The following is a 57,245-nucleotide window of genomic DNA, read 5'->3' as shown; positions in this document are numbered from 1 at the left end:
CGGTCGAGTCGCAGGGCCGTGTGCAGGGCGATCTCATCGGCCGCATCGAGGACGTCGATGTCCACCGCGACCCGGTCGTCGCGATCCTCCACCGTCAGGCGGTAGCGGTGGTCCAGACCGAGGAACGGCGACACGTGCATCGCCTTGTCGAACTCGGCGACGAGCAGATCACCGGCGGGCGCCAAGGCGACCGGATAGCGGGTCCGCTCCTTCCACGGCGTGTTGGTCACCTCCAGCACCACGCCGACCGGCGAACGACCGTGCGTCGGAGGCTGACCGTCCCACACGAAGAAGAGCGTGATCGGGTTGAAGAGCCACCCCCACCGCCGCACCTGCGAGAGCATGCGCACGGGACCCTGAGGTCGTTCGCCCAACACCGAGGCGAGCCCGTCGCGGGCCGAATCACCGAGCGAACCGCCGAACTCGGTGCCGTAGTCCTTCCGGCGAAACCGGGCGGGCGCCGGCCAGCGATGGGACCAGGCGGGGTGACGATCGCAGAGGGCCTGGGGGTCGTCGGGGTCGAGCCAGACGAGACTGACCGGGTTCGTGAACCGGTGCTCACGGGTGGCCGACCGGTGATGGGTGACGGTGCCTTCGCACACGGCGGGAGGGCCGGGAATCACCAGGGCACCCCCAGTCGCTCGCAGACCCGCAGCGCCGACGAGATGCCGTCCTCGTGGAACCCGTAGCCCCAGTAGGCGCCGCAGTAGTGGACACCCGATACGCCGTCGATCTCCTCGAATCGGCCCTGCGCTTCGATGGCGGCGCCATCGAACACCGGATGGGCGTAGCGGAACGTCCCGAGCACGGTCGCCGGATCGATGCGGTGTTCGCTGTTGAGGCTCACCAGGTAGCGGCGGGCCCCGGGGAGCCGCTGGAGGTTCGTCATGTCGTAGGTGAGCGTGGCCACACCCCGGGGATCGATCCCCGGCCGGGGGCACTCGTAGTTCCATGCCGCCCACGTGCGACGGACCGGAGAGAGCACACTCGTGTCGGTGTGGAGCGTGGCCGTGTTCGGCTGATAGGCAATCGCGCCGAGCACGTCGCGCTCGGCGTCGCTCGCGTCGTCCAGCAGCCGCAGCGACTGGTCGGGGTGACACGCGAGCACGACTCGATCGAAGTGCACCGATCCTTCCGCGGTTCTCACCTGCACGCCGTCGCCGTCCCGCCGCACGCCCTCGACCGGGGTCGCGAGCCGCACGGTGCCGCGGAAGCGATCGGCGATGGCGTCGACGTACACCCGACTGCCCCCGGGGATCGTGCGCCACTGAGGGCGCCGCCCGAAGCCGAGGAGTCCGTGATTGCGGAGAAACCGGAACAGGCTCACGGCTGGGAAGGCATCGAACTGATCCGGGTCCGCCGACCAGACCGACGCACCGAGCGGCACGAGGTGGCCCTCGACGAACGCCGAGGAATAGCGCCCGGTCGCCAGGAACTCTCCCAGGGTGATCGATTCCGACCCGGGGTCGGTGGAGGCGAGCAGTCGGTTCGCGGCTCGGTAGAACCGCACGATGTCGGCCAGCATCCGCCACATCGCGGGCCGGGCGAGATTGCGCCGATCGGCGAAGATCGTGCTCGGGTTGGACGCCCGATACGTGAAGAGTCCACCCCGATCGTCGACGTCGCGATCGGTGACCGCGAAGCTCATCTCCGCGTCCTGGGTCGGCACGCCGAGCTCGTCGAACAGGCGGCAGAGATTCGGGTAGTTCCGATCGTTGTGCACGATGAACCCGGTGTCGACGGCGATCGGGCCGGCCGCGGGGTCGTCGACCACCACGGTGTTCGCGTGGCCGCCGAGTCGATCGTCGGCCTCGAAGATCGTGACGTCGTGCGCGGGACCGAGCACGTGGGCGCAGCTGAGCCCGGCAACTCCCGATCCGACCACGGCGATGCGCACATCCGTTCTTCGGAGCCGGCCCCCGGTCTGGATGCAATCAGATGTGATTCAGGCCCGCAGCGACGTCTTCTTGATCTTCCCCATCGGGGTGCGATCGAACGTCGTGACGAAGTGGATCGCCTCCGGCACCTTGTAGCGGGCAAGGTGCTCGGCGCACAGCGAGATCAGCGCGATCTCGGACACCTCGCTTCCCTCCATTCGCTCGACGAACCCGATCACCCGTTCGCCGAGGCGCTCGTCGGGCACGCCGATGACGGCGCATGCCGCGACGCCCGGGCTCTCGTGGAGCACTCGTTCGACCTCAGCCGGATAGACGTTGGCACCGCCCCGGATGATCAGGTCGACCCTGCGGTCGTGGATACGGAGATTCCCGTCGTCGTCGAGTGAACCGACGTCGCCGGTGTGCAGGAGTCCGTCGCGCAGCGCCGCGGCGGAGGCATCCGGTCGATTCCAGTAACCGAGCATCGGTCGGTAGACGTCGGCGAATTCGCCGTCCACCGAAGGGCCGACACACACTTCGCCCGGCTCGCCGGTCGGCACGGATTCGCCGTCGTCATCAAGAATGTGGATGGAGCACTGCGGAAGCGGCTTGCCACACGCGCCAGGCACCGCCGGCTCGCCGACATCCTCGACGGTCACCGCCGTCGGCGCCTCGGTCAGGCCGTAACCAGTACCCACTCTCGTCCCGAACCGCTCCTCGTAGAGGCGTCGGAACGCGTCGGGCATGTCCGCGCCGCCGACACCGATGGTCTCGATCGACGCGAGCATTTCGTCGGTGACCGCCGGGTCGGTGAGGAGATCGTGGACCATGGCGGGAACGGCCGAGAAGGTCGTCACTCGCTCGGCGGCAATCCACTCGCCCATCCCCAACCCGTCGACCCGATCCATGGCCACGAGCGTCAGACCGCATTGATACGCAACGCACGGTCCGAGCACGAGCAGATTGAGGATGGTGAGCGGCAGCGGTACCCCCATGACCCCACCAGCGGAATACGACCCTCGCACGGCACTGACCCGACCGGGCAGGAGCATGTTGTGCTGCGAATGCACGGCCCCTTTCGGGAAGCCGGTGGTCCCCGACGTGTAGGCGATCGCTGCCGGTGCCAGCGGATCGACGGGGGCACCCTCGCCCCGCAGAGATGCAGCGGCCACGGCTTGGCGCCAGTCGTCGACCGTCCAGAGCACGCGCAGGTCGTCGAGCTCCGGCCTGAATGAGTGGAGTGAGCCCACCGAGTCGTCGTCGGCGACAAGGGCCACGACCCCGGCGTCGCGCAGCATGTAGACCTTCTCGCGTGGCGCCAGCGTGCGGTTGACTCCCAGCCAGATCGCACCGATGCGCATCGACGCGAGGAAGCCGATCACGAGGTCGACGTCGTTGGGCAACGACATCGCCACCCGGTCACCGGCGCTGATGCCGAGCCCGGCCAGCGCGCCGACCGCCCTTTCCACCTCGGCATGAAGCCCGGCCATGTCGAAGCGACCACCTCGTCCGATGAGCGCCATGCGGTCGGGACCGTCGGCGACCCCCGCATCGAGCAACGCGGCGATCGTCCGAGGTCCGCCGATGTCTCGCGGCGGCGATGCCGGAGCGATCAGTCCGTGGGTACCGAGGTCGATCACTGCTACGCCTTGGCCAGCGTCGCCAGTGTCTCCCCCATGATCAACCTCTGGGGGTCGGCGTCGAGTCCGTCCAACGCGTCACGAAAGGCCAGAGGTTCGGCCAACCCCTCGGCGTGGGGGTAGTCGGAACCGAAGAGAACCTGCGACGCACCGATCACTTCGCACAGAGCGGGAATGTCCTCCTCGTGATACGGCGAGACGAACACCTTCTCCTTCACGATGTCGCTGGGCCGACCGGCGACGTAGCCACCGGGCCACGGACCGTTGCGCCCCATGCCCTTCATCTTGTCCATCGCGGCGAGCAGATAGGGAACCCACAAGGAACCGTTTTCGACGGACATCACGCGAATGTTCGGGAACCGGCCGAAGAAGTTCATGAACGTCAGTCCCGAGATCGTCTGCATGATGGGCAGGTCGCCGTAGAAACTCGTCCATTGGAAGGCCGATTGGCGATGCGACGAGGGATTGCTCTCCTCACCCCATGCCGTGGAGAACATCTCGTTGTACCCCGACTCCGAGATGTGGAAGGTCACGGTCATCCCGGCTTCGTCGACGCGACTCCAGAACGAGTCGAAGTGAGGATCGCCGGGGTTTCGCCCGCCCTGCGGACCGGGGCGGAGATGGATGAACCGGGCCCCTCGCTCCATCACGAACTCGAGCTCGGCGACGGCTGCGTCGACATCGATCAGCGACATCAGGGGCACACCGAAGATACGGCCATCGGTGCCGAAGCCCCAGTCCTCCTCGAGCCAGCGGTTGAATGCATGGACGTTCGCGTAGGTTCGCGCCGGGTTGTCCGCCATGAAGTGTTCCACGCACACTGCGACGGTCGGGAACAGGACAACGGCGTCGAGCCCCTGCGCATCCATCACGTCGAGCCGGGCGCCACGATCGCGGTATGCGGGCTGCACCGGTTCGATCGTCTCGTTCTCAGCGATCGCCGATCCCGCCTTCATGGCGCGCAGCATCTCGCGCAGCGATCCCGGTTTCGCGTGGGCGTCGGAGAACGGGTCCTGCAGGAACGTGAACGGACGATCGCCGATCAGTACCTCGGTCCGGCCGTTGCGGTCGACGACGCGAACTGCGTCGTCCAGCCGTGTTGCCGGCATGAACCGGGTGAAGCAGTCGGAGGGCTCGTAGTAGTGGTTGTCCGCATCGAAGATCATGGTCGCGTGCTTCCTCGCGCCCGGCGATTCGCCAAATGTGACGCTGATGTTAGATTCTCTCTACAGCCCGGTATCGGTCAAGGGGGACCAGTGGACAAGAACGACATGATCCTGGTGAGCGTCGACGATCATCTGTGCGAACCACCGCACATGTTCGACGAGCATCTTCCTGCGAAGTGGAAGGACGAGGCGCCGAAGCTCGTCCGTACCGAAGATGGCAACGACGTCTGGACGTTCAACGGCGCCGTCATCCCCAATGTGGGGCTCAACGCGGTGGCCGGCCGCCCCAAGGAGGAGTACGGCGTGGAGCCGACTTCGTTCGAGGAGATGCGGCCCGGCTGCTACGACATCCACGAGCGCATCAAGGACATGAACGCCGGCGGAGTGCTGGGTTCGATGTGCTTCCCGTCCTTCCCCGGCTTCGCCGGCCGCCTGTTCGCCGCCCACCCCGACAAGGAGTTCGCGGCCGATCTGATCAGGGCGTACAACGACTGGCACATCGACGAGTGGTGCGGCTCCTACCCGGGTCGCTTCATCCCCGCCGCGCTGCCGATGCTGTGGTCGCCCGAGGAGACCGCCGCCGAAATCACACGCGTCGCGGCCAAGGGTTGCCACTCCATGATCTTCACCGAGAACCCCGTGCCCCTCGGCGAACCGAGCTGGCACGACGAGCACTGGAACCCGATGCTCGAGGCCTGCGTCGAACACGACACCGTGCTCTCGATCCATCTCGGATCGTCGGGCCAACTCGTGGTGACGGCCCCCAATGCACCGATGGACGTGATGATCCAGATGCAGCCGATGAACATCTCGACGGCCGCCGCCGACCTGCTCTGGTCGACGGTTCCTCGCCGCTACCCCGAGATCAAGATCGCGCTCTCCGAAGGTGGCGCCGGCTGGGTCCCCTACTTCATGGACCGGGCCGACAAGACCTACAACATGCACCACCTGTGGACAGGCCAGGACTTCGGCGATCTCCTCCCGAGTGAGGTGTTCCGCCGCAACTTCCTCACCTGCTTCATCTCCGACCCGGTCGGGGTCGCGCTGCGAAACGAGATCGGGATCAACAACATCACGTGGGAGATGGACTACCCGCACTCCGACTCCAACTGGCCCAATGCTCCCGAGGAGCTCCAGGACGTGTTCGCCGGCGTGTCAGACGACGACATCAACCGGATCACACATCTCAACGCGATGGATTGGTACTCCTACGATCCGTTTTCCGTGCTCGATCGGGCCGACTGCACCGTCGGTGCACTTCGTGAGGCCGCCGGCGACCACGACGTGTCGATCAAGTCGATGGACACCGGTCGACACGAGGGAGCCGAGAAGATCTCCCTCGTCGATTTCGCGGCCAGCGCCAAGTCGAAAGCCTGACCGCCATCTACGACCTCGGGGGCCGCACCGCGCTGGTCACCGGTGCGGCTGGTGGCGGCATCGGCAAGGCGACGGCTCGACGCCTGCTCACCGAGGGCGCCAACGTCGTCGTGACCGATGTCCACCCTCGCCGCACCGACGAGACCGTCGCCGAGTTGGCCGAGGAATTCGGCGACGACCGGGTGATGGGTTCGCTCATGGACGCCGGCGATCGCGTCCAGATCGACGCCACCCTGGCTGCCGCTCGCGACCGCTTCGGCATCGTCGACGTACTCGTGAACAACGCGGCGGTCAACGCGCTCAATCCCGTCGGCGACATGACACCGGAGGAGTGGGACTGGGCGATCGGGGTCAACCTCTCGGGACCCTGGTACCTGAGTCGAGCTGCGCTTCCGGCGATGGCCGCGCAGGGGTGGGGGTCGATCGTCAACATCACCTCGGTCGCCGGCTGGATCCACGGCACCAACGAAGGCCCCTATGCCAGCGCCAAGGCCGCCCTGCACCAACTCACCCGCACGATCGCCACCGAATACGGGCCGCACGGCATTCGCTGCAACAGCGTCGCCCCCGGCATCATCCACACCTGGTTCATCGATGCCAAGGCTCCCCAACTTCTCGACGAGGCCGACAACACTCCGGTGCGACGGTTGGGTACGCCGGACGACATCGCCAATGTCGTTGCCTGGCTCGTGTCGGATCAGTCGAGCTTCGTGACCGGCGAGACCATCAACGCCAGCGGCGGCTGGTACATGCGTCCGTGAGCCCGCCCCATTTCAGCGGAGGCCGCCGTCCATCCGGAGGATCGCGCCGGTGGTGAACGACGACGCATCGCTCGCGAAATACAGGGCGGCGCCGACGATCTCGCCGGGCTCGCCGGCCCGGCCGAGCGAGATGCCGGCGCCGATGTGGGCGAGTGCGTCGTCGCTCCATGCCGCGGAGATGTCGGTGAGGAACGGGCCCGGTTGGATGCAGTTGACGCGCACCTCGGGGCCGTAGGCCCTCGAGAAGCTCTCCGTGAGATTGTGGAGCCCGGCCTTGGCCAGCCCGTAGACCACCTCGCCGGGCGTCGGTTTCACCGCCGCCGTCGAACTGACCGAGATGATCGACCCGCCGCCGCTGGCCCGCATGTGTTCGGCGAGCAGCACCGTGAGGCGGAACGTGCCCTTGAGGTTGACGTCCATCACCTTGTCGTAGAGGGCTTCGTCGATGGCGTCGATCGACGGATACAGCGGCGACATCCCGGCGTTGTTCACGAGCACGTCGATGCGCCCGAACTCTGCGATCGACCGCTCGGCCAGCGCCTCGGCCTGATCCCAGTAGCCGATGTGACACTGGACCGGGAGCGCCCGCACAGCGAAGTGCTCCTCGACCTCGGCGGCCAGCGCCTGACAGTTCTCGAGCTTGCGACTGGCGATGACGACGTTCGCACCCTGGGCTGCGAACGCGAGCACCATCTCGCGGCCGAGCCCCCGACTGCCGCCGGTGACGACGGCCGTTCGCCCGGAGAGATCGAAGAGATCGGTAGGTGACGACATGGCCGGAGCGTACGTCATCTAGACAGATCGCTCTTGGCGAGAAATACTGACACCACTGTTAGATAATCCCGCCCGACGCGGCGAGAGACGAGGGATCGCATGGCCCGCACGATCGACTTCCCGGTGTTCGACGCCGACAACCACCTCTACGAGACGGAGGACGCCTTCACGCGCCATCTGCCGGCCAAATACAAGGGGGCGATCAAGTACGTCCAGGTCAACGGCCGCACCAAGATCGCGGTGAACGACAAGATCTCGGACTACATCCCCAACCCCACCTTCGGCGTGGTCGCCCGTCCGGGTGCGCAGGAGGACTACTTCCGCAACGGCAACCCCGACGGCAAGAGTCTGCGGGAGATCTTCGGCGATCCGATGCCGTGCCCGGAGTGGGCCCGCAACGCCGCCGCCCGACTCCCCCACCTCGACGAGCTCGGTATCGACGGCACCCTGATGTTCCCCACGCTCGCGAGCCTGCTCGAAGAGCGCATGCGCGACGACCCCGACCTGTGCCACGCCGCCGTGCACTCGTTGAACCAGTGGCTGCTCGACGAGTGGAGCTTCAACCACGAGGACCGCATCTTCGCCACGCCGGTCATCGCCCTGCCGATCGTCGAGAAGGCGATCGAGGAACTCGAGTGGGCCCTCGACAACGGCGCCCGTTGCATCCTCATCCGTCCGGCGCCGGCGTGGGGACTGCGGGGACCACGCTCGCCCGGCCTCGAGGAGTTCGATCCCTTCTGGGCGCGCGTGCAGGAAGCCGGCGTGTTCGTCGGGATGCACTCGTCGGACTCCGGCTATGCCGACCTCTCGAGCATCTGGGAGGGCAAGGGCGAGATGCTCCCCTTCAAGCCCAACCCGTTCCGCAGCCTCATCATGGGCAACCGGCCGATCACCGACATGATGAACGCGATGATCTGCCACGGTGCCTTCACGCGGTTCCCCGACATGCGGTTCGGCACCATCGAGAACGGAGGCACCTGGGTCAAGCCGCTCGTCGAAGGGCTCAACGGCATCTACAAGAAGATGCCCCAGGAGTTCGCCGAGCATCCGCTCACGTCGTTCACCCGCAACGTCTACGTCAATCCGTTCTGGGAGGACGGCCTCGAGGACCTGATCGAGATCATGTCGCCCGACCGTCTGCTCTTCGGCAGCGACTATCCGCACCCGGAGGGCATGGCGAACCCCGTCGACTTCGTCGACGATCTACCGAGCAGCCTCAGCGACGCCGACGTGGCCAAGATCATGGGCGGCAACCTCAAGGAACTGCTGCACGTCTGATGCAGGTCCACCTCGATCGCGTTCGCTGCCAGGGGCACGGGCGCTGCTATGTCCTCGCGCCGGCGGTCTTCGAGTCCGACGACGACGGCTACGGCATTGTCGTCTCGACCCTGGCCGTGAACTCGGAGATCCTGCCCGATCTCCACGACGCGGCCCGCAAGGGTGCCGCCAACTGTCCCGAAGACGCCATCACCCTCACCGAAGGCTGACCCCATGACCGAAGAGACCACACCACCCGAAACCGCGACGGGACTCGACCTCGCCGGCCCACCCCAGGAGATGTACAAGTTCCTGCGTGACCACATGCCGGTGATGGCGGTCGAACACGAGATGCTCACGGGCACGAGTGTCGCGTTGCACGACGACGTGATGACCGTGCTCCAGAACCCCGACATTTTCTCCAGCGACGGTGCGGCCGAGATCGGCCAGGTCCGGCCTCTCATCCCGCTGGAGATCGATCCGCCCGACCACTCGAAGTACCGCAAGCTGCTCGACCCGCTGTTCGCGCCCCGCCGCGTGGCCGAGCTGGAAGCCGGCACCCGGGCGCTCGTCAACGATCTCATCGACGGGGTCATCGACGACGGCGCGTGCAACTTCCACGACCGCATCGCCGAGCCGCTGCCCAGCCAGGTGTTCCTCACGATGTTCGGCCTGCCCATCGACCGCACCCCCGAGTTCATCGAACTGAAGGACGGCATCATCCGTCCCCCGGTGCGGTCGAAGGACGCCAAGGCATACCGCGACGCGACCGGGCAGAAGATCTATGCCGTGCTCGAAGCGGCCATCGCCGAGAAGAAGGCGGCTCCACAGGACGACTTCATCTCGCAGTTCCTCGATGCCGAGGTCGATGGCCATCGCCTCACCGAGGAGGACGTGCTCGACATCGGCTACCTGTTCTTCCTCGCGGGACTCGACACCGTCACCGCCTCGCTCGACTGCATGATCACCCACCTCGCCCAGCACCCCGACGATCAGCAGCGCCTCGTCGATCGCCCGGCCGACGTTCCCGCGGCGGTCGAGGAACTGCTGCGCTGGGAGTCGCCGGTGGCCGGCGTCGTACGGGTGGCCACACGCGACACCGAGCTCTCGGGCTGTCCGATCAAGGCCGGCGACGCCGTCTCGGTCAACCTCGGATCGGCCAACACCGACGAGCGCTTCTGGGCCGATGCCGACAAGGTCGATTTCGACCGCGAGGTCAACAAGCACATCGCGTTCGGCGGCGGTGTCCATCGCTGCCTCGGCTCGCATCTCGCCCGCATGGAACTGCGGGTCGCGCTCGAGGAATGGCACAAACGGGTGCCGTCGTACAGGCTCGAACCGGGCCTGGTGCCCGAATACACGATGGGGTTGCGCAGCGTCGACAACCTCCGACTCGTCTGGGGAGACTGAATGGACTCGAAACTGCTCATCGGTGGCCGGCTCGTGGATGCGGAGGGCGGCGCGACGTTCGACAACATCAACCCGGCGACCGAGGAGGTGATCGGCCAGATCGCCGACGGCAGCCGAGCCGACATGGAGGCCGCCGTGGCTGCGGCCCGTGAAGCGTTCGACACGACCGACTGGTCCACCGATCACGCGTTCCGCAAGAAGTGTCTCGGCCAACTCCAGGCCGCCATCGAGAGCGAGCAGGAGGAGTTCCGTCAGGATCTCATCGCCGAGGTCGGCTGCCCGCTGCTGCTCACCTACGGTCCCCAGCTCGACGCACCGCTGCGCGAGGCCCTGGCGTGGCCGGCGGAGATGATCGACGAGTTCGAGTGGAAGCGGTCGATCGGCCCGAAGGACGCGATGGGCGTCGGCTACGAGACCGCCCGCGAGGTCTGGAAGGAAGCCATCGGTGTGGTCGGCGTGATCGTGCCCTGGAATTTCCCCATCGAGATCACCCTCAACAAGCTGGGCCCGGTCCTGGCCATGGGCAACACCTGCGTCCTCAAGCCCGCGCCCGACACCTCGGCCACCGCGCTGCGACTGGGCCGCCTCATCGCCGAGAAGACCGACATTCCGGCCGGTGTGGTCAACATCGTGTCGAGCCAGGACCACCTGACGGGCGAGGTCCTCACCACGTCGCCCGACGTCGACCTGGTCGCGTTCACCGGGTCCAGCGCCACGGGCCGTCGGATCATGGAGGCGGCCTCGGCCACCCTCAAGCCGGTGTTCCTCGAACTCGGCGGCAAGTCGGCCAACATCTATCTCGACGACGTCGACCTGGAAGCGACCCTCGCCTCGGCCGTCACGTCGTGCATGCACGGTGGCCAGGGCTGTGCCATCCCGACTCGACTGCTCGTGCCCCGCAACCGATACGACGAGGCGGTGGCCGTGGCCAAGGCCTCGTTCGAGGGCTGGAACTACGGCGACCCGACCGACGCCAACAATCTCCAGGGTCCCCAGGTCTCGAAGAAGCAGCAGGAGCGGGTGCTGGACTACATCGAGAAGGGGAAGGCCGAGGGCGCTCGTGTCGTGACCGGTGGTGGCATCCCGGCTCACCTCGAGAAGGGCTTCTACGTCGAGCCCACACTGTTCGCCGATGTCGACAACTCGATGACCATCGCCCAGGAGGAGATCTTCGGCCCCGTCATCTGCATGATCCCCTACGACGACGACGAGGACGCGGTCCGCATCGCCAACGACTCCACCTTCGGCCTCTCGGGCAACATCTTCTCGGGCGACCTCGAGCGGGCCAAGGCGATGGCCGCCCGGATCCGGGTCGGCACGCTCGGCATCAACGGCGGTGTCTGGTACGGCGCCGACGCGCCGTTCGGCGGCTACAAGGGCTCCGGCATCGGTCGCCAGTGCGGCATCGAAGGGCTGGAGATCTTCACCGAGACGAAGACAGTCGGCTGGCCCGCATGAGCGGACCGCTGGACGGGGTCCGCGTCGTCGAACTGGCGAGCTGGATGTTCATCCCGTCGGCCGGTTCGGTCCTGGCCGACTGGGGCGCCGACGTCATCAAGGTCGAACCGCCCGACGGCGGCGACCCGCAGCGGGGCCTGATCACCTCCGGGCTGCTGCCCGGGGGCGCCGGCGGGGTCAACTTCATGGTCGAGCAACCCAATCGCTCGAAGCGCAGCATGGCCATCGACCTGCGCCACGACGACGGCCACGAGGCGTTCATGCGGCTCGTCGAAACGGCCGACGTGTTTCTCACCAACTACCTCCCACCGATCCGGCGCAAGCTACGCGTCGACACCGACGACATCCGTGCCCGCAACCCGAGCATCGTGATCGCCCGCGGATCCGGCCAGGGTTCGCAGGGCCCCCACGCCGAGAAAGGCGGCTACGACGGCGCCTCGTTCTGGGCCCGGGGCGGCCTCGGCGCCGTGTTCCCACCCGACGAGAACGGCTGGCCGGCGGCCCAGTCGTCGCCGGCCTTCGGCGACGTGATGGGCGGACTCAGTGTGGCCGGCGCCATCGCGGCGGCCCTCGTCAAGCGGGAACGCACCGGCGAGGGAAGCGTCGTCGACGTGTCGTTGCTGGCCACCGCGATGTGGCAGATCTCGCCGCTCGTCGTCGCGTCGAAGCTGTTCGGCATGAGCTCGCTCCCCCGGGGCGACCGCCGCCTCTCACCCAACCCCGGCGTCGGCGTCTACAAGACCAAGGACGATCGCTTCATCAGCCTGATCCTGCTCCAGAGCGACAAGCACTGGGACGACTTCGCCGCCCGGCTCGACCGGCCGATCCTGGTCGACGACGATCGCTTCGCCCACTCGTCGGCGCGCGCCGAGAACGGTCCGGCCTGCATCGACATCCTCGACGACGCGTTCGCCGAGCGAACTCTCGACGAGTGGAAGGCGAGGCTCGAGACGTTCGAGGGCGTGTGGACGCCGTTCCAGACGCTCGACGAGCTCTACGCCGACCCACAGGTGGTCGCCAACGGCTACCTGCCCACGATGATCCACGGGTCGGGCGACGAGGTCCAGCTGGTCGCGAGTCCGGCCCAGTTCGACGAGACTCCGACCGTCGTGGAACGCGCACCCGAGCTCGGCGAGCACACCGAACTCATCCTCGCCGAGCTGGGTGTCGGATGGGACGAGATCACCGCGATGAAGGAGTCGGGCGCGATCCTCTGACCTGCCGTGGTCCTCGAGACGTAGTCTTGGGTTCGATGGAGGACATCAGCACGTCGCGGCGAGCGCCCTTCGGCTCGAACCCGACGGTCGGCGACACCGGCCGAGCAACCCAACAGCGCATCCTCGCGGCGGCCGGCCAGGCCTTCGCCGAACACGGCTACGCGCGCACCAGTGTCGAGGCGATCACCGACATCGCCGGCTGCTCGCGACCGACCTTCTACCAGTACTTCTCGGGCAAGGAGGACCTGCACCGCCGACTCGCCACCCGCTTCGGCGCCGACCTCGCCGATCTGCTCAACCACATCACCGCGATCACTGCCGACCGAGCCGGACGCGACGAGCTGCGGCGTTGGCTCGATGGGCTGGCCGACGTCCACGATCGGTATCGCGCCGTCGCCGACAACTTCGCCGCGTCCGTCCGCACCGACGACCTCATGGTGACGGGCTCACGGACGCTCAGCGAGGCGTTCCGACGCCGCCTCTTGGCGGTGATCGAGGATGTGCCGACCCGCTCGGAGCCGATCGAGTTGTGCACGACTGCGGTCAACTCGATCGCGTACGGATCGGCGGTGTTCCGCACCCGCCTCGGCGGACCCAGCAAGGCGCGACTCACCGACGCCGCAGCCGATGCCACGCACCGGATGATCTATGGCGCAATCGATGACGTGAACGTCGGCCCGCGGGTTCCGGGCCGGTCTCGCCGCCATCCGGCACCGCGCCCGACGGTGATCGACGACGGCGCCGACCGTCCGACGCGCGGCCAGGCCACCCGTGCTCGATTGGTCGATGCGGCCGCAACCGCGTTCGGCACGCTCGGCTACGAAGCCGTGCGAGTCGACGACATCGCCACCGAGGCCGATGTGTCGCACGGGACCTTCTACCGCTACTTCACCGACAAGGACGACGTGTTCACCGAACACGTCGATGCCACGACCGACGAGGTGGTCGCCCTTCTCGATACGTGGCCGGTCGCCGCCGGTGACGAGGTCCGCTGGGCCACGGCGTACTACGAGCTGTTCGCCCGCCGGGGCGGCATCATCGCCTGCCTGCCCGAAGCACAGACAGCCGGGCTCGAGTGTGCCGCGCGATCTCGTCACGAAACGGCGCAGGCCCTGCGCCGCGCCCTCGACACCCGCGAATTCGGCGACACCGAGGCCGACGTCGTGATCTGCTTCGCGTTGCTCGAGAATCTGCCGTCGGTGGTGTTTCGCGCCCTCGGGTTGTCGGTCGACGACGCGATCACCGCCACTGCGCTCGTCATCCGTCGCGGGATATTCGGGGCCGACTAGGACTCGGTCGACCTCGCGACAGTCGTCGCCAGAGCCCCCAGCCGCCGCCGCAGCTTCGCCATCGACGGTTCGTCGTACTTCAGGCCGTGGGGCCCGAGCAGCAGGAGATCGGCCAGCAGCCCGGGATCGCCGTCGACGTCGCGGAGCCTGGCGATGAGGGCGGCGCGAATCCGGTGGTTCACCACCTCGACGACCGGCTTCGCGTGACCCGCCTTGGCCTCGATGAGGTCGCTGCCGTGCTGCGTTGCCCGGAGGGTCTCGGCCATGTCACCGAACCAGCGCTGCAGGAAGCCGTCGAGCTGCGATTCGAGACCGACCTCGTCCTCCAGGCAGGCGATCGCCCGATCCGCGGCGTCGTCGAGGATGCGCCCGAGCATGGCCCGGAAGATCTCCTCCTTGTTCGCGTAGTGCTGGTAGAGGGCGGGGCGCGACATCCCCGCCGCTTCGGAGATGTCGACCATCGAGGTCCGGGAGAAGCCGTAGGCCGAGAACTTCTCGAGCGCGGCGTCGAGGATCTTCGTCTGCTTGTCGCCGTCGGCTGGGGCCATGCGCCCATGATGGCGGATCGACAAGTGTTCGACAAGCTGACATGTTGTGCGTATGTTGTCAGAACGTCATCCATACAGGAGCCAAACATGACCCGTCTCGGCTATCAGATCCCCAACTTCACCTATCCGGGCGTCGCCGCCAACGACATCTTCGACACTGTCGTCGCGCAGGCGAAGGCCGCCGAGGCAAGTGGCTTCGACCGCGTGTTCCTGATGGATCACTTCTACCAGCTGCCCGGAATCGGTGATCCCGACGACTACATGCTCGAGTGCTACACGACCCTCGCGGCGCTGGCCCAACACACGGACACCGTGCGCCTCAGTGCGCTCGTCACCGGCAACACCTACCGCAATCCCGCCGTGCTGGCGAAGACGATCACTGCGCTCGACCACGTGTCGCACGGGCGGGCGACGCTGGGGATCGGCAGCGGCTGGTTCGAGCTCGAGCACGATGCCTATGGCATCCCGTTCAACAGCTTCACGGAACGCTTCGAGAAGTTGGAGGAGGCGCTCAACATCATTCTCCCGATGCTCCGTGGCGAACGGCCGACCCTGCACGGCGAGCACTACAAGGTCACCGACGCGATCAACTCGCCCGCCCCGGTGTCGAGGATCCCCGTCATGATCGGCGGCAACGGCGAGAAGAAGACGCTGCGGATGGTGGCGCAGTACGCCGACGAGTCCAACCTGACCTGCGAGATCGCAGAGGTCCCCCGGAAGCTCGATGCACTCGCCGCTCACTGCGAGTCGCTCGGGCGCGACCGAAGCGAGATCAAGGTGACCAAGCTCGTGATGATGGTCATCGGTCGGACCATGGAGGAGGCACGGGCCAGCGTCGACACCTTCATCGAAACCCACGGGTGGCCGGCCGAGGTCGCCGAGCTGATGGCCCCACGGATGACCCTCGGCGGCCCCGACGAGATCGGTGAGGCCATCCAGCAGATGGTCGACGTGGGAATCGACGGTGTCACCCTCAACCTGGCCGCGAATGCCCACGACCCCGAGCTGGTCGCCCTCGCCGGCGAGACGGTGGGACCGATCATTCCGACCTGATCCCGCCCGTCGGATCAGCCCCCCTCGCGTGCCGTCTGGAGTGAAGTCCGTCACCGCGCTAACGTCCGGATCTAACACCAGCGTCAGGTGCGTCACCGCATCCGGCTCGATCACTTCCTTGGGGGAAAGATGCATCGACGACTGCACGGAATCAGCGCGGCACTCCTGTCGCTCTCGCTCCTGGCGGCCGCCTGCGGCAACAGCGGCGACGACGACTCGGCGTCGACCGATGACTCGACCACGACGACGGCAGCCGAGTCCGACGACACGACCCCGCCCGACGACAGTGCCCCCGACGACAGCGCGCCCGACGACAGTGCTCCCGACGACAGTGCTCCTGAGGATGCCGCCGACCGCGACACCTTCGTCGCCCTCGAGGGCGTGCCCGGCGTGAGCGATGACGAGATCGCCGTCGCCGTGCTCGGATTGCGCGAGAACAACCCTCTCGGTACCTGCATCCTCGACTGCTATCTCACCGGTATCCAGGCTTACTTCGACTACCAGAACTCGCTCGGCGGAGTGTTCGGCCGCCAGCTCGTCGTCGCCGACGTGCTCGACGACGAGCTCGCACAGAACCAGGCGAAAGCCGTCGAGATCATCGCCAACGACGACACGCTCGTGACCTTCGGCGCCACCCTCAACCCGACGGGCTACGGCGATCTCGCCGATGCCGGAGTTCCGTTGTTCAACTGGGGGATCCAGTCACCGGTCAACAACGGCCGGGAGACCTTGTACCCGCATTTCGGTGTGCTCTGCGGCGACTGCACCGGCCGTGCGGTGCCTTACCAGATGCAGTTGGCCGGTGCGTCCACCGCGGTGTCGCTCGGCTACGGGATCTCCCCCGAGTCCCAGACGTGCGCGCTCAACAACGCCAACGCGATCGAGCAGTACAGCGACGATCTCGGCATCTCTTTGGCCAAGACCTACGACGGTCTCGAGTTCGGACTCCCCAACGGCATCGCCCCCCAGGTCTCGGAGTGGATCGAGCTCGGCGTCGACTTCGTAGCGTCGTGTCTCGATCTCAACGGAATGAAGACCATCGCCCAAGAGCTCGAGCGGCAGAACGTGCGTGACCAGATTACGTTGCAACACCCGAACACCTACAACGCGGAGTTCGTCGCCGAGGCGGGCGATCTCTTCGACGGCGATTTCGTGTCGCCGCAGTTCGTGCCGTTCGAGTTCACCGACCTTCCGCCGATCCAGCTCTACAACGAATGGGTCGACCAGCAGGGTGGCCCGACCGCCGAGCAGACGATGATCGGTTGGATGAACGCAACGCTGTTCGTCGACGGGCTGATCGCCGCCGGACCCGAGTTCGACCGTGAATCGATTGTGTCGGCGATCAACACGGAGTTCACCGCCTACACCTATGGCGGGCTGCTCGCACCGATCGACTGGTCCCGCCAGCACGAGACGCCGACCCCGGATGACCGGGTGACGCACGGCGCTGCGCAGGAGTGCTTCAGCATCGTGCAGATGGAGGGCGGGGCCTTCCAGACGATCACCGACCAGCCGTGGCTGTGCTGGCCCCAGGAAGACCGATCGTGGCAGGAACCCGTGCAAACGACGTTCGACTGACTGACACGACCCGACTCACGAGACGCGCGCTGTGATCCTTGCTTCGTTCGGTGAAGACCTGCTGCGCGCCCTGCTCCAGGGCACGCCGCCGGGTACCGTCTACGCGCTGATCGGCCTGGGCTTCGTCCTGACCTACAAGACGTCGGGGGTGTTCAACCTGGCCTTCGGTGCGCAGGCCTACATCTCGGCGGCGATGTTCTTCAAGGCCCGTCAGGACTGGGAGTGGGGCATCGTGCCCGCGCTGATTCTCTCGGTCTTCGTGCTCGCCCCGGCCATCGGACTCGTCCTCGAACGCCTGATTTTTCGAAACCTGCGCACCGCATCGGCCGTGTCGAAACTCGTGGTCGCCATCGGCCTGAGCGTGGCACTACCGGCGCTGTTCGAGCTCGTCGCCAGCTACAAACCCGTCGCCGGACGTACACCCACCGGCATCGTTCCCGACGGCGCTTCGGTGTTCTACGACCCGTTCGGTGTCTATCCCTTCAGCCGGGACGAACTCGCCCAGATCATCATCGCCGTCGTCGGCATGATCCTGCTCGGCGCGGTGTTCAGGTTCACCTCCGCCGGACTCTCGATGCGCGCGGTCGTCGAGAGTCCGCGTATGACCGAGCTGGCCGGAATACCGGCCGATCGGGTCTCGGCCCTCGCGTGGGCGATCTCGAGCATGTTCGCGGGAATGGCCGGGGTGCTCATCGCTCCTCGGCTCAACACCCTCATCAGCGCCGATTTCTTCACGCTCGTGGTCGTCGCCATGGCTGCCGCCGCGCTCGGTCGACTCGTGAGCCTGCCCCGTGCCCTGATCGGCGGGATGGCCCTCGGCTGGTTCATCGCGGTGTTCAACACCTTCCTGCCCCGGTGGGCCGACGACTACACGTGGCTCGAGCCGTTCAAGGACAACCTCACGCCATCGCTGCCATTCGTCGTCCTGTTCGCGGTTCTCGTCTTCTGGCCGGCGATCCGTCGTTCGATCGACGCCGCGGATCCACTCGCCGGCGTCGATCCGCCACCACCGGCGCTCGCCGCCTCGACACGCCACCCGCTTCTCACCCTCCAGACCCGACTGTTCTCGATCGTGTTCCTCTCGTTCGTCGGCTGGCTCGCCTTCACCCAGGCCGATCAGCGATGGGTGTTCCTCATCACCCAGGCCGTGATCCTGGCCACGATCTATCTCTCGATCACGGTCATCACGGGCCTCGCCGGCCAGATCTCGCTGTGTCAAGGCGCCTTCGGAGCGATCGGCGGGTTCACCGTGTTCCAGATGGCCGATCGCTACGAGATGTCGGTGCTCCTCGCCGCGATCATCGGTGCGGCGATCGCCGCGCTCGTCGGCGCATTGCTCTCGCTGCCGGTGCTGCGACTCGGTGGCGTCTGGCTGGCGATCGCCACGCTCGCCTTCGCATTCTTCTTCGACGCGGTGATGGTGAAATTCTCGTGGGTCGGTGGCGGTTCCACCGCGCTGCTGTCCGGGGCCCAGGTTCCCCGCCCGGTCCTCGGGCCGTGGGACTTCGGCGCCTCCGACCGAGCATTTCTCGCGCTCGCCATCGCCGTTTTCGTGATCACCTCCCTCGCCGTGATCCAGCTGCGCGAGGGAACGATCGGCCGCACGTTGCGGGCACTGCGAGGCAGCGAAGTCGCCGCCGAGTCCATCGGCATCTCCCCGGCCCGAGCGCGGATCATCGCGTTCGCGGTCTCGGCCTTCATCGCCGGTCTCGGCGGCGCAATGCTGTCGATGCACCAGCAGAACGTGAACTACGCGCAGAACTTCTCGCCCGTCGCCGCCCTCTTCTGGCTGGTGCTCGTGGTCTCGCTCAGCGCCCGGACCGTCGAAGGTTCTGCCCAAGCAGGGGCTGCATTCGCCTTGTTCGGACCGCTGATTCTCGAGGGTTCGCTGTTCGCGTGGATCCTGCGTGCCGAGGAACGGTTGCCCGGCTTCTTCCCCATCTCGGCCAAGTGGCGTTTCGTCCTCTTCGGCTTGACCGCAATCCAGTTCGCCCGCCACCCCGAGGGAATGCTCGAATTCGGTAAACGGCGAGCCACCCGAAAACGCAACGAGCGGTACCACGCCCGTGATGCAGAACGAGCGGCGGAGAACGCAAACCTGGCCGAGGCATCTTCATGACCGCCATCCTCGAAGCCCGCGGAATCTCGAAAACGTTTTCGGGCGTTCGGGCCCTCGACCGCGTCAGCATCGACGTGATGGAGGGTGAGCGAATCGGTCTCATCGGACCGAACGGCGCGGGCAAGACCACGTTCTTCAACTGCCTCCTGGGGATCCTGACACCCGACGAGGGCACAGTCCGCTTCCTCGGCCGCGACATCGGAAAGCTTCCGGTCAACCGGCGGGCACGCGCCGGAATCGGCCGCACGTTCCAGCGCATCGAACTCTTCACCGACTCGACGGTGCGCGAACACCTCCTCATCGCCGAACGGATCCACAACGGCTCCGGTGCGTTCTGGAAGGACCTGCTCGGCATGGGTCGACCGACGACGGCCGAGATCGATCGCTGCGATCAGGTGCTCGCGCTGCTCGGACTCGACGGACTCGGCGACGAACCGATCGAAGCGATGAGTCTCGGGCAGGGCCGACTCGTCGAGGTCGGCCGAGCGCTCATGACCGAGCCCAGACTCCTCCTCCTCGACGAGCCGTCGTCGGGCCTCGATCGTGAGGAGACGGCCGCATTGGCCGCCACGCTCCGCTCGGTCCAGGCCGAGAAGGGGTTCTCGATCCTCCTGGTGGAGCACGACGTCGAACTCGTTTCCGGCTTCACCGATCGGGCCTATGTCCTCGACTTCGGCAGCCTGATCGCGGAAGGTCCGACCACGGAGACCCTGCAACACCGCGCCGTCCGCGAGGCCTACCTCGGCACGCTGGAGGTCGAGGGATGACGACCTCGCCGATTCTCGAACTGCGCGACGTCGAGGCGGCCTACGGACCGTTCCGCGCACTCTTCGGCATCTCGCTGGCAATCGAACGGGGCAGCGCGGTGGGTATTCTCGGCCCCAACGGCGTCGGCAAGACCACCCTGGCCCGAGTCGCCTCCGGGTTGGTGAGCGCGTCGTCGGGCTCGGTGTTCGTCGACGGTGTCGACATGACCGACGCCAAGACCTACGAGTTCGCCCGCGCCGGCATCGCGCACGCGCCCGAGGGTCGCTCCGTCTTCGCGTCCTTCACGGTGCAGGAGAATCTCGAGCTCTCGTTTCGGCGAGCGCTCGGTCGGGCCCGGGTCGGCGAGGCACTCGCCCGGGCCTACGAGCTGTTCCCCAGGCTCGGGGAGCGCCACAAGCAGGTGGCCGGCACCCTGTCCGGCGGTGAGCAGCGCATGTTGTCGCTCGCTCGAGTGCTGGTCGAACAACCCCGTCTGCTGATCGCCGACGAACTCTCGCTCGGCCTCGCCCCCATCATCATCGACGAGGTCTACGAGACACTCGCCGGCATCCGGGGTTCTGGCACCGCCCTGTTGATCATCGAGCAGCACGTCCAGCACGCCCTCGCGCTCTGCGACCACATCGCGCTGCTCCAGCATGGCCGCATCGGCTGGGAAGGTCCCGCCGCGGGCGCCGCCGAGATCGTGGTCAGCCACCTCTTCGAAACCGGGAGTACGGACCACTAGGGAGACACTCCGTGACCAAGCCACCAGCGAACACCGTCGAGTTCGACCCGTTCAGTCGTGAGTACTTCGACGATCCCACCGCGATGTACGCCTCGTTGCGTGCCGACGCTCCCTGCTTCCACAGCGAGCGATACGACTTCTACGCCTTCAGCCGCTTCGACGACTGTGTCGCCGTGCATCGCGACACCGCGAACTTCACCTCGACCCACGGGCTGACCTACGAGCAACTCACCAACCCCGATCATGACGACAGTTTCAACTCGTTGATCATGATGGACCCTCCGCAGCACACGAGGTATCGCAAGCTGGTGTCCCGCTCGTTCACGCCTCGGGCGATGGAACGCTACGACCGACTCGTCCGCCAGCAGATCCGCAAGTATCTCGAGCCACTCGTGGACGCCGATGAGTTCGATCTCGTGAAGGACTTCTCGGGTCCGTTTCCCGTCGAGGTGATCTGCGCGATTCTCGGGGTACCCGAAGCCGACTGGCAGATGATCCGCCACCAGACCGACGCGATGTTGCACCGCGAGGAGGGCGAGGCGTTGGGCAGTGCAGCCCAGGCCGAAGCGGCGATCAACCAGGCGGTGTACTTCATCGAGTTCGTCTCCGACAAGCGATCCCATCTCGGCGATGACCTCACGTCCACGCTCATCGAGGCCGAGGTCGAGACCGAGACGGGCGAGGTGGCGGCGCTGACCGACGAGGACATCGCCGGGTTCATCTCGCTCCTCGGTGCCGCCGGCAGTGAAACAGTCACCAAGGCGGTCGCGAACGCGGGGGTGCTGTTCCATCGCAACCCCCGCGAGTGGGACAAGCTGAAGGCGGATCCGTCGAAGACGGCCGGCGCGGTCGAAGAGGTGCTGCGTTACTGGGCACCCTCGCAATACCAGGGCCGCCTCAGCGTCAACGAGACCGAGTGGCACGGGGTCACCGTCGAAGCCGGCAAACCCGTCTTCATCGTCACCGGCGCGGCCAACCACGACGAGCGCGAGTTCGGCCCCGACGCCACGGTGTTCGACATCGACCGCGAGCAACGGCTCGCCATCAGCCTCGGCCACGGCATCCACACCTGCCTCGGTGCCGCGCTCGCCCGCATGGAGTGTGTGGTCGCAATCGACGAGATCCGCCGGCGCTGGCCGAACTACTCGATCGATGAGGCGCGCTGCGAGCGCGTCCAGATGAGCAACGTCGCCGGTTACCGCTCCGTCCCCTTCTCGACTTCCTGACTGCGAGCTCGCCCCGCGTCACCGGCGTTTCGTCAGTTGTTCTGCTTCTTCATCTCGCTGAGATTCATGAGGACGGGATACCCGTTGACGCTCAAGGCGTTGCCGTGGCCGACGGTGTGCATGTCGAAGCCGGACTGCAGCGCGGTGTAGAAGCCCTGGATGTCCTGGGTCTGGTTGACGATGCGCTTGGCCTGGGTGAGGGCGAACGGATGCATCTCGGCGATCTCGCGAGCGAGCTCCATCGTCTGGTCCATGAGCTCGTCGAGGGGCACGACCCTGTTCACCATCCCCAGCTTCTCGGCCTCCTCCGCCCCGAACCGGCGAGCCGTGAAGAGCATCTCCTTGGCCTTGCGGGGGCCCACCTCCCAGGTGTGGCCGTGGTACTCGACGCCACCGATGCCCATCCGCAGCACCGGGTCGGAGAAGTGGGCATTGTCGGCGGCGATGATCAGGTCCATCGGCCAACAGAGCATCAGGCCACCGGCGATACAGGCGCCCTGCACCGCGGCGATGGTCGGCTTCGGAATGTCGCGCCACTTGCGGCTGTAGCCGAGATAGTGCACCCGCTCCCACTCGTAGATGGCCTGGAGGCCGCGCTCCTCCCAGTCGAGCTGGCTGGACTGCTTGGCCTTCTCGGGATCGGCGTTCTCGCCGATCGCGTCGTCGCTGCCACTCATGTCGTGGCCCGATGAGAAGTGCTTGCCGTCGGCGCGCAGCACGATGACGCGCACGTCGGGGTCGTCCGCGGCTGCGGTGAAACAGGCGTCCATCTCGTCGAGGGTCTGTTGGTTCACGGCGTTGGCCTTGTCGGCGCGGTCGATCGTGACGATCGCAACCGGGCCGTCGACCGCGTAGCTGGTGTGGCCGAGGTCGCTCATGTCGACGGGATTGGGCATTGGGTCCTCCTCAGGACGCTGCGGCCAGATGCGGCGGTTGCCAGCCGCCACGTATCAAGCCATAGATGTTGGTGAAATTCGTGATGATCTCCTCGGGCAACGGCACCACGCCGCCGAGTTGTTCCGCGCCGGCGACGATTCTGGCCGTGTGTTCGACCACCGCCGCGGTGTGGAGTGCATCCTCCGGCGACTTCCCCACGCACAGAAGTCCGTGGTTGGCCATCAGCACCGCACCACGATCACCGAGATGGCAGACGACCTCGTCAGCCAGCTCCTCGGATCCGGTGGTGCGGTAGGCGGCCACCGGCACGTCGCCCCCGACGTAGACGATCACTTCTTCGATGCAGGCCGGGATGGCCTTGCGGGCGATGGCGAACATCGAGGCGTGCGCAGGGTGACAGTGCACGACGCCACCGATCTCGGGGAACGTCTGGTAGCAGCGCAGGTGCATCGCCTTCTCGCTCGACGGCCGTGCGGAGCCCTCCACGATCTCGCCGTCGAGGTCGACGATCGCCAGCCCCGACACCACGATGTCGTCGTAGGGCACCGACGACGGTGTCATCGCCACCGAGCCGTCGACGAGTCGGCCCGAGACGTTGCCTGCCGTACCCACCACGAGGCCGGTGTGGAACATCTTGAGCGCCGTGTCGACCACGGCCTGCCGGACATTGGTCATCCGAGTACCTCCGGATTCGTACAGTGGGTCGGTCGTTCGCCGGCGAGGATCGCCTTCACGTCGGCCACGATCATCTCGCTCTGGCGGGACTCGACGTCGAAGGTCGCTCCGCCGATGTGCGGGGTGAGCACCACATTGGAGCGGCCGAGCAACGGGTGCCCCTGCGGCAGCGTCTCGCCGTCGACATGGTCGAGGGCCGCACCGCCGAGGTGCCCCGAGTCCAGCGCGCCGAGCAGCGCGTCCGTGTCGTGCAGAGCGGCCCGCGCCGAGTTGAGGTAGACCGCGCCGGGCTTCATGCGGGCGAACCGTTCGGCGTTCATCATCGCCGTGGTGTCAGGCGTGACCGCGGCGTGCATCGACACGACGTCGGCCTCCGCGAGCAGGTCATCGAGATCGTGGGTTGCGTCGTCGGCGAAGGGGTCACTCGTGATGACGCGCATGCCGAGACCCTCGAGGCGCCACCTGGTCGCCCGGCCCACGGCACCGAGCCCGACGAGTCCGGCGGTGCGGCCGGCGATCTGCCAGGCCCGATAGCGCTGGTAGGGAAGTGTCTCGCCGTAGACGGTGCCGTGGGTCATGTCGTGGTGCCCGGGCACCACGTGGCGGGTGAGGGCCATGAGCATGGCCACCGTCATCTCGGCGACGGCATCGGCGTTGCGGCCGGGCGTGTGGAGCACGGGGATCCCCGCCGCCGTCGCGCCCGCCAGATCGACATTGTTCGGGTCGCCCCGAGTGGACCCGATCAACATCAGCGGGAGGTCGAAGACCGGGCCGCTGCAGAAGTCGGCCTCGCAGATCAGGATCGTCGCCCCCGACTCGGCGAGCCGCGCCGCGAGGTCGTCGGGACCGTGGAGCTTGATCGGCCGATGCTCGATCCACGGGTCGAACTCGACATCGGCGATCTCGCACAGCTCGTCGAACGCCGGCCCGCGCAGCGGGGCCGTGACGAGAGCAATGGGCCGGGACATGACGCAGACGTTAGTTTTGTCCCGGGGAAAGAGGGAATCCATGGGTGAACTCACGGTCGGCATCGATATCGGCACGACGTCGGTGAAGGCGGTCGCCGCTGCCGCCGACGGAACCATCGTCGCCCGCACGCGGATCCCCCACGACCTCCACGCGCCGGATGCCGACACCTTCGAACACGACGCGTCCACCGCGTGGATCGACGGCGTCCTCGCCGCGTGGGATGCGGTGGGCGAGAACCGCGACGTCGCCGCCGTCACGGTGTCGGCCATGGTGCCGTCGCTGTGCGGCGTGGACGACCGGGGTCACCCCGTCACTCCCGGCCTGCTCTACGGCGACCATCGTGGCCGAAGTGAGCAACCCGACACCGGGGGCGGCGGCGTGGAGGGCGAGGTCGTCGGCTTCTGCCGGGCACTCTCCGCGGCCCCGGGGGTCGCCGCGCTGTGGCCCGCCCAGGCCGTGGCCAACCATGCCCTTTGCGGCGTCGGCGCGATCGACACCTCGACCGCCATGACGATGGCACCGCTCTTCACCGGCTCGGGGTGGGACCCCGAGCTGATCGCCGAACTCGGTCTCACCGACGAGCGACTCCCGGCGTTCATCCCGGGCACCACTGCGATCGGCGACCGGAACGGCGTGGCCGTCTCCGGCGGGACGATCGACGCGCTGGCCGAGCAGACCGTGGCCGACGCCACCGAATCCGGCGATGTGATGGTGATCTGCGGCACGACGTTGATCCCGTGGGCGCTCACCACCGAATGGATCGAGGTCGACGGCCTGTGGACGATCCCCTACTCGGTGCCGGGACTCATCGCGATCGGCGGTGCCAGCAACGCCGGCGGCCTCTTCATCGATCATGTCCGCCGGCTCACCGGCGACCCCTCCCCCGCCGATGTCCTCGCCGTCGCACCCGACCGGCGGCCGGTGTGGGTCCCCTACATCCGCGGCGAACGTACGCCCTTCCACGACCCCGGTCGTCGCGCCCAGCTCCTCGATCTACGGGTGGGCCACGATGCGGCGGCCACCCTGGCCGCGGCCTACGACGCCGCGGCGTTCGTCGTCCGCCATCACCTCGACCTGGCCGCGGCCGAGCTCACTGCCTCGGCGGCGACACCGACACGGATCGTGGCCGCCGGCGGCGGCACTCGCTCTTCCGCCTGGATGCAGGCACTCGCCGACGGCACCGGACTCCCCGTCGACGTGACCGCACAGCCCGAGGGCGCCGCACTCGGCGCCGCCTTCACCAGTCGCCTCACCGCCGGTCTCCAGGCGGACCCGATGCCGAGCCGATCATGGCGGCGCACGAGTCACCGTGTAGAACCACGGGCAGATCATGTCGACGCGGCAACGACCCGCTACATCCGATTCCGAGAGGCTGTCGATCAGTGAAGTACTCCGTCACCTACCCGCTGGTCACCCACCCGTACAACCCCGAGTTCCTCCGCAAGGACGGCCTCGTGCGTTTCGCCACCGCCGCGGAGAACGCCGGGTTCTCGGGTGTCGGGTTCACCGACCATCCCGCGCCGACCACCCGCTGGCTCGAGGGCGGCGGCCATGACGCGCTCGACCCCTTCGCGGCGCTGGCATTCGTCGCCGCGGTCACCGAGCGGATCCGCCTGATCCCGAACATCGTCGTGCTCCCCTACCGAAACCCGTTCATCGTCGCGAAGGCGGTTGCGACCATCGACGCGCTCTCCGACGGCCGGTTCACGTTGGCCGTCGGCACCGGCTACCTCAAGGGCGAGTACAAGGCCGTCGGCGTGGATTTCGACCAGCGCAATGTCATCTTCGACGAGGCGATCGACGTGCTCCGCGGCGTGTGGACCGAGGACGACTTCGCCTACGAGGGCAGCGACTTCACCGCCTTCGGGCAGACGGTCAACCCCCAACCGGGCCATGTACCGATCTGGATCGGCGGCAACAGCAAGCTGTCCCGTCGCCGGGTCGCCACCTCGGCCGACGGCTGGGTGCCGTTCCCCGCGCCCCGCACGCTCGCGGCCACGGCGAAGACGCCGGCGCTCGAGACCGTCGACGACCTCGCCGGCATGCTCGACTACCTCTGGCGCCATGTCGACGAAGCCGGTCGAGACCGGGCCGCGATCGACATCAGCTTCGGGACCGACGCGGGCGGCGCGCCCGGCGACGATGACTTCAACGCCGATCAGCACCTCTCGGCACTCGACGAACTCGCCGCCCTCGGCATGAACTGGTGCGGCGTGAACGTGCCCGGCGACTCGATCGACCACGCGGTCGAGGCGCTGGAGCGCTACGGACGCGACGTGATCGCCGTCAGCTGAACTGATCGGCGCTGATGCCACAGCCGTCGAGGGCAGAGCCCAACGCGGCGAGGTCGTCACTCGACGTTGCGTCGGCGCCCTGCTGAACGAGCGCGCCGAAGGCCAGGAGCATGTCGATGTCGAGAGCGGTGAGCATGCACTCGGCTTGTTCCGTGGTCAGACGACCGTCGGCCGTCATCCCGGCGATGAACGCGTCGCGCCCGAACTCGGATTCGAGGACTGTCTCTAGACCTTCCGGGGTACCGAGGAACTCGCCCAGGGCGTCCTCGAGCGCGTCGTCGGCGGCGCCGGCGCCGGTCTCGTCGACGCCGTCGAAGACGCCGCCCCCGATACCGCAGACATCGGCGTCGTAGGCCTCGAGTCGCATCTGTGCCTCGTCGAGCGCGGCGTTCTCCGAGATCGCCTCCAACTCGTCGCTGACCGCGAAGAAGTCCCAGTCGGCCGCGGCGAGGGTGGGAATGAACTGCTCGTCGAAGGCGGTGAGGATCGCCTGGAGGTCGTCGCGGATCTCGGACGGCGCCACGTCCACGGCCTCGGCCAGACGGTCGCGGTTGTCGACGAAGTAGGCCTCCATGCCGGCTGCGTCGACGTCGAAGGGGTTGAACTCGGCGTCGATGGCGTTCTGGGCCGTGCTCAGCTCGCAGTAGGTCGAGTCGGCGTCGCCCGACATCTCGCCGCTGTCGTCGCCCGTGTCGTCGTCGCCGGCGGTGTCATCGGTGGTGTCCGCGTCATCGGCATCGGTTTCCGTGCCCTCGTCGGCGGGGACCGTGGTGTCGGGGTCGGCCGAATCACCGTCGTCACCACATGCGGCGGCGACCAGTGAGACAGCGAGGAGGATGGCGAGAAGCGGGAAGATCCGCAGTCGGCGGGAGGTGTGGAGTTCACTCATGACCGACAACGGTACACCTGGTCATGCCCACGACGTGGTCACTCAGGAGGCCAGGCCACACACGTCGGTGTCGAACGTCTCGATCACCGCGATCGCCTCGTTCATCGGGTCGGAGACCGCCGGATCCGCGGCCCATGCCTCGACCGATGCGAGCCCGGTTCCGAGGTCCCACGCGGCGCGTTCGAGCAGGCGGGCGACCTCGTCGAAACGGTCGGCCACGAGGACGACCGAGTCGACGATCTCCTCGGGGGCCGATGCCTCGAGACGATCCAGATCGGCGACCAGCGTCTCGTAGTGCGTCCGGGCCTCGTCGGGCGACGCCCCGGTCGACACCTCACTGCGTCCGGCGACCTCGGTGGCGACCGCGCAATAGGCCTCGAACCGCGCCGGCACGGCATCGGCGGCACCGATACCGCACTCGGTTGCCGCGTGTTCCTCGAGCCGGGCGTCGGCATCGAGATACTCCGGGTCCTCGTAGATGAGGGCGAGCTCGACGCCCACGTCGGCGAGATTCCAGTCGACCGCCTCGAGCGCTGCCACGGTGGCGGCGAGCGCGCGGCGCTGCACGGCGAGGTCGTCCACGATCGTCTCGGGTGCGACCACGTCGGCCCGATCGGCGAGTGCGGTCATGGACCGGTAGAACTCTGCGGTCTCCTGCGGGCTCGCGGTGGCGACGTCGAATGCACCGGCCCGGGAGTTCTCCGCCACGGCCACCTCGCAGTAGTCCAGATCGGCGATGATCGACGCCGCCGCCGAGGACATGGTCGGGTCCGCAACGGACGGTGCGTCGGCGGGCTGATCGTCGGATCCGCCGCAGGCCGACGCCAGCAGCACGACCACGAGTAGACCGGCCAGTCGGGGAAGCATGCGCGGCACCCTACCGATGCCCAAGGTGTCGACGGGATCAGGGATCGCGGGGCAGACCGAGGAGCCGTTCGCCGATCACGTTGCGCTGCACCTCGCTGGTGCCCCCGGCGATGGTCAGACTTCGGTTCCACAGGAACGAGGCCACCCATCCCGACGCGTCACCCGACGCGGCGGCCGCATCGGCCCCGAACAACTCGACGCCGGCTTCCTGCACGTCCTGGTCGTGGATCACCCCGATCAGCTTGACCACACTGGCTTCGGGGCCGGCGTCGGCCCCGACGAGCGCACGGATCGTCATCCGGCTCCGCAGTGCGCCGAGCGCCGACTCTCTCGCCAGCAGCCGCCCGACCATTGCCTCCTCGTGTGGCGACGAGTGGTCGCCCAACAGACCGGCCAGCGCCAGCACGCCGGCGCCGATCGACGCGCCGGACCCCATCGAGACCCGTTCGTTGGCCAGGGTCGTCCGACCGGCCCGCCAGCCGTCGTCCACCGCGCCGATCACACAGTCGTCGGGTACGAACACATCGTCGAAGAACACTTCGTTGAACCACGCGTCGCCGTTGATCTCCCGCAGCGGGCGCACCTCGATGCCCTCGCTCGTCATGTCCACGAAGAAGCAGGTGATGCCGTCGTGGCGCGGCCGGTCGGGCGACGTCCGGGCGAGACAGATGCCCCAGTCGGCCGAGTGGGCCATCGAGGTCCACACCTTCTGACCGGTCAGTCGCCAACCGTCGCCGTCGCGCACGGCCGTCATCCGCAACGAGGCCAGGTCCGACCCCGCCTCGGGCTCGGAGAAGAGCTGACACCACATGATCTCCTGGCGCAACGACGGCCCGACCCAACGTTCCTGCTGCGCGTCGGTCCCGTGGGCCAGCAGCGTGGGGAGTACCCAGGCGGCCACCTGGAGATGGGGACGGCGAACCCCGGCGGCGCGAAACTCCTGGTCGATCACCACCTGTTCGACGGCGGTCGCGCCGCGGCCCCACGGCACCGGCCAATGCGGCGCCAGGTAGCCCGCGTCGGCGATCCGGCGGTTCCACGTGTCCTTGGGCGACGCAATCAGTGCGTCGAGCCATGCCCGTACCCCGGGACGGATCGACTCGGCCTCGTCGGGCAGTTCCATCGGCAACGACCGCTCGACGCCGAGCGCGACCAGTTGTCGCACCTGGACGGCTCGCGACGTCGCCTTCGGAAGGAGCGCTCGGGTCGCCAGGGCCCGACGGAGGAAGAGGTGGGCGTCGTGCTCCCACGTGAACCCGATGCCACCCAGTACCTGCACGCAGTCCTTGGCGACGCCCACGACGGCATCGGGCACGATGCTCCCCGCACAGGCGATGGCGAGCCGCTGCTCGTCGGCGGGGCCGCCGCGCACGGCATCCCAGGCCGCCGCCCGGGCCAACTCGAGCGCGGCGAGCATGTCGGCGCACCGATGCTTGACGCCCTGGAACTGGCCGATCGCACGGCCGAACTGCACCCGATCGCGGGCGTACTCGGCCGCGGTGTCGACGCACCATGCGGCCAGCCCGACCGCCTCGCTGCACGCCAGCGCCGTCGCCAGGTCGACGGCCCGTCCGGGCGGCAGCGTGAACCGGTCGCCCGCGTCCGCGGCGACCGTCACGTCGGCGACGCCCCGCACGACGTCGACACCCCGGGTCGGACCGCACTCGCACGAATCGGCGGCGACCGCTCGCCATCCCTCGCCCGTCGGCACGATCACCACGGCCGCGCCCTCGGCGCCGAGCACGTTGCGGAACACGCGACCGTCATCGGTCCCCGCGAACGCCACGGCCGCGGTGGCGCCCGCCGCGATACGGGGGATCCATTCCGCCGCCACGTCGGCACCGCCGGTGGGCGACTCGGCCTCGTTCAGGACCGCCACTGCGATCGCCGTGGCCAACAGCGGACCCGGCATTCCCGCCCGCCCGGTCTCCTCGAGCACCACGGCCAGGTCGGCGAGGGTGAACCCCTGACCACCGTGCTCCTCGGCGGCGTGCAGCACCGGCCAGCCCATTGCGACCATCTCGGCCCAGAAGTCGGGGACCGGCGCGCCCCCCTCCTCCAGCCCGACGCGACGACCGACGTCGCCGACGTTCGCAGCCGCCCAGCGGCGGGCGGTGTCGGCCAGCGCCGCATGATCCGCAGTGATCCCGATCGACATCAGCCATGCTCCTCGGAGGCAACGTCCTTCGCCCATGCGTAGTCGCCCTTGCCGGTGACCTTGCGGCGGACCTGCTCGACCACCACCAACGCACGCGGCACCTTGTAGCCGGCGATGATGCTGCGGCAGTGATCCGCCAGATCCTCCACCGATGGAGCCCGGGCGCTGTCGACCAGGCTGACCACCGCGGCGACCCGGGAACCGAAACGTTCGTCGGGCACGCCCACCACGAGGGCGTCGAACACCGCCGGATGCCCCTTCACGGCGGCCTCGACCTCCTCGGGGAACACCTTCTCGCCGCCGGTGTTGATCACCATCGAGCCGCGCCCGAAGACCGAGATGGCGCCGTCGGCCTCGATCGTCGCGAGGTCGCCGGGCACCGAGTAGCGGACCCCGTCGATCGTCGGGAAGGTGGCCGCCGTCTTCTCGTCGTCGTTCCAGTAGCCGAGCGGGATCCAACCGCGCCGAGCCAGCCGCCCCCGCTCCCCCGAACCGGGTTCGAGAGGACGACCGTCATCACCGATCACGGTGGTGTGCTCGTCGGCCAGCAGCCGCAGCGGGCCGCGCCCGTCGGGCGCGCGCACGATCCGCCCCTGCCCGCCGGTCTCCGACGCACCGAACCGGTCGATCACCTTCGTCGCCGGCATGTACTCCTCGAGCTCGGCCTTCACCGCCGGCGACAGGATGGCACCCGACGACGACACCAGGCGCAGGTCCGCCAGATCGTAGAGCTGGTGATTGAGCCGCAGCTCGGCGGCCAAGGGGCGAGCGACCGCATCGCCGATGATCATCAGGAACTCGGCCCGCTCGTCGGCGGCCAGCCGCAGCGCCGATGCCGCATCGAGTGAGGCATCGACGGTCAGCAGGCAGGTGCCGCCGGTGAGCAACGCGGTGAGCGCGATCCACTGGGCACCACCGTGGATGAGTGGGCACAAGGGCAGTCGTCGGGTGATGCCGGTGCCCTGGGTGACGAAGGCGCCGATGTCGTCGGGCGACGCCAGCTTCGCCAGTCCCTGCCTCGGCGCACCGGTGCCGCCGAGCGCACCGAAGAACACATCCTCGTGGCGCCACACGACACCCTTCGGCATGCCGGTGGTGCCGCCCGTGTAGAGCAGGTAGCGATCATCTGAGGACCGGGCTCCGACGTCGACGGGCGTGAAGGGCGCCCCTTCCAGCGCGGCCTCGTAGTCGTCGCCGATCGTGATCAACGGCCGGTTCCCGGCCGCGGCGACAGCCTCGTCGCGGACACCGGACTGGGTGAACACGGCAGTGACCTCGGCATCGTCGAAGACATACGCGAGCTCGTCGGCCGTGTACCGGAAGTTCGCGTTGATCGGTACCGCCCGGAGCTTGAAGATCCCGAGCGTGATCTCCATGAACTCCATGCAGTTCGTGGCGTGCACGGCGACGTGATCGCCGGTGCCGATCCCCATGCCGTGCAGCACGTGGGCGACCTGGTTGGCCCGGCGATCGAGTTCTGCGTAGCTGCAACGCCGCACCGGTTCGTCGACCCCGCCGGTGACCACGGCGTCCTGGTCGGGCAGCGCCTCGGCCGCCCCCTCGAAGAGGTCGGCGAGGTTGAAGCTCCGGGTCATCGCCATCGGCTCACGGTAGGAGCTTCGGCACGGTCGCGTCAGTTCGCCAGCGCCGGTTGGAGTTCGTCGACCAGCAAGGCCATCTGTCGTTCGACGAGTTCCTCGGGCATGCCCCCGATGGACCCCCACAGGTAGAGGTGCTCGACCGGAAGCCCGTCGCACATCGCGGTGACGCGCGCGGCGGCCTCGTCGACGGTGAGGATCTGCAACGCGCCGATCACGCCCGAACCGCGTCCTTCGCGCACCTCGTCGACGGTGAGCATCCGTGGGGTGTGACCGGATCCCTTCGCCGCGTTCTGCCGGTAGCTGTTCAGCTGATGCGTGCGGTGCGGGAGGATCTGCTCGAACATCTGCTCGGGGTCGTCGGCCAGCACGAAGTCGACGACACCACCCATGCGAGCGGTCGAGGGGGGATGACCGGCCTCGGCCAGCGCGTCGCGATAGATCGGCCAACTGTCGGCGTTCCACGTCAACAGTCCGACACCCAGACGACCGGCCCGCCGTGCGCCCACCGGACCGAGATAGCCGGCCCAGACCGGCAGTGGATCCTGCACCGGTCCGGGCGTGCAGCCGCCCTCGGCGAACAGCCGGGGGATCTCGGCCAGCGCATGGTCGGTGGCGTGATAGCGCTCGGCCAGATCGGCGCCGAACGCCTCGAACTCGGGCGCGACATAGCCGGCGCCGAGGCCGAGCTCGAGCCGACCACCGCTCACGATGTCGACGATCGCCGCCTGCTCGGCGACGGCCACCGGATGGTGCAACGGTGCGATCACCACGCCGGTGCCCAACCGGCACTGCTGCGTACGGGCGGCGATGGCGGCCAGCGTCGTGAGCGGCTGCGGCAGATAGCCGTCCTCCACGAAGTGGTGCTCGGTGACCCAGAGCGACCCGATGCCCTTGCGGTCGGCCTCCTCCATGAGTTCGAGGTGCCACGCGTAGTAGGCCGCCGGGCCACGCCGCCACTGTTCGGGATTGCGGAAGTCGAAGTAGAGACCGAGTGTGGGGCTCATGAATCGCCATCGAGGAGGGTCGGATCGGCCCGAAGCTCTGCCCGCACGGCCGCCTCCCAGAAGCCGATGAAGCGGTCGCCGTCGCTCTGCCGGAACATGTCGGCGGCCTCGGTGCCGAGGTGCGATCGCAGATCGCCGCCCGCGGCGATCGCCTGCGCGTGCCAGGCCCGCTGAGCCCGCTGCTCGAGCGCCACGCAGCGCTGATGCGCGGCCCGCACCGACACCGCGGTGACGAAGACGCCGTGACCGGCGAGAAGGGCCATGTCGGCGTCGCCCATCAGCCTCACCGCCGCAGCGGCTGCGTCGGGATCATTGGCGGCACCCTCGTATTCGTCGACCACGACCAACTCGCCGCCACCGAGCGCGGACGACTGGTCGAGCACGGGTGGCACGGTCGCGACATCGGCCCAGACCGTCGCGTGGAGCGGATGGCTGTGGACCGCCACCTGCACGTCGGGACGAGCGCGGTGCAGCGCGAGGTGCAGGGGGATACCGAGCGGCACCGGCCAGTCGTGGCCGTCGGTCGATCCCTCGACGACGTTGCCCTCGAGGTCGATCGCGATGATGTGCTCGGGGAGCAGTTCCTCCCAGTGGAGCAACCACGGGTTGCACCAGAGCGTGCCGTCGCCGCGGTTGATCGTGATGTGACCGGCCAAGTGGTCGTTGTACCCCTCACGCCACAGCGCACGGGCCAGGAGCACCAGCTCGGCCCGCGGCGAGAGCTCGGGCATCAGGTTCGACGGGGTCGGTTTCACGGGCATGCTCCGGTCATGGCGTCGTCGCCGGCTGGCGGTCACGAGGCGTGAACGAGATCGGGAGCGACCGCCAGCCGGTGACGTTGCTCGAATGGAACCGCACCTTCGCGTCGTGGTCGACCTCGTAGTCGGGCAACCGGCGCAGGATCTCCTCGACGGCGACCTTGCCCTCCATGCGGGCGAGCGCGGCGCCGAGGCAGAAGTGGGCGCCGTACCCGAACCCGAGATGACGCTCGGGGCGGCGGAAGATGTCGAACTCCTCGGCGGTGGGACCGAACTCCCGCTCGTCGTGATTCGCCGCCCCGATCACCAGCAGCACCGAGTCGCCCGCCTTCATGGTCTTGCCGTACATCTCGTGGTCGCGGGTGAGCGTGCGGTGCATGTACTGCGTCGAGTTGTGGAACCGCAGCACCTCTTCGATCGCACCGGGCACGAGATCGAGATCCGCGGCGACGGCGGCCTTCTGGTCGGGGTGACGGTCCAGGAGTTCGAGGACGTTGGCCACCATCTTCGTGGTGGTCTCGTGGCCGGCGATCACGAAGAGCACACAGAATCCGAGCAGCTCCTCGTCGGTCAGCCGGCGACCGTCGACCTCGAAGCCGACCAGATCGCTGATGAGACCCGACCCCTCCCCCGCCTTCCGTTTCGGCAGGTCGGCCATGAAGTAGTCGACGAGGCCGAACATGCCCTCGGCCGCCTCCGGCGGGATCTCCATCACGCCGTCGTTGCGGATCATGATCTTGTCGCTGCTGACCCGGAGGTGGCCTCGGTCGGCCGGCGGCACCCCGAGCACGGCCGAGATCACGTCCATCGGATACGGGCTGGTGAGATCGCCGACGACCTCGGCGCGCCCCTGCGCGATGACCTGGTCGAGATAGCCGGTGAAGATCGCACGGATCTCGTCCTCCATCCGGGCCACCGTGCGAATGGTGAACACCCGGCTGACCAGCTTGCGCAGCACCGTGTGCTCCGGCGGGTCGAACTCGATCATCTGATCGAAACCCATCGACTGGCCGACCGGGCGACGGTTCTCGAGGGCGATGCCCCCGGCCGACGACAACAGCTCCGTGTCGCGGAACCCCTCCTGGACATCCTCGAAGCGGGTGAGCGCCCAGAACGCCAGCTCGTCGTTCCGGTACAGCGGCGCCTCGTCGCGCATGCGCTTGTAGGTCGCATACGGATCGTCGTGGTGCGAGAAGCCGAACGGGTTGAAGACGAGGTCGCTCACGCCCCGACCGTAGCGAATGAGACCGATCCACCCCGATTCCCCGACGAGACCCGACAACCGGGGCGGGTCACTGGCCGCCGGTGGACGCGATCCCTGTACACCCCGCGAGCGGTCACGTAGATTCGGCCGGGAACCCCCCATCCAGGAGACCCGTCCATGTCCGAAGTCGTGAAGGCCGCCATCCTCCAAACCGCCTGGACGGGCGACAAGGAGTCGATGATCGAGCTCCACGAGAAGTACCTGGCGGAGGCGGCCGAAGCCGGCACGCAGGTGATGTGCTTCCAGGAGCTCTTCTACGGCCCCTACTTCTGCCAGGTGCAGGACACGAAGTTCTACAGCTACGCCGAGGCGATCCCCGACGGTCCCACCACGAAGCGATTCCAGGAGCTGGCCGCGAAGTACGGCATCGTGCTCGTGCTCCCCATGTACGAGGAGGAACAGCCCGGCATCCTCTACAACACCGCCGCCGTGATCGACGCCGACGGCACCTATCTCGGCAAGTACCGCAAGGTCCACATCCCGCAGGTCAACGGCTTCTGGGAGAAGTTCTACTTCCGCCCCGGGAACCTCGGCTACCCCGTGTTCGACACCGCGGTCGGCAAGGTCGCCGTCAACATCTGTTACGACCGCCACTTCCCCGAAGGCTGGCGGGCACTCGGCCTCAACGGCGCCCAGATGGTGTTCAACCCGTCGGCGACGAGCCGTGGCCTGTCGGCCTATCTCTGGCAGCTCGAACAGACCTCCTCGGCCGCCGCCAACATGTACTTCGTCGGTGCCATCAACCGGGTCGGCGTGGAAGACCTTGGCGACAACGACTTCTACGGCACCTCGTACTTCGCCAATCCACGTGGACAGTTCGTGGGCGACCTGGCGTCGGACACCGACGAGGAACTCGTGATCCGCGATCTCGATCTCGGCCTCGTCAACGAGGTGCGAGACCAGTGGGCCTTCTACCGCGACCGCCGTCCGGACATGTACGGCAAGCTCACCGAGGCCTGACCAGTGACCACGAGCGCCGAGCTCCACGAGCGCTACAAGGCGGTGCTCCCCTCCTACGTGAAGCCGCTCTACGCCGAACCGATCTCGATCGACCGGGGCGAGGGCGGCTACGTCTGGGACCTCGAGGGCAACCGCTATCTCGACTTCTTCGGTGGCGTGCTCACCACGATGATCGGCCACAGCAACCCCGCCGTGGTCGCCGCGGTGCAGGCACAGGCCGCAAAGGTGATGCACACCTCCACGCTCTACCTGAGCGAACCGATGATCGCGCTGGCCGAGGAGATCGCCGCGATCTCGGGCATCCCCGACGCCCGGGTGTTCTTCACGACGTCGGGCAGCGAGGCCAACGACACCGCCATCCTGTTGGCCACCAGTCTGCGCAAGTCGAACCAGGTGCTGGCGATGCGCAACAGCTACCACGGCCGATCGTTCACCGCTCAGGCCATCACGTCGCACCGGTCGTGGTCGTCCACGAGCCTGTCGGGCCTGTCGGTCAACTTCGTGCAGGGCGGCTACCGCCTGCGCAGTCCCTTCCGCCATCTCGACGACGACGAGTTCACCGCCGCGTGCGTCGACGATCTCCAGCAGGTGATCGACATGATGACGGCGGGCGACGTCGCCTGCCTGATCGCCGAACCCATCCAGGGCGTGGGCGGTTTCGCCACCCCACCCGACGGATTCTTCGGTTCGCTCGGCAAGGTGCTCGCCAACCACGGCATCCTCTTCGTGGCCGACGAGGTGCAGACCGGGTGGGGTCGCACCGGCGAAAACTTCTGGGGCTATCAAGCCCACGACATCATCCCCGACATGCTCACCTTCGCCAAGGGCGTGGGCAACGGCATCACCCTCGCCGGCATCGTCGCGCGGGCCGAGATCATGGACACGATCAGTGCCCTGTCGTTCAGCACCTTCGGCGGCAATCCGTTGTCGGCCGCCGCCGGGCTCGCCACGCTGCGCTACGTCCGCGACAACGACCTCCAGGGCAACGCGTTGCGCATGGGCGAGCGGCTCACCGCCGCACTCGCGCCGGTCGTCGAACGCACCCCGTGGATCGCCGAGTTGCGGGGCAAGGGACTGATGCAGGCCATCGAGATGGTGCATCCCGATTCCATCGAGCCCGACAGCGGCCGCGCCGGCGACGTGCTCGAGGGATGCAAGCGACGCGGCCTGCTCGTCGGCAAGGGCGGGCTCTACAACAACGCGATCCGTATCACCCCGATGCTCGATGTGAGCGAAGATGAAATCGACGAGGGTGTCGCCGCTCTCGTGGCAGCGATCGAGGAGACAGCATGAAGAAGCTCATCAAGAACGGCACCGTCATCAGCTCGACCGGGGCCGACCCGGCCGATGTGCTGGTCGTCGACGAGACGATCGTCGCGGTGCTCCAACCGGGGTCCGAGCTCGCGAACTCGGCCGAGGCCGGGGCCGACCAGGTCATCGACGCGACCGGTCTCTACGTCATTCCCGGCGGCGTCGACGGTCACACCCACATGGAACTGCCGTTCGGCGGCACCGTGGCGTCCGACGACTTCGAGAACGGCACCCGCGCCGCGGCCTGGGGTGGCACCACGACCATCGTCGACTTCGCCGTGCAGAGCTTCGGGCAGAGCGTGCGCGAGACCAACGAGCAGTGGATGGCGAAGGCCGCCGGCAAGTGCGCGATCGACTACGGCTTCCACCAGATCATCGGCGACGTCAACGAACAATCGCTGAAGGACATGGACGCCCTCGTCGACGAGGGCGTCTCCAGCTTCAAGTTGTTCATGGCCTACCCCGGCGTGTTCCTCTCCGACGACGGACAGATCCTGCGGGCCATGCAACAGGCGGCCGGCAACGGCTCGCTCATCATGATGCACGCCGAGAACGGGCTCGCCATCGACGTGCTCGCCGAACAGGCCGTCGAGCGGGGCGAGACCGATCCCGTCAACCACGGCTACGTCCGCCGACCCGAGTTCGAGAGCGAGGCCACCCATCGAGCCATCCAGCTCGCCAAGGTCGGCGCCGCGCCGCTCTACATCGTGCACCTGTCGGCCAGCGAGGCGCTCGAACAGGTGGCGCTGGCCCGCAACAACGGCGCCAACGTGTTCGCCGAGACCTGCCCGCAGTACCTCTACCTCAACGTCGAGGACCACATGGACCAGGGCTTCGACGGTGCCGCCTACGTGTGCTCCACGCCTTTGCGTACCAAGCACGCCCACCACCACGAAGATCTCTGGAAAGGTCTGCGCACCAACGACCTCAGCGTGGTCGCCACCGACCACTGCCCGTTCTGCATGAAGGACCAGAAGGAACTGGGCCGCGACGATTTCCGGGCGATCCCCAACGGCATCGGCGGCGTCGAGCACCGCATGGACCTCATCTACCAGGGCGTGGTCAACGGCGAGATCAGCCTCGCCCGCTGGGTCGAGCTGTGCTCCACCACCCCGGCCCGCATGTTCGGCCTCTACCCCCGCAAGGGCACCATCCAGCCCGGCGCCGACGCCGACATCGTCCTCTACGACCCCAACCACACGTGGACCATCAGCGTCGACAACCACCACATGAACATGGACCACTCGGCCTGGGAGGGCTTCGAGATCAACGGCCACGTCCACACCGTGATGTCGCGCGGCCGCGTCATCATCGAGAACGACACCTACACCGGCAGCACGGGCCACGGGAAGTATCTCCCCCGCGGTCTGTCCGACTATCTGATCTGAGCAGGCATGCAGACCATCACCCACCTGATCGACGGCGTGTCCGTCGCCTCCACCTCGGGCCGCACCTCGCCGGTGTTCAACCCCGCCACCGGGGTACAGACCGCCGAACTCGCACTCGCGTCGGTGGACGAGGTCGACACCGCGGTGGCCAGCGCGCGCCGGGCCTACGACGAGTGGCGTCACGTGAGCATCGCGGCCCGCACCAAGCTGATGTTCGCGTTCCGCAATCTGGTGGCCGACAACGCCGACGAGATCGCGGCCCGGCTCACCGCCGAGCACGGGAAGGTCACGAGCGATGCGCGCGGCGAGGTGGCCCGCGGGCTCGAGAACATCGAGTTCGCCTGTGGTCTCGCCGACCACCTCAAGGGCCCGCACAGCGAGCACGCCTCGACCAACGTCGACGTCCACTCGGTGCGTCGTCCGCTGGGGGTCGTCGCCGGCATCACCCCGTTCAACTTCCCGGCGATGGTGCCGCTGTGGATGTTCCCGAACGCCATCGCCTGCGGCAACACCTTCGTGCTCAAGACCTCGGAGAAGGACCCGTCGGCCCCGCTGTTCATCGCCGAGCTGTTCCAGGAAGCCGGGTTTCCGCCCGGCGTGCTCAACGTGGTGCAGGGCGACAAGGTCGCCGTCGATCGGTTGCTCGAACACCCTGACGTGAAAGCCGTGAGCTTCGTCGGCTCCACCCCGATCGCGAAGTACGTCTACGAGACCGGCGCGGCCAACGGCAAGCGAGTGCAGGCCCTCGGCGGCGCGAAGAACCACATGGTCGTGCTGCCCGACGCCGACATCGGCCTCGCCGCCGACTCGGCTGTCTCCGCGGCCTACGGGTCGGCCGGTGAACGGTGCATGGCCATCTCGGTGGCGGTCGCCGTGGGCGACGTCGCCGACGCCCTCGTCGACGCCGTCAAGATCCGCATGGAGAAGCTGAAGATCGGCGACGGTACCGATCCCGACTCCGAGATGGGACCGCTCATCACCCGAGCGCACCGTGACAAGGTGGCCGACTACATCACGGCCGGCGAGACGGCCGGCGCGGCGGTGGTGGTCGACGGCCGCACGGCCGACTTCGACGGCGACGGCTACTTCCTCGGCGTCACGCTGCTCGACGAGGTCACCACCGACATGACCGTCTACACCGACGAGATCTTCGGCCCGGTCCTGTGCGTCGTCCGCGTCGACACCTACGCCGAAGCGGTCGACCTGATCGCCTCCAACCCGTGGGGCAACGGCGCCGCCATCTTCACCCGAGACGGTGGGGCCGCCCGCCAGTTCGCCGAGGACGCCGACGCGGGCATGGTGGGCATCAACGTCCCGATCCCCGTACCGGTCGGCTACCACTCGTTCGGCGGCTGGAAGGACTCGGCCTTCGGCGACACGACCATCTACGGCCCCGAGGGCATCCACTTCTACACCCGCCCCAAGGTGATCACCACGCGCTGGCCCGACCCGGCCGGGAGCACGGTCAACCTCGGCTTCCCCACCAACCAGTAGCTCGAAACGGAGAGAGAGCAACCATGGACTTCGGCGTCGTACTCCAAACCGATCCTCCGGCCTGGCGGGTGGTCGACCTCGCGCAGAAGGCCGAGACTCTCGGGTTCAGCCACGGGTGGACGTTCGACAGCCACGTGCTGTGGCAGGAGCCCTACGTCATCTATTCGCAGATGTTGTCGGCGACCAACCGGATGATCGTCGGTCCGATGGTGACCAATCCCGGCACCCGCAACTGGACCGTGACCGCGTCGCTCTACGCCACGCTCAACGACATGTTCGGCAATCGCACGATCTGCGGCATCGGGCGCGGCGACTCGGCCATGCGGGTACTCGGCCACACCCCGACCAAGCTGACGACACTCAGCGAGTCGATGCACGTCATCAAGGAACTCGCCGAGGGCCGCGAGGTCACCTACAACGGAACGCAGCAGCACTTCCCGTGGGCCAAGGAGTCGAAACTCGACATCCTGATGGCCGGCTACGGGCCGAAGGCGCTCGACCTGACCGGCCGGGAGGCCGACGGATTCATCCTCCAGCTGGCCGACCTCTCACTGGCCGAGTGGACCATCGGTGCCGTGCGCGCCGCAGCGGCCGACGCCGGCCGCGATCCCGACGACCTCTACATCTGCGTGGCGGCGCCGGCCTATGTCGGCCTCGACATCGCCCACCAGCGCGACCAGTGCCGCTGGTTCGGCGGGATGGTCGGCAACCACGTCGCCGACCTGGTCGAGCGCTACGGCGACAGCGGCGCCGTGCCCCAGGAGCTCACCGACTACATCAAGGGCCGGGAGGGCTACGACTACAGCGGCCACGGCAAGGCCGGCCATGACCACACCGACTTCGTGCCCGACGACATCATCGACCGCTTCTGCATCCTCGGCGACGAAGACGCCCACATCGAGCGGCTGAAGGCGCTCGAGGCGCTCGGTGTCGACCAGTTCGCGATCTATCTCATGCACGACCAGAAGGACGAGACGCTCAACGCCTACGGCCAGCGCATCATCCCCGCACTGACGTAGACGGACTCCACTCGGCTTCTAGTCCACCCGCTGGCGACGCCACGGCATGGCCACCCACTCGAGCGCGGCCACGGCCACGAACATGGCGATGCCCACCGCGCTCGCCCCGAGCACGGCGGCCCAGGCCGTGTCGTAGCGGGAGAGTCCGGCGCTCTGGGTGATCAGCTGACCGAGCGAACCCTGGGTACCACCGAAGTACTCGGCCACGATCGCGGAGATGATGGCCAGCGAGCTGGCGAGGCGCAGGGCCGACATGAGGAACGGCAGCGCGTTGGGGATCCGCACCCGCCGGATGACCGACCACTGCGAGGCCGCCTGGCTACGCATGAGCTCGACATGGACCGGCTCGACCTGGGTGAGTCCCTTGGTGACGTTGAAGAACACCGGGAAGAACACGACCACGATCACGACGAGCCGCCGCGAGAAGGGGTCGGTGGAGCCGAACCAGATGTTGAACACCGGCGCCAGGGACACGATCGGTACGGCCACCATGCCCGAGGCGATGGGGGTGACGATGTCGCTGAACCAGCCCCACCGTGACGCGATCAGGGACGCGAGTATCGCGAGTATCGAACCGACGATCAGGCCGTAGACGGCATTGCCGCCCGTCACCTCGACCCCGTCCCAGATGCGACCCCAGTTGTCGCCCACCGAGGTGTAGATCGACGAGGGGCTGGGCAGGAGGAATTGCTTGATGTCGAAGGCCCGTACGAGCCATTCCCACCCGCCGAGGAACACCGCGCCGAACAGCAACGGTACGACGATGGTCGCGGCCCGGTCGGAGAGCCGGCCGGTCACAGCGACATCTCCGATCGTCGGCCGGAGCCGGGCATGAGCCGTTCCAGACTGCCGACGGCCGAGGTGAAGACGAGCCCGAGCAGGCCGGCACCGATGATCGCGCAGTACATCTTGGGCGGGTCGGTCTGGGCCTGCTGGGCGTAGCCGAGGATCAGCCGACCCACGCCCCCGCTCAGCCCGATCGAGATCTCGCCGACGATCGAGCCGATGATCGATGCCGCCGCCGCGAGCTTGAGGGCGGGAATCAGGAACGGCACCGCGCCGGGGAGGCGCACCTTCATCAGCGTCTGCCGTCGCGTGGCGGCGTAGGAGTCCATGAGTTCGATGGAGTGACTGGGCGGGGACTGGAGGCCGCGGAGCCCGTTGACCGCCACCGGGAAGAACGTGAGATACGTGGCGATGAGCGAGACCGACATCCACGGCTGCCAGTCGACCACCTCGACCCGATTGCCCCATGTCACGATGACAGGGGCCAGAGCCAGCAACGGAATGGTCTGCGAGACGATGATCCACGGGAGGATCCCCTTCTCGAGCAGCTTCGACCGCAGCATGACGATCGCCAACGCCATGCCGATGAGGGCACCCATCACGAAGCCGGCCAGCGAGATCCGCAGGGTGTACCAGGATCCCTGCAACACCGCTTCCAACACCGTCGTGCCGCTGCGCCGCTGCTGGGGTTCGAAGAACCGCGCCACGATGTCGGACAGCGCCGGCATCGTGATCGCGTTGGTCTTGACCGGGAGGTCACCACCGATGAGTGGCCACTGGTCGTCGGTCGCGAGACCCATGCGGCGGTAGCCCTCGTAGAGCCCACAGAGCCCCACGATGGCCACCACCGCCGGAACGACCCGGAGGGCCCCGTCGATGATCCGTCGCTTCACGACGGCATGTCCGTCTCGGACATCGACGAGGCCCCCTCGGTATTCATTCGTTGTTGGTACTGACCGCGATCACTCGCCGCCGGGGGTGGGCTCGACGTCGATCGGCGCGTAGCTCTCGCCGGTGATGTCGAGTCCCTTTTCCTCGAGCTGCGCGAGGGCTTCCTCGATCAGGTCGGAGCGGGTGGCCTCCTCGGCCGGCTCCTCGGCGAGGATCTCGAACTCGACGGCGACGTCGACGGTCTGCTGGTACAGGTCGGGATCGAGGACACCGACACCGTCGGGCGACGGCCAGATCAGGTTGTTGACCTCGTTGATCATCCAGCGCTGGTGGCCTTCGCCGAGGATCGGCGCGTTGTCGAGCACGATCTCGACGCCTTCCTCGAGGTTGTCGCGGCAGTAGATCCAGCCCTCCATCGAGGCGGCGAGGAAGTCAACCGTCTGGGCGCGGAACTCCTCTTCCTCGAGTCGGTTGGTGTCGGCCCACAGCGCGTCCTGGAGCATCGCCACACCGAGATCGTTGTAGTCGATCACGTGCAGTTCCTCGGGCTGGATCAGCTCACCGGTTTCGGGGTTGATCGTCTCGAGCATCTGGGCGTACTCGTTGTAGATGGTCGCCATGGCGGCATCGATGTCACGGTTGGTGATCGCCACCATGTCGAACTGCTGCTGGACGAGCTCGACGTCGGTGTCGGGATCGAGCCCGGCCTGACGGATGGCCGCCAACAGCTCGAACTCGTTGCCGAAGCCCCAGTTGCCGATCTTCTTGCCTTCCCAGTCCTCGGGGCTGTCGAGCCCGGAGTCGGCCCACGACACCTGACGGGTGCCGGAACGTTGGAAGACCTGGGCGATCTGAGTCAGATCGGCGCCGGCCTCACGGGAGGCGAGGCCACGAACCGTGAACGACACCGCGTAGTCGGCGTCGCCGTTGGCCACGACCGTCTGCGGGACGATGTCGACGCCGCCCTCGATGATGGTCAGGTCGAGGCCGCGCTCGGCGTAGTAGCCCTGTTCGATGCCCGCGTAGTAGCCGCAGAACTGTCCCTGCGTGAACCACTGGAGCTGCAGTGAGATGGGGGTGAGGTCGCCCGATGCGTCATCGCCGGACGTGTCGTCGTCGCCCGTGGCGTCGTCGCCCGTGGCGTCGTCACCGGCATCATCGCCGGCCGCGTCGTCACCGGTGCCGGCGTCGTCCGAGTCATCGCCGCAGGCTGCGGCGAACAGCGCGAAGCCGACCAGCAATGCCACCAGCAGGCGCCATCGCGAAATCCGTGTGTTACTCATTTTTCCCCTCCAGGGTTTGGGTTCTTCTCACGTCGAATCCTCGACGAGACCGGTGTAGAGCTGCGGCCTCCGGTCCCGAAGGAACGGAAGGCGTCGGCGGCGCTCGACGACGTTGGCGAGATCGACCTCGGCGAACACTAGCTCAGGGCCGTCGGACTCGGCCTGAGACACAATGTTGCCGTCAGGCGCGTAGACGGCACTGGCGCCGTAGTAGGCCTTGTCGCCCTCCACGCCCGCCCGGTTGGCGCAGACGACGAACATGCTGTTGAACACAGCGTGGGCGCGAAGCTCGAGCTGGAACACCTCCCGGGTCGGCGCGCTCGCGCAGGCCACCGGCACACACATGATCGAGGCGCCACCCAGCGCGACGAGTCGTCCGAGCTCCGGGAAGTGCCGCTCGTAGCAGACGATGAGCCCGGCCCGGGTGGGGCCGAGGTCGACCACCGGGGGTGGCTCCTCGCCGGGTTGGAAGTAGTACTTCTCGGGGAACCCGTTGGAGAAGGGCAGGTGCGACTTCCGGTAGTGCACCGCCGCGGTACCGCCGACGAAGATGCTCGCCGTGTTGTGGTACACGCCAGGCGTGGCGCTCGCCTCGAAGACCGAGGACACGATCGAGATGCCGTGGGCCGCCGACCGTTCGGCGACCATCCGGTTCGACGGCCCATCGAGGGCTTCGGCCCAGTCGAAGTAGGTCGGGTCGACCTCGGCGGCGACGAACGGTGCGGAGAAGATCTCGGGCAGCACGACGAGCTGAGCTCCCGCCGCCGCGGCTTCGTCGATGAGCGCCGCCGTTTCGCGCAGATTCCCGTCGCGGTCGTCGGTGGGTCGGAGTTGGATCGCGGCGACGGTGTAGGGGGTCTCGGCGGCAACCATGTCGCTCACACCTTTCCGGCCGCGTCGGCCAGCGAGAGGAGCGTCTGCTCCTTGTCACCGTGGGTGGAGATCAGCGGCACTTCGACCCCCGCGTCGTGGAACTCACAGAGCTTGTCGTAGGCCTGCCCGGTCGTGCCACACGCGGTGACGTCGTGCACCAGCGACGTGGGGACGAGCGTCATCGCCCGCCGCACGTCGTCGGGAGTTGCCGGCCAGCCGGCGATCTCCTTGATGCGCTCGACGAGTTCGGGCTCGACCCCGCAGTGCTCGGCGATGTGGGGCTGCTGCATCAGATACTGGGTGAGGAACGCGCGGCAGGCGTCGACCGCGTCGTCGGGGCGATGGTCGTCGACGCTGCACGCGATGATCTGGGTGATGTGGATCTCGTCGCGGCCGTCGATGCGCTTGGCGATGCCCTCGTCGATCGCCGCCCGCGCCCCGTCGAGATAGCTGACCGGGAGGAGGAAGTCGAGGTTCACGCCGTCGCTGATCTCGCCGGCGAGCCGGAGCATCTGCGGCCCGACCGCGCCGAGATAGATCGGCACGTCGATGGCCTTGTTCTCGTGGTACATGCTGTCGAAGCGCACGCCGTCCATGTGCACGAAGTCGCCCGAGAACTCCACGAGCTCGTTGCGGAAGAACGTCTGGAGCACGCCCACGTACTCGCGCATGGCGGTGAGGGGCCGCTCGACCGGCGTGCCCACCTTCGAGGCGATCGGCTCCCACCAGGCCCCGATGCCGAGGATGGCCCGTCCCGGTGCGAGCTCGTCGAGCGTCTTGAACGTCACCGCCATCAACGCGGCGTTGCGACTCTTGTTGTTCACGACGCCGGTGGCGATGCGGATTCGCTTCGTCCGAGCGGCGATCACCGCCGCAGGGACGATCCCGTCCCGGGCGAGGCGGCCCTCGGCCACCCAGGCCGAGTGGAACCCGTGGCGATCGGCGAAATCCGCCTGCCACCACGTCTGTTCGAGGGTGAGCCGCTCGCCGAGGTGCACACCGAGAGGGATCGTCGTCACGAACCGGGGCTCCGTTTCGGCAGGGGGCGGCGCCGGGCCAGATAGCGGCCCCTGCCGCGATCGGCGGCGATCTCGCCGTGCTCGACGATCAGCTCGCCGCGCGAGATCACGTGGGTGGGACCGCCCACGAGTTCAGTGCCTTCGTAGAGGTTGTAGTCGGTGCGCATGTGGTGATCGGCCGCCCGCACCGTGCGCCGCTGCTCAGGGTCCCAGACGATCACGTCGGCGTCGGCGCCGGGCACCACGGCCCCCTTCTGCGGGTGCAGCCCGAAGAGTTTGGCCGGTCGGGTCGCGACCAGATCGACGAAGCGACACACGTCGAAGCGGCCTTGGCGCACCCCGGCCTGCCAGATGAGCGAGAGGCGGTCCTCGATGCCGGGGACGCCGTTGGGCACGTCGGGGAAGTAACCCAGGCCTCTCCCCTTCTGGGGCGGCAGGTCGTCGGGTTGACCCATGCAGAACGCCGCGTGATCGGTGCCGATGGTCGACAGCGTGTCGCTCACCAGTGCCTCCCAGAGGCTCTCCTGATTCGCGCGTTCACGGATGGGCGGCGAGCAGAGGTACTTGGCCGCCTCGTGCCCGAGTCCTTCGTAGTCCTCGTAGGCGGCGAGGAGATACTGCGGGCAGGTCTCGCCGTGGACGGGCAGCGCCCGCGCCCGGGCCGCCTGGATCTCGGCCGCCGCGAATCGACTCGACACGTGGACGACGAAGAGCGCGCTGCCCACGGACTCGGCGATCGCGATCGCGCGATGCACCGCTTCCTGTTCGGAGGTGTGGGTGTGGGCGGCCAGGTGGTGATGCTCCTCGACCATGCCGGCGGCCACGAGTCGATCGGTCGCGTCCTGCACGAGGTGACCGTTCTCCGCGTGGACCATCGGCATGACGCCCTCTTCGGATGCCGCGCGGAACCCGGCGATGAGCGTGGCGTCGTCGACCATCATCCCCTGGTAGGCCATGAAGAACTTCCAGCTCGTCGCGCCCTCCTCGGCCAGGCGCCGGAGGTCGTCGATCGCGCCCACCTCGAGCGCATTGCTCGGCACCATCGGGTGCAGGCCGAAATCGACGACGACCTTCTCCTCGGCCACCGCCCGGCGGGCCTGGAACGCCTCGTAGATGGTGTCCTCGGGACGCGACTTCACGAAGTCGACGATGGTGGTCGTGCCGCCGGCCGCCGCGGCGAGCGTGCCGGTGTGGAAGTCGTCGGAACTCTGGGTGGTGAAGTGCAGGGCCGGGTTCTCGAGATGTGTGTGGGTGTCGATCCCGCCGGGCAGCACGTAACAGCCGTGGGCGTCGATCTCCCGATCGCCCGTGCCCGTGCCCGGATCGACCAGGCTCATGATCTTCTCGCCGTCGATCACCACGTCGGCCGCGAACTCACCGCTGGTCCAGACGACCTGGCCGCCCCGGATGACGATCGATGCCATCAGGCGATCTCGTCGTCGACCAGGTCGAGGAGCTCGTCGAGGATCCCGAGCCCGAGCTCGAGGTCCTCGTGGCTGGTGACGAGCGGCGGGGCGAGCCGGATGATGTTGTTGTAGCAGGCCAGGAAGAGCCCTCGTTCCTGCGCGCCGCGCATGATCGACGCCATCGGCGCGGCTGCGGCCCCCTTCGCGCCGAACGGCACGAGCGGCTCCCTGGTGTCGCGATCACGCACCAGCTCCACGCCGTGGAAGAGCCCCATGCCGCGCACGTCGCCGACGCATCGGTGGCGCGTGGTGATCTCGGCGAGGCGGGCCGACACGAGTTCGCCGGCCGCGACGGTGCGGGCCAGGATGTCCTCTTCCTGGAACACCTTGATCGACTCGACACCGACCGCGCAGGCGAGGGGATGCCCGGCGTAGGTCTGCCCGATCGAGAACCGGTTGTCCTCCAGCCACTCCCTGATCTGGGCGCTGACGATCATCCCGCCGAGGGGCACGTAGCCGGAGTTGACACCCTTGGCGAACACCAGGATGTCGGGCACGACGTCGTAGTTGTCGCACGCGAACCAGGTACCGGTGCGCCCGAACCCGACCATCACCTCGTCGAGGATCAGCATGATGCCGTGTTTCGTGCAGACCTCACGTACGGCGGCGAGATAGCCGTCGGGCGGATAGATGATGCCGTTGGTGCCGGTGACGGTCTCGAGCACCACAGCGGCGACGGTCTCGGGATTCTCGTAGCCGAGGATCTCCTCGAGATGCGGCGCGCCGGTGCAGACCGGACACGGGTCGGGATGACCGGCCGGGCATCGGTAGGTGTAGGGGTCGAGAATGCGGACCACGCCCGGCACGCCCGGCTCGGCGTCCCAACGTCGAGGATCGCCGCCAACCGTGATCGTGCCCATCGTGCCGCCGTGGTAGGACCGGTTGCGGGCGACGACCTTGCTGCGCCCCGTCACGTGGCGAGCCAGCTTGATCGCACTCTCGACCGCGGCCGCCCCGCCGGTCGTGAAGTACGTGGCGGTCAGATCGCCGGGGCTGATCTCGGCCAGCTGGGCGGCCAGTTCGCTCCGGGCGTCGTTGGCCATGTTGGGGGCGACGTAGCAGACCTTCTCGGCCTGGCGCCGGATCGACTCGACCAACCGCGGGTGCTGATGGCCGAGGTTCATGTTGACGAGCTGTGATTGGAAGTCGAGGAACCGCGTCCCGTCGTGGGTCCAGAACCAGGCGCCCACGCCCCCAGCGATCAGGAGCGGATCGACCGCCGATTGTGTCGACCACGACGTGAGCACATGGTCTCGATCACGTTGCAGCGCTCGAGCCGCATCGTCCCGGCTGGTGTCCACGTCGGTCATCGTCGTCCTCGTCGCTGCGACTCGGGTAGGGTGGTCCAGTGTGTGAACCGATGGTCCAGGGAAAGTTAGCACAACCATGAGCGACGCCGTGCTGGCGCGACGGGCCGCGTCGCTGTTGCGCCTGGTCGCGTCCAGCGCCGAGCCGATCGGCCTCAGCGATCTGGCTCGGACATCGGCGATCCCGAAGGCCACGTGCGTGCGCATCCTGCGGGCACTCGTCGACGAGCAACTGATCGAGATCGAGCCCGACACCCGGCGCTACCGGGTGTCGTTCTCGTTGATCGCGCTGATGGCCGACCGCGTGCACGCCGACGGATCATTCGATCTCCTGGCCGCCGAGGTCGGCCGGTTGAGCGAGGTCACCAGCGAAACGGCGGGTGTCGACATTCTCGTCGGCAGCGAGGTGGCCGTGGTGCTCCAGGTCGAGGGACCGCTGCTGATCAGCCAGACCCGCACCCAGGTGCCCCGGCGACTCCCACTGCTCACCACCTCGACCGGCAAGGCCTTCCTCGCATGGCACACCGATCCCGCGTTCGTCGACGCCCAACTCGACACCGTCGACCAGACCGATCGCATCCGCCTGCTCGACGACTTCGCCCGCAGTCGGGATCGTGGCTATTCGCTCGCGTGGGAGGAACTCCACCCCGGTGCCGCCGCGATCGCCGCCCCCGTCCAGATCGACGGCCATGTCGTGTGCACGGTCTGGATCGGCGGGCCGAGTTTCCGCCTCACCCCCGAACAGATCCCGATTCTGGGGGTACACGTGGTCGACGCCGCCGACCGACTCTCCACCCTGCTGCGCACTGGTCGCGCCTCGCTGGCCGATCTTGCGATGACCCCAACTGCCTGATGAAGAAGAATGCCTGATGAGCCCGAGAGGAACACCATGACCACGACCCGCATCGCGTGCATCCAGACCGAGCCGGTGCTCGGCGAGGTCGCGTCGAACCTCGCCGACCAGGCAACGGCCTGCGCCGAGGCGATCGCCAATGGCGCCGACCTGCTCATCCTTCCCGAGTGCTCGACGACCGGCTGGGCGTTCCGCAGTCCCGAACAGGCCCGCTCGGTGGCCGAACCCGTACCCGACGGCACCGCGTGCGCCCAGTGGATGGCGCTGGCCCGGGAGCACGACGTGCACGTCGTCGCCGGATTGGTGGAACTCGCCGGGGAACGCGACGGCGGCGCCCTCTACAACACCGCCGTGCTCATCGGACCCGACGGCCTCATCGGTTCCTACCGCAAGGCCCACACGTGGGCGCTCGAGAAGACGTTCTACGAACCCGGCGATCTCGGCGTGCCCGTGTTCGAGACACCGCTCGGCCGGATCGGCATTCACATCTGCTACGACTGCTGGTTCCCCGAGTCGTTCCGGCTCATGGCCGCCCAGGGCGCCGACCTCATCTGTGCGCCGTCGAACTGGGTGCCGGTGCCGACCCAGCGTGACGACCTCCCGGCGATGGCCAACCTGCTCTGCATGACCGCCGCCCACTCCAACGTGGTCTACGTCGCCGCGGCCGGTCGGGTCGGTGCCGACGACGACCAGCCCTTCATCGGCCAGAGCATCATCGTGGACCACACCGGTTGGCCGCTCGCCGGGCCGGCCAGCGCCGAGCAGCCCGAGATCATCTACGCCGACGTCGACCTCATCGGTTCGCGCGCCGACCGGCGGGGCAACCCGTTCAATCAGCCGCTGCGGGATCGCCGCACCGACGTCTACGCCGAGATGCTCGGTTCCGACCAAGCTCCAGGCGACTACTGAACGCCGGGCGACTACTGATCAGTTGGCGACCTGCTCCACCGAGCGGAGTGCCTCTCGCACCTCACGGGTCTTCTCGAAGAAGGTCGGATCGTTGCGGGTCTCGTCGTTGCGCTCGCCGAGGTCGACGTCGATCATCGTGTGGATGCGGCCCGGTCGCGGCGACATGACGACGACCCTCGACGACAGGAACGCTGCCTCGGGCACCGAGTGGGTGACGAACACGATCGTGGTGTCGAGCTCGCGATAGATCCGCAACAGCTCGGCCTGCATGTGCTCACGGGTCATCTCGTCGAGCGCGCCGAACGGCTCGTCCATGAGGAGCAACTTCGGTGCGAACGTGAGGCAGCGGGCGATGGCGACGCGCTGCTGCATGCCACCCGACAGCTGCGCCGGGTAGTGGGTGCCGAACTCGCTCAGCTTGACGAGCTCCAGCATCTGCTCGCTGCGCTCGCGACGCTTCGACTTCGACCACCCCTTGAGCTCGAGCGGCAACTCGATGTTGGCGCGCACGGTGCGCCAGTCGAAGAGGCCCGCCTTCTGGAACGCCATCGCGTGGTCCTGGTCGAGTCGGGCCTGCGACGCGGCCTTGCCGAAGACCCGGGCGGTGCCGTGGGTGGGGGCCAGCAGATCGGCGATCACGCGCAGCAGGGTGGACTTGCCGCAACCCGACGGGCCGATCAGCGAGATGAACTCGCCCTGCTGGACCGTGAGGTCGATGCCCCGCAACGCCTCGACCGCGTTGGCCGAGCCCTCGTTGAAGATCTTGTCGACCCCTCGGAGTTCGACCGCAGGTGCGCCGGGGTCGACCCCGGCGCCATCGTCCTCGCTCATGCGGACTCCCCTTCGGTGAAGGGTTCGGGCACGATGCCGAGATCGTCGAGCACCTCGCGGGCGAGTCGGAACGCTTCGACCCCGGCGGGCACGCCGGCGTAGACCGAGACCTGCAGGAGCGTGTCGCGCAACTCGTCGAGTGTGCAGCCGTTGCCGATGGCCGCCCGGAAATGGGTCTTGAACTCGTGCGAGCGGTTCAGCGCCGAGAGGATGCACAGATTGTTGAGGCTGCGCTGCTTGTCGGTGAGCGTCGACCGTCCCCACACGCCGCCCCAGCAGTACTCGGTGACCGTCTCCTGGAACTCCTGGTTGAACGAGTCGAGACCGGCGAAGGCCCGGTCGACGTACTCGTCGCCGAGGACCCGGCGCCGGGCGGCCATCCCCTCATCGAACTTCGGATTGCTCACGTGTGGGTTCTCCCGTCGGCAGCGGCGCCGTCACCCTACCTCGCAACATTTTCGTGCCTCATCGCTTCGCCGACTCGTCAGAGATCAGTCACGCGGTGGACTCGTCGAGTCCGTGTCGAGCACCGCGGGGAGGTCGCTGGCGCGGATCCGGTCGGCGAACGAGTAGTCGAGCGGGGCGATGCCGTCGAACGGCGCGTCGAGCGAGATCTGCGCATCGCTCGGATAGGGCGCCGCGTCGCGCACGGCCAGGGTGACATCGGCGGTGTCCCCCGACAGCAGATAGACGTCGGCCTCGAGGCCGGGGAAGAACCGACTCGCACAGGAGAACACGCCGTGCACGCCCTCGACGGCGACGGCCGCCTCGGCCACCGATCGAGCATCGCCGCCGCGCCGCAGCACGACCCGGATGCCCGTGTGGCCGAGATGGGGCACGTCGCGATCGTCGAGACGCAGCGCGGGGTCGCCGACGACCCAGGAGAGGTCCATGGCATCGCCGGTGCGGACCGTTCGCCGACCGGCGCCCTCCATACGACCGCCGGCCTCGAGGACGTCGCGGAACACGGTCATCGCCTCGATCGCCTCACCGGGATCGACCGCGGTCAGATAGATCGTGACGTTGACACCCTTGCCGGCATCGAAGCCCGGATGGGTGTCGACGACCGGCAGTCGGATCTCGTGCAGTTCGGGTGGCGCGACATAGCGACAGCCCGCTGCGATCTCGGGCATCGCGATGTTGGGCGGGAGATGCTCGAGGTCGTACCAACGATGCCAACTCTCGATGTTGTCGTGGTCGGTGTCGAGCGCCGTGAAGATGATGCCCTTGGCTTCCATGGGCACGACTTTCTCACGATTGGGGCGATCCCTCCCGCATTCCCCCTACGGGCGCGCGGTGCGCGACACTGACGGCATGCAGGGACTCATTCTCGAAGGAACCACCGAAGACAGCGTTCGTCTCTCCGACGACGTCTCGCTCGCCAACCCCGACCTCGCCCCGCGCCAGGTCCGGGTCGAGATCAAGGCCGCCGGCGTGTGCGGTTCCGATCTCAGTTGCGTGCACGGCAAGTACTACATGCCGACCCCGCTGGTCCCCGGTCACGAGGCGGCCGGCGTGGTGGTCGAGGTGGGCAACGCCGTCACCTATTGCCAGGTCGGCGACCACGTCATCCTGTCGACGTTCTCGAACTGCGGTCATTGCCCCGACTGCGAGGGCGGCAACCCCGGCAACTGCAGCAACTCACCGCTCGGCGGTCTCTCGCAGCCCTACGCAGAGGGTGATCAGGCGCTCTACAACTTCGCCGGTATCGGCGCCTTCGTGCAGCAGACCATCGTCAGCGAGAACCAGTGCATCCCGATCCCGAAGGAGATGCCGCTCACCGCGGCGGCCCTCATCGGTTGCGGTGTCATCACCGGCACCGGTGCGGTGTTCAACCGGGCCCACGTGCAGATCGGCGACACCTGTGTGGTGATCGGTGCCGGCGGTGTGGGTCTCAACGTCATCCAGGCCGCCAAGCTCTGCGGCGCCTCGCAGATCATCGCCGTCGATCGGGTGCCCGAGAAGCAGGCCTACGCGACCGACTTCGGCGCCACCGACTTCATCCTCGCCGAGGAGGGCGTCGACGTGATCGAAGAGGTGAAGAAGATGACCGGCGGCGGTGTGAACCATGCGTTCGAGGTCGTCGGCTCCACGCAGCTCCTGGCGGACTGTCTCCAGATGACGCGCCCGGGCGGCAACATCTGTGCCGTGGGTGTCCCCGACCTCACTGCCACCGTCACCTACGGCTTCCAGACGCTCCACCAGAACAAGAACCTGATGGGCATCCGGGCCGGCGGCGCCCGCCCTCGCAAGGACTTCCCGATGCTCGCCGATCTCTACCTCAAGGGGAAGCTGAAGCTCGACGAGCTCATCAGCCACACTGCGGGCCTCGACGGACTCCAGGGCGCCTTCGATTCCATCAAGGAAGGCAAGGAAGCCCGCACGATCCTCCTGCCCAACGGCTGACCGCCCGGCCATGGCCCGCCGACCCGATTGGATCGACCCGCGCTCGGTCGGCGACGAACCCGACTATCGGTTCACGCTGGCCAACGAGCGCACGTTCCTCGCGTGGATCCGCACGTCGCTGGCCCTCGCCGCGGGTGGCCTCGGGGCGATCAGCCTCATCGAGGACCTCTACGGCCAGGAGTGGATCGGGCTGGCCCTTCTGGCCCTCAGCTTCATCACTGCCGCGTCGGCCTACCGGCGTTGGTCGCTCAACGAGCGCTCGATGCGCCTGGGCGAGTCGCTCCCGGTGTCGCGGCTCCCCGCGATCATCGCCATCGGCACGGCCTTGCTCGGTGTGGGCGCCGCGATCCTGTTCATCGTCGCCGGCGACTGAACGTGGGGGCACTGTCGAAACCCGAGCGACGCTGGAGCAAGGTCGTCGACCCCGGGCTGCAGCAGGAACGAACCGCGCTCGCCTGGGAACGCACTGCCATCGCGATCATGGTCTCCGGCGTGCTCCTGGCTCGCTACGCGGCCCAGTCGTCGCACTGGTCGACGGCGCTGATCGGCCTGGCCCAGACCATGGCCGGCGGGGGTCTGCTCGTGTGGGCCGGCGTGCACTATGCCGAACTGCGCGGTCCACTGCTCGAAGGCACTGCAGTCGTCCATCCCGTGGCCACCCGGGTGATCGGGCTCGGCACCGTGGCCTTCAGTGCGGCGGCCCTCGGCTTCGCCGTTCTCGAGATCACCCTCCGCTGAACTCAGCCGATCGGGAGAACGACGTCGGGCAGCGGGTGGCGGTAGAGCTTCGCGGCATTCTCGCTGCACATCATGCGCAGCTCGTGGGCGGGCAGGTCGCCCCACACCTCGTCGATCACGCGCTGGGTGTCGGGCCAGGTGCTGTCGCCGTGGGGGTAGTCGGTCTCCACGCAGATGTTCTCCACGCCGATCACGTCGCGGGTGCGGATGGTGGACGGATCGTCGATGGTGCAGAACCAGAAGTTGCGGCGCAGCACATCGGCGGGCCGCACATCCCAGCCGAGCCCGTAGCCGCTGCGATCGACGATGTTGTCGAGGCGGTCGATCAGCATCGCCACCCAACCGATGCCGCCCTCGCTCATCGCGATCTTCAGCGACGGGTGCCGCAGCGGATACTCCGACCACAACCATTCGGCGCAGGCGCCCAGCGAGAGCTGGCCGAACATGGTGGCGCCGAGCTGGAGCGACGGCCCGCCCTTCGGAATCTCGTGGAGCCCCGACGACCCGACATGGAGCGAGATGACCGTGTCGGTGTCGACGCAGGCCTGGATGATCGGATCCCAGAAGTCGCGGTCCCACAGGTTGGGGAGGCCGATCGCGTGGGGTCGCTCGGGGAGGGTGACCGACGTGAAGCCGCGGGCCGCGTTGCGATGGATCTCGGCTGCCGCCTCGGCGGCGTCGCCGAGATAGGTGATGCCGCCGGGGATCACGCGTTGAGGGTGGGGCTCGTACCACTCGGCGAACAGCCAGTCGTTCCATGCCCGGACCGCGTCGAGCCCCACCGCCGGGTCCGACGCCCGAGCGAAGACCGAGCCGCAGAAGCCGGTGATCTGGCTCGGGAAGTTGAGCATCGCCCACACGCCGCCGAGGTCCATGTCCTCGATGCGGGCCTCGATGTCGTAGCAACCCGGACGCATGTGCTCGAAACGGAACGGTTCGATCTTCACCGAGTCGGGCCGCCGCCCGGCCACCGCGTTCATTCCCATCTGGACATAGCGGTTGCCGTCGAACTCCCACAGCTGATGACCGTGCTCGTTCTCGACGAGCTGCGGGCCCCGCGCTCGCAGCTCCGGCTGCATGTAGGTCTCGAACAGGTGCGGCGGTTCGACGACATGGTCGTCGACGGAGATGACGGTGTACTTCACCTCGGACGGTTCGGGGTCGGGCAGGAACAGATCGGGATCGAGCGCGGTCACGGTCTCATCGTGTCACGGTGCGAGGCGGTAGCGAAGATGCGGCACGAGTGCGGCACCGACCTGCTCATCCTTGCGGGCGCCGTCGAAGCGCCAGCCTCGGGCCTCGTAGAACCGGCAGGCCGCGTCGTTGCCGTCCATGACCCAGAGCACGACGGGTTTCGGTCCGTCGGCTCGCAACCCGTCGACGCCGGCGTCGAGCAGGGTCGAGCCCAGCCCGCGTCGCCAGACCGACGGGTCGAGGTAGATCGAGAACACCTCGGCCGCGTCCGGGTCGCTCGGCGAGCTCGACCCGCCGGCGAGGAACCCGACCGCTTCCCCACCACGCTCGACCAGCAGCCGCACACCATCGTTCGGGGACGACAACACCGACGTCCACATCGTGGTCCGTTCGGCCACGCCGAGCGACGCGAGCAAGTCCGCGTCGAGCAGCCCGTCGTAGGTCGCGAGCCACGAACGGACATGGACTTCGGCGACGGCCGGCGCGTCGTCCACCGTCATCTCACGAATCGAAAACTCCACGACGCCAACCTACGGTGACGACCATGAAGGTTCTCGTGATGGGTGGCACCAACTTCAACGGACTCGCCCTCGTGCACGAACTCGTGCGCCAGGGCCACGACGTCACCGTGCTCAACCGGGGCAGGAGTGAGGCCGACATCCCCGACTCGGTGCACCGACTCGTGGGCGATCGCAGCGAGCCCGACACGATCCGGGCCGCCCTCGCCGGCACCGAGTGGGATGTGATCCAGGACGTCACCGCGTATCACCCCGACGATGTCGCCCTGATGATCGAACTGTTCCGCGACCGGGTCGGTCACTACATCTTCGCCAGTTCCACCGTCACCTACGCGGCCACCGACCTCCTTCCGATCACCGAGGACCACCCCGACGATCGCA

The 57,245-nt window shown here is 67.7% G+C and carries 55 protein-coding genes (2 of these 55 cut by a window edge); 27 read left to right on the top strand and 28 right to left on the bottom strand.

The window, feature by feature from the left end:
- The 4 genes in view from RIB98_12930 to RIB98_12915 are tightly spaced (at most 48 nt apart) and all read right to left on the bottom strand, a layout consistent with a single transcriptional unit that may run on beyond the window.
- Positions 1-623: the 5' portion of a DUF1365 domain-containing protein gene (locus RIB98_12930; GenBank protein MEQ8841877.1), read on the bottom strand. The gene continues 151 nt to the left of window position 1, outside the view; the window shows 623 of its 774 coding nt (coding positions 1-623); the start codon lies at positions 621-623; its stop codon lies off the left edge, out of view.
- Positions 620-1,897: an FAD-dependent oxidoreductase gene (locus tag RIB98_12925; GenBank protein MEQ8841876.1), complete on the bottom strand. Its 1,278-nt coding sequence runs from the start codon at positions 1,895-1,897 to the stop codon at positions 620-622. Before RIB98_12925 ends, RIB98_12930 begins: the two co-directional genes overlap by 4 nt.
- A gap of 48 nt (positions 1,898-1,945) precedes the next feature.
- Positions 1,946-3,517 carry an AMP-binding protein gene (locus RIB98_12920; GenBank protein MEQ8841875.1) on the bottom strand — a complete coding sequence of 524 codons (1,572 nt, stop codon included), beginning with the start codon at positions 3,515-3,517 and terminating at the stop codon, positions 1,946-1,948.
- 2 nt (positions 3,518-3,519) lie between these two features.
- Positions 3,520-4,683, bottom strand: coding sequence for an amidohydrolase family protein (locus tag RIB98_12915; protein ID MEQ8841874.1), 1,164 nt, complete (start codon positions 4,681-4,683; stop codon positions 3,520-3,522).
- A gap of 90 nt (positions 4,684-4,773) precedes the next feature.
- Here RIB98_12915 and RIB98_12910 point away from each other — a divergent pair, with 90 nt between their 5' ends.
- Together RIB98_12910 and RIB98_12905 are read left to right on the top strand one after the other, a co-directional pair.
- Complete coding sequence (locus RIB98_12910; GenBank protein ID MEQ8841873.1) at positions 4,774-6,060, top strand: amidohydrolase family protein; 1,287 nt, start codon at positions 4,774-4,776, stop codon at positions 6,058-6,060.
- Positions 6,057-6,821, top strand: coding sequence for an SDR family NAD(P)-dependent oxidoreductase (locus tag RIB98_12905; GenBank protein ID MEQ8841872.1), 765 nt, complete (start codon positions 6,057-6,059; stop codon positions 6,819-6,821). Before RIB98_12910 ends, RIB98_12905 begins: the two co-directional genes overlap by 4 nt.
- Before the next feature lie 12 nt (positions 6,822-6,833).
- On the opposite strand, the gene RIB98_12900 is transcribed toward RIB98_12905, so the two are convergent.
- A complete protein-coding gene (locus tag RIB98_12900) occupies positions 6,834-7,595 on the bottom strand; it encodes an SDR family oxidoreductase (GenBank protein ID MEQ8841871.1) in 762 nt (253 codons plus the stop codon).
- Positions 7,596-7,694: 99 nt separating this feature from the next.
- Between RIB98_12900 and RIB98_12895 the strand changes: the two genes are divergently transcribed.
- Genes RIB98_12895 through RIB98_12870 form a run of 6 tightly spaced genes read left to right on the top strand, consistent with a single transcriptional unit; the run spans position 7,695 to position 14,226 of the window.
- Positions 7,695-8,873, top strand: coding sequence for an amidohydrolase family protein (locus RIB98_12895; GenBank protein MEQ8841870.1), 1,179 nt, complete (start codon positions 7,695-7,697; stop codon positions 8,871-8,873).
- Positions 8,873-9,082 carry a ferredoxin gene (locus RIB98_12890; GenBank protein ID MEQ8841869.1) on the top strand — a complete coding sequence of 70 codons (210 nt, stop codon included), beginning with the start codon at positions 8,873-8,875 and terminating at the stop codon, positions 9,080-9,082. The genes RIB98_12895 and RIB98_12890 overlap by 1 nt, the downstream gene beginning before the upstream one ends.
- A 4-nt stretch (positions 9,083-9,086) precedes the next feature.
- On the top strand, positions 9,087-10,262 hold the full coding sequence (locus tag RIB98_12885) for a cytochrome P450 (protein ID MEQ8841868.1): 1,176 nt from the start codon (positions 9,087-9,089) through the stop codon (positions 10,260-10,262).
- Positions 10,263-11,720, top strand: coding sequence for an aldehyde dehydrogenase family protein (locus RIB98_12880; protein ID MEQ8841867.1), 1,458 nt, complete (start codon positions 10,263-10,265; stop codon positions 11,718-11,720).
- Positions 11,717-12,937, top strand: coding sequence for a CoA transferase (locus RIB98_12875; GenBank protein MEQ8841866.1), 1,221 nt, complete (start codon positions 11,717-11,719; stop codon positions 12,935-12,937). The genes RIB98_12880 and RIB98_12875 overlap by 4 nt, the downstream gene beginning before the upstream one ends.
- 35 nt (positions 12,938-12,972) lie before the next feature.
- Positions 12,973-14,226 (top strand): TetR/AcrR family transcriptional regulator, encoded by a 1,254-nt coding sequence (locus RIB98_12870; GenBank protein MEQ8841865.1) that lies wholly within the window; start codon positions 12,973-12,975, stop codon positions 14,224-14,226.
- On the opposite strand, the gene RIB98_12865 is transcribed toward RIB98_12870, so the two are convergent.
- Positions 14,223-14,774: a helix-turn-helix domain-containing protein gene (locus RIB98_12865; protein MEQ8841864.1), complete on the bottom strand. Its 552-nt coding sequence runs from the start codon at positions 14,772-14,774 to the stop codon at positions 14,223-14,225. The two genes, RIB98_12870 and RIB98_12865, sit on opposite strands and share 4 nt — an antisense overlap.
- Positions 14,775-14,861: 87 nt before the next feature.
- Between RIB98_12865 and RIB98_12860 the strand changes: the two genes are divergently transcribed.
- From RIB98_12860 to RIB98_12835, 6 genes are all read left to right on the top strand, one after another.
- Positions 14,862-15,827: an LLM class F420-dependent oxidoreductase gene (locus RIB98_12860; GenBank protein ID MEQ8841863.1), complete on the top strand. Its 966-nt coding sequence runs from the start codon at positions 14,862-14,864 to the stop codon at positions 15,825-15,827.
- A 129-nt stretch (positions 15,828-15,956) separates the two neighbouring features.
- Positions 15,957-17,405 (top strand): ABC transporter substrate-binding protein, encoded by a 1,449-nt coding sequence (locus RIB98_12855; protein MEQ8841862.1) that lies wholly within the window; start codon positions 15,957-15,959, stop codon positions 17,403-17,405.
- Positions 17,406-17,436: 31 nt separating this feature from the next.
- Positions 17,437-19,524, top strand: a complete 2,088-nt coding sequence (locus RIB98_12850; GenBank protein ID MEQ8841861.1) for an ABC transporter permease — start codon at positions 17,437-17,439, stop codon at positions 19,522-19,524.
- Positions 19,521-20,291 (top strand): ABC transporter ATP-binding protein, encoded by a 771-nt coding sequence (locus RIB98_12845; protein ID MEQ8841860.1) that lies wholly within the window; start codon positions 19,521-19,523, stop codon positions 20,289-20,291. The genes RIB98_12850 and RIB98_12845 overlap by 4 nt, the downstream gene beginning before the upstream one ends.
- Positions 20,288-21,016, top strand: a complete 729-nt coding sequence (locus RIB98_12840) for an ABC transporter ATP-binding protein (protein MEQ8841859.1) — start codon at positions 20,288-20,290, stop codon at positions 21,014-21,016. Before RIB98_12845 ends, RIB98_12840 begins: the two co-directional genes overlap by 4 nt.
- An 11-nt stretch (positions 21,017-21,027) precedes the next feature.
- The gene (locus RIB98_12835; protein MEQ8841858.1) at positions 21,028-22,242 is read left to right on the top strand and encodes a cytochrome P450; all 1,215 of its coding nucleotides are present in this window, start codon (positions 21,028-21,030) and stop codon (positions 22,240-22,242) included.
- Positions 22,243-22,274: 32 nt separating this feature from the next.
- Here the strand turns inward: RIB98_12835 and RIB98_12830 are convergent, their stop codons facing one another.
- The 3 genes from RIB98_12830 to RIB98_12820 are packed head-to-tail and all read right to left on the bottom strand — an operon-like array spanning position 22,275 to position 24,782.
- The gene (locus RIB98_12830) at positions 22,275-23,138 is read right to left on the bottom strand and encodes an enoyl-CoA hydratase (protein MEQ8841857.1); all 864 of its coding nucleotides are present in this window, start codon (positions 23,136-23,138) and stop codon (positions 22,275-22,277) included.
- A gap of 10 nt (positions 23,139-23,148) precedes the next feature.
- Positions 23,149-23,814, bottom strand: coding sequence for a class II aldolase/adducin family protein (locus RIB98_12825; protein ID MEQ8841856.1), 666 nt, complete (start codon positions 23,812-23,814; stop codon positions 23,149-23,151).
- Positions 23,811-24,782, bottom strand: coding sequence for an NAD(P)-dependent oxidoreductase (locus RIB98_12820; protein MEQ8841855.1), 972 nt, complete (start codon positions 24,780-24,782; stop codon positions 23,811-23,813). Before RIB98_12820 ends, RIB98_12825 begins: the two co-directional genes overlap by 4 nt.
- 40 nt (positions 24,783-24,822) lie before the next feature.
- Here RIB98_12820 and RIB98_12815 point away from each other — a divergent pair, with 40 nt between their 5' ends.
- Together RIB98_12815 and RIB98_12810 are read left to right on the top strand one after the other, a co-directional pair.
- A complete protein-coding gene (locus tag RIB98_12815; GenBank protein ID MEQ8841854.1) occupies positions 24,823-26,169 on the top strand; it encodes an FGGY-family carbohydrate kinase in 1,347 nt (448 codons plus the stop codon).
- Positions 26,166-27,077 carry an LLM class F420-dependent oxidoreductase gene (locus tag RIB98_12810; protein MEQ8841853.1) on the top strand — a complete coding sequence of 304 codons (912 nt, stop codon included), beginning with the start codon at positions 26,166-26,168 and terminating at the stop codon, positions 27,075-27,077. Before RIB98_12815 ends, RIB98_12810 begins: the two co-directional genes overlap by 4 nt.
- Here the strand turns inward: RIB98_12810 and RIB98_12805 are convergent.
- Genes RIB98_12805 through RIB98_12775 form a run of 7 tightly spaced genes read right to left on the bottom strand, consistent with a single transcriptional unit; the run spans position 27,070 to position 35,579 of the window.
- Positions 27,070-27,966 (bottom strand): hypothetical protein, encoded by an 897-nt coding sequence (locus RIB98_12805; protein ID MEQ8841852.1) that lies wholly within the window; start codon positions 27,964-27,966, stop codon positions 27,070-27,072. The genes RIB98_12810 and RIB98_12805 overlap by 8 nt on opposite strands.
- A gap of 42 nt (positions 27,967-28,008) precedes the next feature.
- Entirely contained in the window at positions 28,009-28,833 is an 825-nt protein-coding gene (locus RIB98_12800) for a hypothetical protein (protein MEQ8841851.1), read from the bottom strand.
- A gap of 37 nt (positions 28,834-28,870) precedes the next feature.
- A complete protein-coding gene (locus RIB98_12795) occupies positions 28,871-30,991 on the bottom strand; it encodes an acyl-CoA dehydrogenase (GenBank protein MEQ8841850.1) in 2,121 nt (706 codons plus the stop codon).
- Entirely contained in the window at positions 30,991-32,592 is a 1,602-nt protein-coding gene (locus RIB98_12790) for an AMP-binding protein (protein ID MEQ8841849.1), read from the bottom strand. The genes RIB98_12795 and RIB98_12790 overlap by 1 nt, the downstream gene beginning before the upstream one ends.
- 32 nt (positions 32,593-32,624) lie before the next feature.
- Entirely contained in the window at positions 32,625-33,596 is a 972-nt protein-coding gene (locus RIB98_12785; protein ID MEQ8841848.1) for an LLM class flavin-dependent oxidoreductase, read from the bottom strand.
- Entirely contained in the window at positions 33,593-34,357 is a 765-nt protein-coding gene (locus tag RIB98_12780; GenBank protein MEQ8841847.1) for a class II aldolase/adducin family protein, read from the bottom strand. The genes RIB98_12785 and RIB98_12780 overlap by 4 nt, the downstream gene beginning before the upstream one ends.
- Positions 34,358-34,364: 7 nt before the next feature.
- Entirely contained in the window at positions 34,365-35,579 is a 1,215-nt protein-coding gene (locus tag RIB98_12775; protein ID MEQ8841846.1) for a cytochrome P450, read from the bottom strand.
- A 156-nt stretch (positions 35,580-35,735) separates the two neighbouring features.
- On the opposite strand from RIB98_12775, the gene RIB98_12770 reads away from it, so the two are divergent.
- The 5 genes from RIB98_12770 to RIB98_12750 are packed head-to-tail and all read left to right on the top strand — an operon-like array spanning position 35,736 to position 41,790.
- The gene (locus RIB98_12770) at positions 35,736-36,578 is read left to right on the top strand and encodes a nitrilase-related carbon-nitrogen hydrolase (GenBank protein MEQ8841845.1); all 843 of its coding nucleotides are present in this window, start codon (positions 35,736-35,738) and stop codon (positions 36,576-36,578) included.
- 3 nt (positions 36,579-36,581) lie between these two features.
- On the top strand, positions 36,582-37,871 hold the full coding sequence (locus RIB98_12765; protein MEQ8841844.1) for an aspartate aminotransferase family protein: 1,290 nt from the start codon (positions 36,582-36,584) through the stop codon (positions 37,869-37,871).
- The gene (gene hydA, locus RIB98_12760) at positions 37,868-39,277 is read left to right on the top strand and encodes a dihydropyrimidinase (GenBank protein ID MEQ8841843.1); all 1,410 of its coding nucleotides are present in this window, start codon (positions 37,868-37,870) and stop codon (positions 39,275-39,277) included. Before RIB98_12765 ends, hydA (RIB98_12760) begins: the two co-directional genes overlap by 4 nt.
- Before the next feature lie 6 nt (positions 39,278-39,283).
- The gene (locus RIB98_12755) at positions 39,284-40,771 is read left to right on the top strand and encodes a CoA-acylating methylmalonate-semialdehyde dehydrogenase (protein MEQ8841842.1); all 1,488 of its coding nucleotides are present in this window, start codon (positions 39,284-39,286) and stop codon (positions 40,769-40,771) included.
- 23 nt (positions 40,772-40,794) lie between these two features.
- The gene (locus RIB98_12750) at positions 40,795-41,790 is read left to right on the top strand and encodes a TIGR03842 family LLM class F420-dependent oxidoreductase (GenBank protein ID MEQ8841841.1); all 996 of its coding nucleotides are present in this window, start codon (positions 40,795-40,797) and stop codon (positions 41,788-41,790) included.
- An 18-nt stretch (positions 41,791-41,808) separates the two neighbouring features.
- Here the strand turns inward: RIB98_12750 and RIB98_12745 are convergent, their stop codons facing one another.
- The 7 genes from RIB98_12745 to RIB98_12715 all read right to left on the bottom strand — a co-directional run bounded on the left by RIB98_12745 (position 41,809) and on the right by RIB98_12715 (position 49,418).
- Positions 41,809-42,588, bottom strand: a complete 780-nt coding sequence (locus RIB98_12745) for an ABC transporter permease subunit (GenBank protein MEQ8841840.1) — start codon at positions 42,586-42,588, stop codon at positions 41,809-41,811.
- The gene (locus RIB98_12740) at positions 42,585-43,469 is read right to left on the bottom strand and encodes an ABC transporter permease subunit (protein MEQ8841839.1); all 885 of its coding nucleotides are present in this window, start codon (positions 43,467-43,469) and stop codon (positions 42,585-42,587) included. Before RIB98_12740 ends, RIB98_12745 begins: the two co-directional genes overlap by 4 nt.
- 69 nt (positions 43,470-43,538) lie before the next feature.
- The gene (locus RIB98_12735) at positions 43,539-44,750 is read right to left on the bottom strand and encodes an ABC transporter substrate-binding protein (protein ID MEQ8841838.1); all 1,212 of its coding nucleotides are present in this window, start codon (positions 44,748-44,750) and stop codon (positions 43,539-43,541) included.
- Between the two features lie 27 nt (positions 44,751-44,777).
- Positions 44,778-45,623: a nitrilase-related carbon-nitrogen hydrolase gene (locus RIB98_12730; GenBank protein ID MEQ8841837.1), complete on the bottom strand. Its 846-nt coding sequence runs from the start codon at positions 45,621-45,623 to the stop codon at positions 44,778-44,780.
- Positions 45,624-45,628: 5 nt separating this feature from the next.
- The gene (locus tag RIB98_12725; GenBank protein ID MEQ8841836.1) at positions 45,629-46,642 is read right to left on the bottom strand and encodes an LLM class flavin-dependent oxidoreductase; all 1,014 of its coding nucleotides are present in this window, start codon (positions 46,640-46,642) and stop codon (positions 45,629-45,631) included.
- The gene (hydA, locus tag RIB98_12720; protein ID MEQ8841835.1) at positions 46,639-48,066 is read right to left on the bottom strand and encodes a dihydropyrimidinase; all 1,428 of its coding nucleotides are present in this window, start codon (positions 48,064-48,066) and stop codon (positions 46,639-46,641) included. Before hydA (RIB98_12720) ends, RIB98_12725 begins: the two co-directional genes overlap by 4 nt.
- Positions 48,066-49,418 carry an aminotransferase class III-fold pyridoxal phosphate-dependent enzyme gene (locus RIB98_12715; protein ID MEQ8841834.1) on the bottom strand — a complete coding sequence of 451 codons (1,353 nt, stop codon included), beginning with the start codon at positions 49,416-49,418 and terminating at the stop codon, positions 48,066-48,068. Before RIB98_12715 ends, hydA (RIB98_12720) begins: the two co-directional genes overlap by 1 nt.
- A 76-nt stretch (positions 49,419-49,494) precedes the next feature.
- Here RIB98_12715 and RIB98_12710 point away from each other — a divergent pair, with 76 nt between their 5' ends.
- Together RIB98_12710 and RIB98_12705 are read left to right on the top strand one after the other, a co-directional pair.
- Positions 49,495-50,268: an IclR family transcriptional regulator gene (locus RIB98_12710; protein ID MEQ8841833.1), complete on the top strand. Its 774-nt coding sequence runs from the start codon at positions 49,495-49,497 to the stop codon at positions 50,266-50,268.
- A 36-nt stretch (positions 50,269-50,304) separates the two neighbouring features.
- Positions 50,305-51,177, top strand: a complete 873-nt coding sequence (locus RIB98_12705) for a nitrilase family protein (GenBank protein ID MEQ8841832.1) — start codon at positions 50,305-50,307, stop codon at positions 51,175-51,177.
- Between the two features lie 18 nt (positions 51,178-51,195).
- Here RIB98_12705 and RIB98_12700 read toward each other — a convergent pair whose 3' ends face one another.
- The 3 genes from RIB98_12700 to RIB98_12690 all read right to left on the bottom strand — a co-directional run bounded on the left by RIB98_12700 (position 51,196) and on the right by RIB98_12690 (position 53,246).
- Positions 51,196-52,008 carry an ABC transporter ATP-binding protein gene (locus tag RIB98_12700; GenBank protein ID MEQ8841831.1) on the bottom strand — a complete coding sequence of 271 codons (813 nt, stop codon included), beginning with the start codon at positions 52,006-52,008 and terminating at the stop codon, positions 51,196-51,198.
- A complete protein-coding gene (locus RIB98_12695) occupies positions 52,005-52,415 on the bottom strand; it encodes a carboxymuconolactone decarboxylase family protein (GenBank protein MEQ8841830.1) in 411 nt (136 codons plus the stop codon). Before RIB98_12695 ends, RIB98_12700 begins: the two co-directional genes overlap by 4 nt.
- Positions 52,416-52,499: 84 nt before the next feature.
- On the bottom strand, positions 52,500-53,246 hold the full coding sequence (locus tag RIB98_12690) for a hypothetical protein (GenBank protein ID MEQ8841829.1): 747 nt from the start codon (positions 53,244-53,246) through the stop codon (positions 52,500-52,502).
- 58 nt (positions 53,247-53,304) lie between these two features.
- Here RIB98_12690 and RIB98_12685 point away from each other — a divergent pair, with 58 nt between their 5' ends.
- The 3 genes from RIB98_12685 to RIB98_12675 are packed head-to-tail and all read left to right on the top strand — an operon-like array spanning position 53,305 to position 55,152.
- Entirely contained in the window at positions 53,305-54,414 is a 1,110-nt protein-coding gene (locus tag RIB98_12685; protein MEQ8841828.1) for a zinc-binding dehydrogenase, read from the top strand.
- A 10-nt stretch (positions 54,415-54,424) separates the two neighbouring features.
- On the top strand, positions 54,425-54,787 hold the full coding sequence (locus RIB98_12680; GenBank protein ID MEQ8841827.1) for a DUF202 domain-containing protein: 363 nt from the start codon (positions 54,425-54,427) through the stop codon (positions 54,785-54,787).
- 2 nt (positions 54,788-54,789) lie between these two features.
- On the top strand, positions 54,790-55,152 hold the full coding sequence (locus RIB98_12675) for a DUF202 domain-containing protein (GenBank protein ID MEQ8841826.1): 363 nt from the start codon (positions 54,790-54,792) through the stop codon (positions 55,150-55,152).
- A gap of 2 nt (positions 55,153-55,154) precedes the next feature.
- On the opposite strand, the gene RIB98_12670 is transcribed toward RIB98_12675, so the two are convergent.
- Both RIB98_12670 and RIB98_12665 read right to left on the bottom strand, forming a co-directional pair.
- Positions 55,155-56,348: an amidohydrolase family protein gene (locus RIB98_12670; GenBank protein ID MEQ8841825.1), complete on the bottom strand. Its 1,194-nt coding sequence runs from the start codon at positions 56,346-56,348 to the stop codon at positions 55,155-55,157.
- A gap of 12 nt (positions 56,349-56,360) precedes the next feature.
- Complete coding sequence (locus tag RIB98_12665; protein MEQ8841824.1) at positions 56,361-56,867, bottom strand: GNAT family N-acetyltransferase; 507 nt, start codon at positions 56,865-56,867, stop codon at positions 56,361-56,363.
- Between the two features lie 23 nt (positions 56,868-56,890).
- Here RIB98_12665 and RIB98_12660 point away from each other — a divergent pair, with 23 nt between their 5' ends.
- Positions 56,891-57,245: the beginning of an NAD-dependent epimerase/dehydratase family protein gene (locus RIB98_12660; protein ID MEQ8841823.1), read on the top strand. Its footprint extends 740 nt past the window's final position; 355 of the gene's 1,095 nt are visible here — the first part of the coding sequence; it begins with the start codon at positions 56,891-56,893; the stop codon falls past the right edge of the window.

The organism is Acidimicrobiales bacterium, assembly GCA_040219515.1.
GTDB lineage: Bacteria > Actinomycetota > Acidimicrobiia > Acidimicrobiales > Aldehydirespiratoraceae > JAJRXC01.
This window is presented reverse-complemented; position numbering and strand designations above follow the sequence as displayed.

What these genes read in the sequence shown, in the direction of transcription:
- RIB98_12915 (MEQ8841874.1), bottom strand. Translation starts at nt 4,683, where the DNA reads ATGATCTTCGATGCGGACAACCACTACTACGAGCCCTCCGACTGCTTC.
- RIB98_12900 (MEQ8841871.1), bottom strand. Translation starts at nt 7,595, where the DNA reads ATGTCGTCACCTACCGATCTCTTCGATCTCTCCGGGCGAACGGCCGTC.
- RIB98_12895 (MEQ8841870.1), top strand. Translation starts at nt 7,695, where the DNA reads ATGGCCCGCACGATCGACTTCCCGGTGTTCGACGCCGACAACCACCTC.
- RIB98_12890 (MEQ8841869.1), top strand. Translation starts at nt 8,873, where the DNA reads ATGCAGGTCCACCTCGATCGCGTTCGCTGCCAGGGGCACGGGCGCTGC.
- RIB98_12885 (MEQ8841868.1), top strand. Translation starts at nt 9,087, where the DNA reads ATGACCGAAGAGACCACACCACCCGAAACCGCGACGGGACTCGACCTC.
- RIB98_12880 (MEQ8841867.1), top strand. Translation starts at nt 10,263, where the DNA reads ATGGACTCGAAACTGCTCATCGGTGGCCGGCTCGTGGATGCGGAGGGC.
- RIB98_12875 (MEQ8841866.1), top strand. Translation starts at nt 11,717, where the DNA reads ATGAGCGGACCGCTGGACGGGGTCCGCGTCGTCGAACTGGCGAGCTGG.
- RIB98_12870 (MEQ8841865.1), top strand. Translation starts at nt 12,973, where the DNA reads ATGGAGGACATCAGCACGTCGCGGCGAGCGCCCTTCGGCTCGAACCCG.
- RIB98_12865 (MEQ8841864.1), bottom strand. Translation starts at nt 14,774, where the DNA reads ATGGCCCCAGCCGACGGCGACAAGCAGACGAAGATCCTCGACGCCGCG.
- RIB98_12860 (MEQ8841863.1), top strand. Translation starts at nt 14,862, where the DNA reads ATGACCCGTCTCGGCTATCAGATCCCCAACTTCACCTATCCGGGCGTC.
- RIB98_12855 (MEQ8841862.1), top strand. Translation starts at nt 15,957, where the DNA reads ATGCATCGACGACTGCACGGAATCAGCGCGGCACTCCTGTCGCTCTCG.
- RIB98_12845 (MEQ8841860.1), top strand. Translation starts at nt 19,521, where the DNA reads ATGACCGCCATCCTCGAAGCCCGCGGAATCTCGAAAACGTTTTCGGGC.
- RIB98_12840 (MEQ8841859.1), top strand. Translation starts at nt 20,288, where the DNA reads ATGACGACCTCGCCGATTCTCGAACTGCGCGACGTCGAGGCGGCCTAC.
- RIB98_12830 (MEQ8841857.1), bottom strand. Translation starts at nt 23,138, where the DNA reads ATGCCCAATCCCGTCGACATGAGCGACCTCGGCCACACCAGCTACGCG.
- RIB98_12825 (MEQ8841856.1), bottom strand. Translation starts at nt 23,814, where the DNA reads ATGACCAATGTCCGGCAGGCCGTGGTCGACACGGCGCTCAAGATGTTC.
- RIB98_12820 (MEQ8841855.1), bottom strand. Translation starts at nt 24,782, where the DNA reads ATGTCCCGGCCCATTGCTCTCGTCACGGCCCCGCTGCGCGGGCCGGCG.
- RIB98_12815 (MEQ8841854.1), top strand. Translation starts at nt 24,823, where the DNA reads ATGGGTGAACTCACGGTCGGCATCGATATCGGCACGACGTCGGTGAAG.
- RIB98_12805 (MEQ8841852.1), bottom strand. Translation starts at nt 27,966, where the DNA reads ATGAGTGAACTCCACACCTCCCGCCGACTGCGGATCTTCCCGCTTCTC.
- RIB98_12800 (MEQ8841851.1), bottom strand. Translation starts at nt 28,833, where the DNA reads ATGCTTCCCCGACTGGCCGGTCTACTCGTGGTCGTGCTGCTGGCGTCG.
- RIB98_12795 (MEQ8841850.1), bottom strand. Translation starts at nt 30,991, where the DNA reads ATGTCGATCGGGATCACTGCGGATCATGCGGCGCTGGCCGACACCGCC.
- RIB98_12790 (MEQ8841849.1), bottom strand. Translation starts at nt 32,592, where the DNA reads ATGGCGATGACCCGGAGCTTCAACCTCGCCGACCTCTTCGAGGGGGCG.
- RIB98_12785 (MEQ8841848.1), bottom strand. Translation starts at nt 33,596, where the DNA reads ATGAGCCCCACACTCGGTCTCTACTTCGACTTCCGCAATCCCGAACAG.
- RIB98_12780 (MEQ8841847.1), bottom strand. Translation starts at nt 34,357, where the DNA reads ATGCCCGTGAAACCGACCCCGTCGAACCTGATGCCCGAGCTCTCGCCG.
- RIB98_12770 (MEQ8841845.1), top strand. Translation starts at nt 35,736, where the DNA reads ATGTCCGAAGTCGTGAAGGCCGCCATCCTCCAAACCGCCTGGACGGGC.
- hydA (MEQ8841843.1), top strand. Translation starts at nt 37,868, where the DNA reads ATGAAGAAGCTCATCAAGAACGGCACCGTCATCAGCTCGACCGGGGCC.
- RIB98_12755 (MEQ8841842.1), top strand. Translation starts at nt 39,284, where the DNA reads ATGCAGACCATCACCCACCTGATCGACGGCGTGTCCGTCGCCTCCACC.
- RIB98_12750 (MEQ8841841.1), top strand. Translation starts at nt 40,795, where the DNA reads ATGGACTTCGGCGTCGTACTCCAAACCGATCCTCCGGCCTGGCGGGTG.
- RIB98_12735 (MEQ8841838.1), bottom strand. Translation starts at nt 44,750, where the DNA reads ATGAGTAACACACGGATTTCGCGATGGCGCCTGCTGGTGGCATTGCTG.
- RIB98_12730 (MEQ8841837.1), bottom strand. Translation starts at nt 45,623, where the DNA reads ATGGTTGCCGCCGAGACCCCCTACACCGTCGCCGCGATCCAACTCCGA.
- hydA (MEQ8841835.1), bottom strand. Translation starts at nt 48,066, where the DNA reads ATGGCATCGATCGTCATCCGGGGCGGCCAGGTCGTCTGGACCAGCGGT.
- RIB98_12715 (MEQ8841834.1), bottom strand. Translation starts at nt 49,418, where the DNA reads ATGACCGACGTGGACACCAGCCGGGACGATGCGGCTCGAGCGCTGCAA.
- RIB98_12710 (MEQ8841833.1), top strand. Translation starts at nt 49,495, where the DNA reads ATGAGCGACGCCGTGCTGGCGCGACGGGCCGCGTCGCTGTTGCGCCTG.
- RIB98_12705 (MEQ8841832.1), top strand. Translation starts at nt 50,305, where the DNA reads ATGACCACGACCCGCATCGCGTGCATCCAGACCGAGCCGGTGCTCGGC.
- RIB98_12700 (MEQ8841831.1), bottom strand. Translation starts at nt 52,008, where the DNA reads ATGAGCGAGGACGATGGCGCCGGGGTCGACCCCGGCGCACCTGCGGTC.
- RIB98_12690 (MEQ8841829.1), bottom strand. Translation starts at nt 53,246, where the DNA reads ATGGAAGCCAAGGGCATCATCTTCACGGCGCTCGACACCGACCACGAC.
- RIB98_12680 (MEQ8841827.1), top strand. Translation starts at nt 54,425, where the DNA reads ATGGCCCGCCGACCCGATTGGATCGACCCGCGCTCGGTCGGCGACGAA.